This is a genomic window from Planctopirus sp. SH287 (genome assembly GCF_056500625.1).
The window spans coordinates 4,515,072-4,572,742 of the sequence record NZ_CM151403.1 but is presented as its reverse complement, the minus strand read 5'-3'; the positions used below and the strand labels follow the sequence as shown (position 1 = coordinate 4,572,742).

Sequence of the window (57,671 nt, the reverse complement as noted above, 5' to 3'; positions counted from 1 at the left end):
ATTCAATGGCCTCATCGACAGGGGAAGAGAACCATTGGGGGAAATCTCGAATGATCGTTCGTGAGACATTCGCCAATGATTTCGCGTGAGGACTTGATTTGATGAGTCGACGGGCCAATGCCAGTGCACGGCGCGAAGGACGAACCCGGTGTCGGCCCAGACCAGTCATGTGGCTTTCCCGGGTTTCAACAGACAATCCTTGTGAAGAGAGCATGGGCAGGTTCAACTGGATTGTCGGTTGATCGGCCTCCTTCAGATCTTGCCGTGACAACGACGCCAGCAATGACCTCGCTTGATCGTGATGAGCTTCATTTAACCAGAATTCCACCAATTCCAGTGTGATGTCGACGCGAGACTCTGGGACAATTTGACGAAGTGCTTCCAGTTCAACTGCGGCGACGTGACGACGTTCCTGTTCTTTGACCGGATGGCACCATGTGAGATGTTGCCGCCAGACCAGCACCTGTTGCTCGGGTGGCACCAGTTCATCGCGTCCCTTGAATTTTTGCTTTCTGGTATCGATCAGCCACTTCCCGGCCGCACGAAAATCTCCCTGTTCGCTGGCCGCTATCCAGTCATTTTGCCAATCAGGCTTCGCAGTATCCCCTGAAAGTTCTGATCTCCCCGACGAGTTAAGACGAGAGACTGGTCGGATTTTCCGGGTCAATTGCTGAGAGCTGAGTACCCATTCTTCGTCACCAGAAACCAATGTATTGATAACGACCGTGCTGGCCGATGTTTCGCCCACCGAGTTTTCACTGGCCGACATTTCGCTGGCAGAAATTTTACTGGCCGGTAGTTTGCTGGCCGGCAATTCATGGGAAGAGGATGGAAGCGACATTGTCAGGATGTCGCCTTGATCGACAGAAAGTTGAACTCTCTCACCTGTCCGCAATCGCCCGACAATCCGGGGAACCTGGCCTGCGGGTCGGGAGATCCCTGGCAATCCGGCCAGAGGAAGCCCGCTTCGTTCCCATTGAATCTGGCCATCGACAACCCGCCATGCCTGAAGTCCCGTCTCGGTTGCCGTTAGCAATGGTTCGTTTTCATGGAGTTGATCGCTCACAAGCGTGAGTCCCCCGGGGATATCGACCGTCCAGATCCCTTCCCCCGTTGTGGCCCAGCAAGAGAGTGTGCGGGTTTCCGGCGAAATCCCCACAACACGCCGACCATCCGTCAACAGTCGGGCTTCACGCCATCCAAACCACCAGTCATTGGGCTGATACCCCGCCGGCAAGTCGATGCGTTGGAGAGACGTTGTTATTGGTGTGGGCTGAAGTGTCGCTGTCCACTCGATGGAACGTGAGGCCAGATGAACCGCCAGCACTTCGCCCAAGCCTGTGGTGACCAGACAACGGGAACCATCCCAGCAAATCGCGGCTGCGGTTCGATGGAGAATGGGATTCGCCGCTGAGGGCTGCGTGAGTTGTCCCAGCGCCAATGACCATTCAATGGCACCGTGCTGACGATTGATCAGATGCAACCAGAGGTTCTGATCCTTTTCGGAAAGTGTCACCAGTTTCCGGTCAATCACCAGCGGCGGGCACAGAAACAGGCTGCCTCCCAACTCGTGAGTAGGGCCTAAGGGACGGCCTCCCACACGCCACACCACACGCCCCGTTTTGATGTTGGCAGCGCACAATAAACGGTAAGGCGGCCGACCGTCGGTTCGTGCCGCACCACGATCGATAAAATAAAACTGATCATCATCACACGTGAGACGGGTATGAAGAGTGTGTGTCTGCTCGACAGAAAATAATGTGTTCCATTCGCTGGCGGTCAGGTTAATCCCCCCAAAGATATCCGGGCGAAGAAGGGGCGATGAAAGATGCCAGCGGGCCTCGCCAGTTTGGCGGTCATGGCCACTGAATTTCAGGGGACCCCGGATGATCACGACATCGGAGGTCAATTCTGGTCGTTGAATCGACATCATCGGGATACCACGGCTGATCAGTCTCGGCCGCCAGGGAGCCACCATTTGTTCCCACGCAGGATTCAGGGTGGCCAGCCAGTCGGAACCTGGTGCAAGCTTCAAGGCATGACCTGATGCGACCGTTCTATCGGAAGACGCTTTCGCTGTTTCAAATCGGTTATTCAACATGACAAGATCATGAGAAAATCTGCGACGACTGAACGGTGCCCTGGTCAACGTCAGGGCTTCTTCAAGGATGCGAGTGGCGAGATTCTGCTGTTGCTTCTGTTCGGTGGCTGAGACAAGGGGATGGCTGGCGAGGTCGGCATGGATCGCGCTGGCCTGTTCGGCATTTCCTGTATCACGGGCAATGGCTGCCAGTTCTTTCCAGGCAAGAACTCCTGCGGGAGTCAAATCGTGGCAACGGACAAAGTGAACCAGCTTGTCACTTCGGGTTTCATCGAAAGGCATGGTGGCCAAGACCTGCTCAGCCGCAGGTTGCATGACCTTCAATAAGCTGGCCTGTTGACGGGGGTTGAGTTGGCGATACCAGGATCTGCGTATGCGCCAGAGCGAGCGAGTTGAAGACGCTTCGAGTTGTTGGGCCAACTCATGAGCACTGGAAGGTTTCACACTCTGCAATGTCGCGGGAGATGTTTTGAATCGGGGAAGACCGGCGGCAGGGATGGTTACTGACGAGTCCTGTTGCAGGACTTGATCTGCCAGAATCACCGCGCGTTCCACTTGTCCCGAATTGAGAGCATCGAGAATCTCGCGAAAAGAGCGTGATATCGCTGCCGGGGCAGGAAATCGGAGTTGTCGGGAAATGGTTTTCTCGTCGGTGTCGCTGGCCATTTCCGAAGCCACCGCTGGCATCGGACTTGTGGTGCATAATCCCATGACAAAAATGGCCAGCACGACCAGTCTGAATAATCTCCTGACAGTTTGATCAAGCATGGGAGATCTCAATGTCTGGGCCTGACCATTACCATTAGTTCCGACTGCCGCCAATAAATTTGTTACGAGTTTAATCGACCCGGCAACAAACTGCGAAGAAAATTACGAACCATCTCAACCGCTGCACCAGCCGCTTTGGCAACTCAAGAATCGCGGAGAGTTCCTGCTTTCATCAGGCGGGCGATGTGAACAGAGCAGGCTTCGTCGGATCGGCTCAACGATCTTAACAACGTGCCGAACACACGCATCGAATCACACAGGATTGACGCCTCTTCCCTCAGCCACCATCTTGGCCAGTTTCCCGCAGCAATCAAGCCACCGCTTTCCACCAGATGACGTCCCAGTTGAGCCGGTGTCTGGCCACCCGCCACACACCGGCAGCCTAACGCGGTGAATACTGGCTGCCATTCGTCGAAAATCTGGCTGGCCAGGCAGATCACGGGCAAGGCATCAGTTGCCCCAGGTCCTGACTGAGTCTCTATGATTTGCGTTGTGGCCAGCTCACTCATGAGAAGCACAGTGATTTGCTGATGACTGAGCCACTCGCCCCGCTCATCAATCGCAGCAAATGTCTCTCCATCAGCCGCAAAATAGCAACCCAGATGAGCCTGATGGGTTTTCACCGCATCCTGAAGTGCGGCAAGAGACGCGGTGGCTTGACTGGAAAGATCACGATGAGCACTGGGGAGCATCTGATGAATTAACCGGCAGGGTCGATGCTCTAATAGTCGCGAAAGCCGGTTGACGAGCAGATCATTTTCACTGGAGCAGACAATAGTCAGCGGACGTAAGGCATGAAATTCCTGCTGTAAAGAAAGATCCTGCTCCACGATACGTATCGGAAAATAGGAACCCAGCTCAGACGCATGCGAAAAATCATTGGTAGCGAAATAACGACTCACCGTTGCCAGTTGTCCCTCAGTTTCCCAGGCAAGCCCATCCTTTCTCAGAAGATCAAACCCTGTCCAGGCTGGCCCATATCCTGAACCGGTGACAAAAAGTGCTGACAAGGCATCATGAGTCGACATGGCACTGATCAGGTCAGGTTTACGGCAAAAACCAAGGTCGGAGACGGTGATTCCCTGTTGACGCAATCCTTTGACCAGACCAGCAGCAATTTCCGGGGAACTGACCCGCTCATCATGCCCGATTACAATGTGTGCGGTTGGCAGGGTGCGCGGCACTGAAGAAGTTTCACTTCGATGGCTTTGGTCGACGACAACTTCGTTCTTTGCCATTTCCCATAGCGTTTTGCCAATCGCCCTTCCCCACTGCATGGCGCGGGCACGATGCAGCACGTTGAGATAGACGGCACGAATCCCGGTCTCGGTCACAAGTTCGGTTTCACGGTTTTCCAGCTGTAATGAAACAGGAAACGATACGGGCAATGCTCCCTGATCGTTCCGGGAGGGACAATGGCGACAGACCGGATAATGCGTGGCGAGCCGAGCCAGATGAACCGAACGGCTGATGGAATAGGCTTCTCCAGGACAACGATAGCTCAGCGGCAGATCGCTTGTGGTTGTAATGTCATGTCCTGCCACCTGGGGAGGAGTTTCTCCCACAGGGATATTTTCCGCAGGATCACTCTCCGGCATTATGGCAATCCGCTGACAGGGTTTGAGTCATGGCTCGAAAAGAGACGGCAATCTCGTGGACGACATCAGTTTCTGACATGTTTCCTCATTGTCTTGAGGGATTCATCATTTTGACAATGGCAGCGACAAATTTTGGCGGGAAAATGGCGAGGATGATGTGACTGATTGGCCACATTCTTTTTGATTCATCATCCCGAAATTGAAGAGACGGCGTCACACAAGAGGCCAGCCAGACAGCAGCAGAGATTCGAGGCTTTTCATAAGCTTCCCTCCTATTTTTATCAGGTAATTGCATCATGAGCCACGAGGATCTGTCTATGAAAACGGGGCCGATTGTCTGTTTCGGCGAGGCCTTGATGCGTCTTGATCCTCCGGGCAGTGAACGTTTTCTGCAGGCCAATCACCTGAAGATGAGCTTTGCTGGCGGTGAGGCCAACGTGGCCGTGGCGCTGGCCCATTGGGGGATGAACTCACGGTATGTCAGCAAGGTGCCGGCACATGACATTGGCACAGCCTGCCTTCAAGCCTACCGCAAGCATGGCGTTGATACGTCACACGTCGCACGCGGTGGAAATCGTCTGGGGATTTTCTTCGTAGAGAACGGCACCACGCAGCGCGGCCCACAAGTGATCTATGATCGTCAGGGGAGTGCCTTCAGTCAGTCTGTCCCTGCGGATTTTGACTGGCCGGTCATTCTCAGCGGAGCCAGTTGGTTTCACTTCACAGGAACGGCACCGGCGCTGGGGGTTCCTGTGACCGAATCGCTCCTTGCGGCTCTGGAACATTGCCGCTCTCATCGGATCACCGTCAGCTTTGATGTCAGTTATCGCAGCGCGCTCTGGTCAATCGATGCGGCCAGACCAGTGTTTCAGAGTTTGCTTCCTTATGTCGATGTGCTGATCGGTAGCGAACAGGATGCTGAGCAATTCTTTGACGTGCCTTCGATCAATGCCTCACCCCCGACGAGAGAAAGTCGCGAAGCCAGCCTGCGGGCACTTCAAAAGAAACTCACGATTCCAGTCATTCTTTACTCGGATCGAGTCGTTAACGAACTTGGACATCACTTCTATGTTGCGTCGCTTTTAGTGAATGATGCCAAGAAGGGGGCGGTGACGGTGGTTCATACATCAGTGGCTGAGATCATGCCTGTGGATCGGATTGGAACAGGCGATGCGCTGGCTGCCGGGTTGATTCGTGGCCATTTACTGGGCCAGTCACCACAGGAGGCGCTGAACTTTGCGTTTGCTGCGGCCCTGCTGAAGCACACAATCCCCGGTGATTTCACGCTGGCCAGTGTCGACGAAATCGAGCGACTGGCAAGCGGTCAATCGCTCAGCCGCATTCGGCGATGAGACGCAAGCAGCTTCATTTTAAGACGCAACGCTTTTCTGAGCGATGATCTGGTCGAGTTCGGCCTTCAAGCGAGGGAGAATTTCGTCGTATTTGAAATGCCCCAGTTCCACAGGGCCTTTCTTGAGATTCACATGGTTGGGGCCGCACCAAAGCCCCAGATCCGCATCGTCCGTTTCACCCGGCCCGTTCACCCGGCAGCCCATCACAGCGATCGTGATTTTGTGATCCTGCGCGTAGGTCGTCATCTCTTTCACCTGCTGCGCGAGATCAATAAACGCTTCGTTTTCGACACGTGAACAGCTGGGACAACTGATAATGTTCATCGTCTTCAGGCCGAAGTCGACGAACGAACGGACGCGGCCCGCAGCGATATCGGCGATGATCTTGCGGCCCGCTTCAATCTCTTCGTGCTTGCGGTTGTTGGGAACCGTCAGCGAAACGCGGATGGTATCGCCGATCCCTTGACTGATGAGCTGTTCAAACGCAATCCGGGTCTTAATCACACCATCCGGTGGCAGACCGGCTTCTGTCACGCCCAGATGCAAGGGGATATCCGGACGCTTCAGGGCGAATTCTTTATTGACCAGAATCACGTTCTGGGGATCGGAGTCTTTGAGTGACACGACATAGCGTGTGAAACCGATCGAATCGAGGTAATCACAATGCTCCAGTGCGCTGGCCAGCATGGGGCCGTTTTCATCACCGCCGTAATCTTCGGCTTTCTTGGCAGGGTCGACCGAGCCGCAATTCACCCCGACACGCAAGGCACAGTCGTTATCGGCAGCGACCTTTGCAATGTAAGCGACCTTCTCCTGCCACGGCTTCGATCGCTCGTGGTGATAGAGGTGCCCCGGGTTGTAGCGAATTTTGTCGACATAAGGAGCGACTAACTCGGCCAGCCGATAGTTCTCCTGAAGATCGACCGACAGATTGGCCGTCACCTGCGAGCGGATTTCTTTAAGTGCCGCGGCATCTTTGGGGCTGTCGACGGCAATGCGGATCACATCCGCGCCAGCCTTCTGGAGATCCAGCACCTGCCCCACAGTGGCGTCGATATTTTGCGTGTGAGTCGCTGTCATGCTCTGCACAGCGATCGGCTCACCGCCACCGATGGTGCAATTTCCAACTCGGACGGCTCGCGTGGGGTTTCGTCGCAGTTCCATCGGGCGATTCCTGTGAAAAGCAGCGCTAAGCATCCTGCAATACGGGGGAGATTATCCCCATAACCGAGCTTCAGCGGCAGGATTAACCTACCGCTTGAGCTTCAGTATGACCAGATTTCCCGTCCAAGTGGACTGTCTTATCGAGAAAGCGGGGTGGAACGAGCCGTCAAGTCCGACAACGGAGGACGTTGCTGCGCATCCCACTCCAGGACAAAGCCGTGGTACGGCATTAACCAACGGCTGCCAAGCCAGCGGCGAGATCGGCGACCAGATCATCCGGATGCTCGATACCCACCGAGAGTCGCAGTGTGTTGGCCGTGATGCCCGCTGTCCGGCGGTCAGCTTCTGACATCGAAGAGTGCGTCATGGTGTCGGGATAGTCGACCAGCGATTCCACCCCACCCAGCGATTCGGCCAGTTGGAACAGTTTGAGCTGAGCCAGGAACTTCTCCACAGCAGGGCGTCCGCCGTTCAATTCAAAGCTGACCATGGCTCCAAAACCGAACTGCTGCTTTTTGGCAAGTTCGTGGCCGGGATGTGTGGGCAAGCCGGGGTAGTAAACCTTTTGAACATTGGGGTGTTCGTTGAGGAACTGAGCCACAGCCGAAGCGCCTCGCTGATGAGCTTCCATGCGTGGGCCGAGAGTCTTAACCCCACGCAGGACGAGCCAGGCATCGAATGGCGAGCAACCCAGCCCCATGGCGTTGACGACATAGCTGATGCGTTCGGCGTGCTCTTTTGATTTGCAGATCACCGCTCCGCCCACCACGTCGCTATGGCCGTTAAGGTACTTGGTGGTTGAGTGCATGACGACATCGACACCATGATCCAGTGGCCGCTGGAAATAAGGCGAGAGGAACGTGTTGTCGGCGATGGAGATGGCCCCGTGAGCCTTGGCGATTTTGGTGATCGCATTGAGGTCGACAATGTTCAACAACGGATTGGAGGGTGTTTCCAGCCAGACACATTTGGTGTTGGGTTTGAAGGCGGCTTCAACATTGGCAGGGTTCGACATATCGACGAAGGTGAAGTCGATTCCCTGTTCTCTCAGAACTTTATCGAAGAGGCGATAGGTTCCACCGTAAATATCGTGGCCGGCAATGACATGCTCGCCGGGAGAGACAAGTTGCATGGCCGCGACGATGGCTGACATTCCGGTGCAGGTGGCCCGGCAATCAATCCCTCCTTCGAGGGCTGCCAGATTTTCTTCCAGGGCTTTCCGAGTGGGGTTGCCACTGCGGGTGTAATCAAACCCGCGGTGAGTATCGAGATTCTCCCAACGGAAAGTCGAGGTGGGGTAAATCGGTGTGGTGGCGCTCAGGTAAGTCGAGTCTTTATCAACACCAGTATGGACACAGCGGGTTTCAAACTTCACGTTCAGGGATTCCTTGGCCAGGCTAAGCTGGTGGCTGAAAAAGGGATATGGTCTGGTGCCGTGTGTCGGCTTTATTTTGGTTTTGGAGTTTGCCAGTCATGCAGCAGGCTCAACCGCCGGTGGTGTTTACCGGGAAGGCCAGAGAGAAGGCGAGTGCTCCCTGGGTCTTTTGCGACATTGATTCTTGCGTCATCGATTCTACCGAACGGTGTGCTGTTTGGCAGCTAACCGCCGTGAGAGACAAGTTCGGCAGAAGAATCTCTTCTGGACAACGCCGGCCCGTACAGGTTCATGTGGGAGCTTGAGAACGGTTGCCTCTCTCTGAATCCTCACCCAAAAAAACGTCTGTCACGGTAACGCTAAGTTGTTACTGATGTTGATGTTAATTCATTTTCATTCATTCGGGGAAGATGTTTCAACGAGACGTTATCAGGCTGTGGCAATGATGGGGGCAGAGCAAATCAGGATCCGTTTTTTAATCTCGACAATCCAGCCTGAGGCCCAAACCTGGTTGCTGATGGGCACTGCATGAAGGCGAGATGAAAAGGGAAGAAATTCAGACCGGCATCTTTGATCCGACGGGAGAGACTTCACGTTCTACGAGCTAGATAAGAGGAGCGGGAGCGATGAAAACGCCAGAGACCAGTCGGGCAGCGGTCGAAGCCAGAGCGGCTGAAGCACTTAACGAAAAAGAAGAAATTCGGGAGCGATTGGCACGCACGCAAAGAGCTTCGGCAGAAATGACATTTTCGGGGTTTCTTCGTCGGGAAATCCAGTCTCAACGGGTGGTCTCGATTGTGACTCTTCTCGCGAAGACAGGCCTCTCCCGGGAACAGCTCTTTGGTTTTTTGCAGGGTGGTGAACTCAACACGACCCAAGTTGACCACATCGTCCAATGCCTGAACCTGACCATGTCCCGAGCGGAATAATTTGAAGTTGTGCCGACGTGATCAGTAGTGGTGGTGTGAAAAAAACTTTTTGACCCACTAATGCCGACCTGATCCATGGTCTTATCGAAGGCCAGATTGGAAGATGTTCCAGAACCCTCAGGCAGTGTAAGGAAGGCGATGTCCGTGGCGAATTCTCCGCACAATTTCACCGAACCCTCGAATGAAACCGCAGGCATGATGGAGTTGGGGCTGATCGTTGCGGTTTCTGTGCTCTTTCCACCGATCCTGTTATTTGGGTTTATTGTGGTGAACCCACGGGAAGAACTCGTGGTGTTGAGATTCGGGAAATATCTCACCACGTTAAAAACCGAAGGGATCCGCTGGATTCACCCCGTGGGACGATCCATTCAACGGATTTCAACCCGCGACACGACTCATAATCTCGCCACAGAAACCGTGGTGGAAAAGAATGGGAATCCGGTGCTGATCAGTGCCGTGGTGGTGTATCGCGTCGAAGACACCATCAAAGCTGCTTTGCATGTGACCAACTATCACCAGTTTCTCAGCGATCAGGCCGGTGCGGTGGTGAAGCGTGTCAGTTCGCTCTTTCCTTATGAGTCGGCTGATCCCACGATTGCCTGCCTGAAGAAAGAAAGCGAGACCGTCACAACGGCCTATGTGAGAGAACTTCAGGAAGCCGTGAACCCCGCCGGAATCCGCGTGCTGATTGTCCGGTTGAATGACCTGACCTATGCCCCAGAAATTGCGCAGGCCATGCTGATGCGGCAGCAAGCCATGGCTTTGATCGACGCCCGTAAAACGATTGTCGAAGGAGCCGTCGAGATTGTGAAAGACGCTGTTGGCCAGCTTCAGGCCTGTGGCTTTGATCTGGATGCCGGAGATCGGGATCAGTTGATTTCCAACCTGCTGGTGGTGCTTTGCAGTGGTGAACGTCCTCAACCGGTGTTGGCCGTACAGGCGGGCGGTAAGAAAAATCCATCATCACATGAGCCGGCTACAAAGACTTAATGGAAGGTCAAACCGAGACGTTGAGCCAGATTGACAGCAGCCTTCCTCCCTGCAAGGTCTTGCGAATGGCGAAGGCTGCATGGTTCAATGAATGATCTGTCCCCGAATGAGATCATACTGATGGGATGATCCAAAGAATCGGGGAGATGCCAGCAGTGAGCAGCATGATGACCAATGACTCCCGTAGCAGCTTTTTTGCAGTCGATCACTCGCGTGAGTCGCGGCGTGACTGGCTGATGAAAGCTGGCAACGGCTTTGGTGGCCTGGCGCTGGGGCAACTCCTGCTGGCCGGAAGCCGAAAGGCTCAGGGAAAGGCATTCGGTGAGCAGGCGGCACCGGCATCAGAAGGAGCACGCCCGTTTCTCACGGCTCCTCATCTCGTGCCTCGAGCGAAACGGATTATCTATCTGTTCCAAAGTGGTGGCCCATCGCAGATTGAGACCTTCGATTATAAGCCGCTCCTTTCCGAACGATTTGGTGAACCACTTCCCGATTCCGTGAGGCAAGGCCAGCGACTGACGGGAATGTCGGCCAATCAATCGACACTGGCCATGGTCGGATCAAAATTTGGCTTTGAGCAATATGGCCAGGCCGGTGCCTGGGTCAGCCATCTTCTCCCTCATACCGCCAAAATCGTCGATGACCTTTGCATCGTGAAATCGATGTATACCGAAGCGATCAATCATGACCCGGCTATCACATTTCTTCAGACGGGTTCACAGATCTCCGGTCGGCCATGTATCGGTTCCTGGTTGAATTATGGCCTGGGGAGTGATAACGAAAATCTGCCGGCCTTCGTCGTGCTGATCACTCGCGGCAAAACCGATCAACCTCTTTATTCCCGCTTATGGGGGGCCGGGTTCCTTCCCTCGCGGCACCAGGGAGTGCAGTTTCGAGCCGGGAGTGATGCGGTTCTCTACCTCAATAATCCGGCAGGAATCAGTCGGGAGCATCGACAGGCCGCCTTGCAGACCTTGGCCCAATTACAAATGGAGCGGCAACAGGAAACCCATGACCCCGAGATTTCTCAGCGAATTGCGCAGTATGAAATGGCATTTCGGATGCAGGCCAGTGTGCCGGAAGCCACCGATCTCTCGGGTGAGCCTGAGCATATTTACAAGATGTATGGCCCGGACAGTCAGAAGCCCGGCACGTTTGCTGCAAATTGTCTTTTGGCACGCCGGTTAGCCGAACGCGGGGTGAAGTTCATTCAGCTATATCATCAGGGCTGGGATCAGCATGGTGGCTTGCCGGGCGGGATCAGTAAGCAATGCCTGGAGACCGATCAGGCATCGGCAGCTCTGGTTCAAGATTTGAAGCAGCGTGGCTTGCTGGAAGACACACTGGTGGTCTGGGGTGGTGAGTTTGGCCGCACGAGTTATTCCCAAGGCCGACCATCGCCACAAAATTATGGGCGTGATCATCATCCGCGATGTTTCTCGATGTGGTTCGCCGGAGGCGGGATCAAGCCAGCCACCGTGGTGGGGCGGACTTGCGAATTTGGCTATAACATCGAAGAACGGCCGGTGCATGTCCACGACTTGCATGCCACGATGTTGCATCTGCTGGGGATCGACCACGAGCGACTCACCTATCGCTTTCAGGGACGCGACTTCCGTTTAACGGATGTGCATGGTCATGTCGTGAACGAGATGCTGGCCTGAGTGCCGTGTCACGGCTTTATCTTCGGGTTGTTGTCGCCACAAAGTCCTCCGTTGTCGGACTTAACAACAGAAGCGATCCGAATTTTGTACTTTGACAATGCACTGAGTCCGTTGGCTTCCCGATTCCTCTGATGTTCTGGCGACATTCTCGCAGCAGAAAGAGCAAAGATTCAACGCACCTTTTTCTGTTTCGTCGGGAAGGTGTCAGGCCAGGTCACTTCCCTCACCCTGCTGGCCAATAGCTGGCCCACTCTGGTGGAAAGGGAGCCGTGATTGTGACCTGATCAAAGCGGATGGGATGGGGGATTTCCAACTGCCGGGCATGCAACGCCATTCGTTGTGGAGTTGCTCTCTGAAATGGAGTGGGCATGTCAGTCGAAACTTCCGAAGGCAATTCAAGGCGGGCCTTGCCGTAGTCTTCGTCTCCCACAACCGGGCAGCCCAGGGCCGCCATCTGGACTCGAATCTGATGCATTCGTCCCGTGTGGAGATCAATTTCTACGAGAGACCGGTCAGCCCGTGATTCCAGGATCCGGTACTCCAGCGTCGCGATTTTTGCTCCGGCAGTTCCCTCGGGAACGACATGGCTTCGGGCGGAACTTTCCTCTTTGAGAAGCCAGTGGGAGAGTGTTCCACTGGGTTGAGGAGGCTGGCCCTCGACAACAGCGACATAAGTCTTGCGAACACGCCGTTCCCGAAAGACCTCGGCCAGTCTTGCGGCGGCTTTGGAATTCCGACCAAAGACAATCACGCCCGAAACCGGTCGATCGAGTCGATGAGGAATACCAAGATAGATATTCCCCGACTTCTGGTAGCGCTGCCTGATCCAGTCGCGCACCCAGGACTCCAATGTTGGTAGTCCTTCGGGCACGCCCTGAGTCAATAATCCCGCAGGTTTCCACACACCCAAAAGCGGGCCGTCTTCGAGCAGGATCAGCGGTGTTAAGCTGCCAGAAGACTCAAGATCTTCTCCCCTCGCAGTGTCAACTTCGTTCATCAGTTCTTCGCCAACGGTTCCGGTTCAGCTACCGAGAGAGGAGTTTCTCCCTTGACCCATTGGTTGTAACTGATTTCCTCACGGAAGCGACTGAATCCTCCGCCCGGCCCGGCGATTGCGGTCAGAATTCCATATTTTTTCGCTGAAAACGCCAACTCGCTCTTTTCCGAAAGATCCCATTCCTGTGCATTCAGGCCATGTGATGATGTCCCCGCTTTTCGTGACGTCACAAAGGAAATCAGCAGCTTCGAGGGATCAGATTCTGTTCCTCCGAAAAACTTGCTGAAGCTGGCCGGGTCTTTGACCTGGGCGACCAACTTTCCATTGGCTCCCACCCAGCGGGAAACATTATAGACGTTATCCCGGCCTTCCCAGGCACGCCCTTTTGTCGATCCCTCCGCAGCGAGAAGCGATGCACCCAATGAGTCACATTTCAAGGCGCAATGTAAGGCTCTGATCGTCAGACTCCCTTGAAACCGGTCGGTGGCAAACCCCTCCAGAGCATGAACCACGCTGGCAGAAAGGTTGATTGAAAGGTTCCCTGTTCCGGAAATCTGAACCCCTTTTCCCGAGAAAATGACCGAGTTATCAATGGTCACTGACTGATCATTTTGAACATCCAACTGCAAGGCCGTATTGCTGGTTGCCACCAGCGAGTTCTTGATGACCAGCGGGGCAGAACCTGTTGATCGAACCGCGACGACCCCTCGTTTGGAGCCTTCAGAAAGTGCGCAGTTGAGCAATCGCAGCTTGCCGCTGTTGACCTGAAGAATCTTCCAGGGAATCGCCGTCGTTCCTGAAGGAGGATCCATTTGCAGACGCAACCCTTCGAGCGTCAGCGTTCCCCCGTCAACCGTCAAGAGTGCCTGGGCCACTTGATCTTTCTCAGGGCGGTATCGCAAGCCATCGGCGTTATATCCCACGCCATATTCCAGAATGGGTGTGTAGCCAAACCCTGCCGAGATGGTCAGATCCTGTTTGAAAACGTCGTTCTGACAGCGATAAGGCCCGCTCCCATCAATCCGAAGTGTCTCGCCCGGCTTGGTGGCTGCAATGGCTTCCTGAAGTGTGGCAAACCGTGGGTTTCCTTCTCGTGAAGGAATACAGAACGCCATTTCAGGTTCACCATTCAGCAGGCGAGAGATATCGCTTCCCAGGTTTGCCTTACGTAAAAACAAAATGGCAAAGGCTGTATCTGCCGGGCTTTCCTTGGAATCTGGCCATGAACCGTCGGGCTTTTGAGTTTTGATAAGGGCCGTTGCCCCCTGATCAAACCAGTTGGCTTCGCCCAGTTTTTCCAGTCCCAGCAGCACGCCCAATCGCTCCACCGACCACATGAAATAGCGGGCAGACGAAGGCCCGATCCCCTTGGCGTAGTAGGCCACTTGCGTGTAGCCCTTGGAATAGATCGGGTCACCCAGCAAAGTGGCCTTCTCTCCACCCCCCGCTGTTCCCGAAGACCGTATCGTGCCTGGTTTCTGCAATTCCTGCCTGATCCGGGTGGCCCGGGCCACAGTCAGGCAAAAGAGACCCGCTGATGTCATGGACGCAGTGCTGCTGATTTTTTCTGACTTGGGGGCATAGGGCCAACCGCCATCTTCATTCTGAGTATCGACAAAGCGCGTCGCGACCAGTTGCATTGCGTCATCAATGGGAACGCCGTATCGGGAACACACCCAAAGCCCCAGCACGCCGAACTGAGTGCAACTATTGTCTCCTTCGCCAGCTTTTTTCTTGGTGGCCTTTGACACAGTCGAAAGTGTCGATCCATCAACGACAGGACAGGAATATGTCCATCCCCCACTTTCCAATTGCCCCGCAAGCAATCGGGTTCCAATCGTTCTGATCAGCTGACGATCCGACCGATCCCCGACCCGAGCCAGAAGTAATGCCGCCAGAGTCAGGTCGTAAGTCTGCTTCAAGTCTCCGTCAACACCCTTACGAACGCGCTTGTATCCCTTGTCAACCACCGGGTCATAGAGAGGGACGCCGTTCTCGATAAGGGCCAGTGTGCAGAGTGCTGTGATTCCGACCTGGTGTCCTTCATAGATCCAGCTTCCATCAGCTTCCTGCTTCGACTTCAGAAACTCCATCCCCTTGAGTCGACTGGCTTCAACCAGCGCCTCATCAATGGCCAGCGCCTCAACGCCTCCCCATCCCAGATGCAGGAAGAATGCGACCAGCCAGAAGGCCAGAAATCGGGTGGACTGCATGATTTTCATAAAAGCGCTCCACAAGGCCAAGAAAATATCAACAAATGCTTATTCATGGCGCCAGTGTACACCAATCTGCACATCATTCAACGGAGTTTGTCCCCTTTCGGGGCTTGGGCCTATCGGCCGGGTTATGGGCTAAAGATCCGCGGCCCCGTTGTGGCCGCTCCCTTATTGCCCCTTGCAGGGTTCGTGGCATCCCCTATCGGGGTTTGGGGCGGCGTATGGGGGTCGGTTGTTTGTTGACGAATGGGTCTTACGCCGCCAGAAAGACGATTGATGTTCAACACAACCGCCCTCCCACCATGACACGAAACAAGGTCTTTGCTCCCTCGCCCATTCCGATGGGAGAGGGCCGGGGTGAGGACTTTTTCTAGTAGATATTCACTACATAAAAAACGCCTGCTATCGCCAAGCATTTACTACGTAGGGTGCATGAAGCACAGCGCAATGCACCAACTCCGAACGACTCGTTACAAGTAGATATAAACTGTTATTAAACGGTAGGGTGGGTTAAGGCTTTGCGCAACCCACCATCTCTACTAAAACACCTACCAACCACGAACCGCCCCCGCAAAAAATACCACTACTCTGGCGGCGTAAGACCCATTCGCGGATGAACAACTGACCTCATACGCCGCCCCAAACCCCGATAGGGGGCGTAAGCCCCAAGCGTGGATCAACGACCGACCAGCAGGCCAACGAGCCTGCGGGCCTTCGCCCACGTCCCGGCCGATAGGCCCAAACCCCGCAAGGGGGGGGATCTTTTGGGGAGGAATGGTCTGGCGACTTCCGGGAGGTCGCCGGAATGATTATTCTCTTATGAATCAGGTACCGACCTATTTTTGATGCCCACGCTGTGGAGAAACCTCTGATGGATCCCGATGAAATTCTGCTCGACACCGAGGAACGCATGGAGAAAGCCGCCCAGGTTCTCCAGGATCAGTTGGTCGGTTTACGAACCGGGCGGGCTAACGCCAGTCTGGTTGATTCTATTCGTGTTGAGTATTACGGCTCACCTACACCCATCAAGCAGTTGGCCACGGTCAGCGTGCCTGAGCCTCAGCAGATCATGATCAAGCCGTTTGATCAGACGATTCTCAGCGAAATCGGCAAAGCGATTCAGGCCAGTGATGTGGGCTTGGCTCCGAATAACGATGGCCGCGTCATTCGTCTGAATGTCCCGCCACTATCGACGGAACGCCGCAAGCAGATTGTGGCCCGCGTGAAGGAAATGGCGGAAGACGCCCGTGTGGCGATTCGCAACATTCGCCGCGATGGCAACAAGCATCTCGATACCGCTCTGAAAGACAAACTGTTGAGCGAAGACATCCATGAGTCAACGAAAGAGGATGTTCAGGAACTGACCAAGAAGTACGAAGGACGCGTCAATTCTGTGGCAGAAGCCAAGGAAAAAGAAGTGATGGAACAATAATCAGAGTGCGGCCAGCACCTGGTGATGATTCCCTGAATAGACAAAGACTCAGCCCCTCGTCAAGGAGCTGAGTCTTTATCATTTGGGAAATCAATCCTGGAAGGCAATTCATCCGGCGACAGAACAAACGATTCAAGCGGCTTTGCTCTTGTGGTTTAGCTGATTCAAAATCGCCTGACCGGTCATGTGTTTGACTTTTTCTTCAGTGAAGATCTGCACCGATTTTTCCAGCGGCTTAAACAGGCCTCCTCCGGATGTCAGATATTCCAGCCAGCCTTTTTGCTGCAAGCGGCTACGAATCTGCTGCACTTTTTCAGAGCCGGGAAGCTGCAACGAAGTTGGCGCGGGCCTGGGTCGGAACAACATCCGCAGGTTGCTATCAAACGTTTCAACCATTTCTGGTTCAAAGAACTCACTACCGCAGGCTGATAATGTTTCAGCGGTAAAGTACAACGTGTGAGCTTTGAAATAAATATTGCTGGGGGATTGTGCCGCTGTGTCGTGCCAGGGGACTTCGATCAACAGCCAGCCGCCGGGACGAACTAACTGATAAAGTTTTTGAAACACCTCGCGAGGCGATTGCAGATGCTCAAAGACATGAAACATCGTGATAATGTCATAGACCTGATCGAGATCTTGCCAGCGCTGCTGCTCGATGGAAACGCCTAGCTCCTGGCGGGCATGTTCACAGTATCCCTGATTCGGTTCGATCCCTCGAACATCGGGGATGCCTCTCTGAGTACAGAGGTACAAAAACTCCCCTCCACCGGCCCCGATATCAAGGAGTGACCCCTGAGGGTGGCTGGGCGCATTTTGTAAGAAGTCAATGCGACCTAACGCCTTTTTCCCGGCTCGCAGAATGTGCTTGGGCTTGGGCGAATATGTCTTTTTGTAATCGAGCCGGTATTCCGTCTCGTAATAAACTCGCAGTTCTTCCAGCGTGGGCATGGGGGTCTGCTGAATCAGCCCACAGTCCAGGCAAAGAGAGACCGGAAGGGGCTTGCCAGACTTGGCATCCCGTTCTGACACAAGTTCAAAGCGATCACTTTGACACAAAGTACATGCCATTGGATTCGCTCCACTCCATTGGGTATCTTTTGTATAGATGGCTTCTTGCCAATACCGGTTTGTATCAAAGCGGTCTTCGTATCACAAGATCATGATTTTGTGACTGTTACGGGGAGCTGCCCTGCCCCACGAAAGCCGTTTTCTCTTGGTGCCACGCCCGACAAGCCTGATCTCTGCTGACGTTCCCGTCGCAGCCATTGAAAAACAAAGGCCCTACGTGTCAGCCAGATATCGCTGTGCCCCCTGAGCCAACAGCAGTTCAGCCACTCGAGTGCCCAGTTTGACGGCTACTGTCTGTGACTTGTCGATATGGAAACCCGTGGAGTCTGGCAACGACATGGCTTGCGAACTGGCAGCCGCCAACGTCTCACTTCCATCCGGAGCAATCAGAATGGCCTCCAGATGAAGTGTGCCACCTTGTGCCCCTGAATTGATCGCGCCGGCATTGATATCGACAGCCGAAGCCGCGTTGGCAGAAATGTCTTTGACCAACGATGACGGCTTCTTCCAGTAAGCCCATGTTCCCACAGGAGCGTGGCAACCCGCTTCTAAAGCTCGCAACACGGCCCGTTCGGCATCAACGGCCAAGCGCGTCTGGCGGTCTTCTAATCGGCTGACCCATGAGAACGTCAGTTCGTCATCAGCCCGGCATTCCAGCCCCAAGGCCCCCTGCCCCGCAGCAGGAAACATGAATGGAGGTTCCAGCACCAGGGAAATGCGGTCGTTCCATCCCAGACGAGAAAGCCCGGCGACTGCTAAAACCAAAGCGTCATAGTCCCCCGCATCCAGTTTTTTGATGCGAGTGTCCAGATTCCCCCGCACTTCAGAACATTCCAGATCCGGCCGGATGCGAAGAAGTTGGGCTTGCCGTCGGGGACTGCCTGTTCCCACGCGAGCACCACGGGGAAGTGTCATGAGCGAAGCCGGGCCAGCATGACTCGCCAGACTGGTGTTCCCTCTGGGAAGCAGCAATGCATCAGCGATTGGCGCGCGAGGAGGAACCGCAGCCAGGGTCAACCCTTCCGTGAGCACCGTGGGAAGATCTTTGAGACTATGGACAGCGATATCCGCCTGGCCATTGAGCAGCAGAGCCTGGACTTCCCGGGTAAAGACCCCCTGCCCGCCAAACTGCCGCAATGGTTCATTCTGCACACGGTCGCCCGTGGTGGTCACATGCACCAGTTCGACCGTCACCGACGGATCAAGAGCACGCAGGCTGCTGGCAACATGATTGGCCTGCCATAATGCCAATTGACTGGCTCGTGTGGCGATTCTCAAGAGAGGCATGATGGACGTCAATGTTTGAGGAAAGAACTCAGGAAAGAACGAAGTGCCCATAATCAATGAAACATCAGTGTAATCGGCAACGGGCCTTCATGCGCCATGAATGGCCGATTTGTTCCAGATCGCTGTTGTTCAAGCTCGCTGTTGGCAACCACGGACTCGTCAATTGCTACGCGATGAACTTGTCCCCTCTGACGAATATCGACAGCAATTGTGAGCCATGTCCGGAGTCAGATCAAATCCTGTTGCAACTCAAATCCTGTAGCACCTGAGGTTTGAACAGAGCGTTTCAAATCGTGCGGCCCCAGACAGCCATGGAAACGGCATCGGCTCCCGCCGCTTTCAATGTGCGAATACATTCGTTGGCTGTGCTCCCTGTGGTGAGAACATCATCAACGAGGAGGATGCGTCGCCCTGCGATTTTTTGGGGGAAATGGGAGCAAAAAGCATTGCGAAGGTTCTTCACCCGCTCTTTTCTGGATAATCCATGCTGAGGTGATGTGTATCGCTGTTTGCGCAGAGCACCCAGCGCGAGCGGAACATCCAGCCGCAGGCTGATCGCCAGAGCCAATTCATCCGTCGTCACACGCAGACGCAGCATGCGATGATAAAAATGCACGGGAACGGGAACAATCAGTTCAGGCTTCCAGGCAGAGATCGCTTCTCCATGAATGGTGCAGAGAAGTTGCGTCAACCCGGAAATCAGGGGCAAGCCACCCGACTTGGCCATCACAATGGCCTGGGCCAGTAGCTCATCGTAATGACCAATCGCCCATGTCCGCTCCATCTCAAGCTGGTGGCCGCGACAATGGATGCAACCCGATTCCTGAGTGGCGTATGGCCCAATCACGGCTCCGCATCGCAGACAATGGTCATCGTTCTGGCCCATCAACTGGCTTTGGCATGTTTCACAAAACGTTTGCTGCTTCCCTGACGATTGCTCAAACAGCGAAACATGACAGAGCACGCAGGCTGGCGGAAAACACCAGTCACCAACGGCAGAAATCAGCCTGCGTTCCCCCAGAGTCGACACGATCCGCTGCACGATATTGGTCATGAATACCCGATTAGTCATGAATACACTGAGAACTCGCGAGAAGATCAATCAATGATGAAGGAGATCGTATCATTTTATTCGGAAAACGGAGGCACTATCGAGAAAACAATAGCCGTTGAGAACCTGCCAGTGAGAAAGAATTCGTTAGAATCCATCACGATCATCAATGGCGACCGCGTCAATCAGGCGGGGCCACGCTCACCCTCGACATAACACCTCATCTGTAGACCCGACGAGCGAATAGAAAGCGGATATTGTGGAACGTGTGACCATCGTCGGCGGCGGCTTGGCAGGACTGGCGGCAGCAGTGGCTTTGGTTCATCACGGCGTCCCTGTGCGGGTTCTCGAATCCCGTCCGCGACTGGGCGGAAGAGCCAGTTCCTTTCGAGACCAGACCACGGGCGAATCGATCGATAATTGCCAGCATGTGGCCATGGGGTGCTGCACCAATTTTTTTCGCTTCTGTGAACTCGCCGGAATTCGGGATCAATTTGTGCCCGCCCCCGTCCTCCATTTCTTTGGGCCGGACGGAAAAATGGATCGCTTTGCAGCCAACTCGTGGCCTGCACCGCTTCATCTGGCTTCTGCCTTCTGGAAGCTTCGCTATCTGAATCTGACAGAAAAGCTGGCCATTGCCCGCGCACTCTCCCGATTGGCAATCGCAACTCAAACCGGCGTCCCTTTTTCGGCTTGGCTGCACGATCAAAAACAACCGCCGAGAACCATCGACCGCTTCTGGAATGTGGTGCTGGTCAGCGCCTTGTCAGAGTCGCTGGATCGCATCGATTTGCAGCAAGCCCGTAAGGTTTTTGTAGATGGCTTTTTGAGAAGCCGACAGGGATGGATGGTCGAGATTCCGCAGCAACCTCTGGACGATCTCTGGGCTGGCCCGGTACGTCACATGCTGGAATCATCCAGTGGGCTGGTGGAACTCGGACAAGGTGTTTCCCAAGTCGAAATGAACGAAGGACGTGTCACCGGATTGACGCTGCGGGATGCCCGCATGATACCCACCAGCGAAGTCATTGTGACTGTTCCCTGGCATCGACTCGAAGCATTGTTCCCGCCAGGATCGGCTCTGCGACCGATCATTGACCAGGCAACCCGGCTGGAAGCGGCTCCCATTTCCAGCGTTCACCTCTGGTATGACCGCCCCTTCACGTCGTTGCCTCACGCCACATTTGTTTCAGGTCTGTGCCAATGGCTATTCACCAAGTCAACAGCGACTCAGTTCCTCGATGCCGGCGTGGCATCCCCCGTGCAAACCTTTGGTTATCAAGTCGTGATCAGCGCCAGTCGCCTTCTGGCGGGACAGTCGCAGGATGAGATTATTCAGCAGGTGGAAACGGAGCTGATGACCTACTTTCCCGCGTTGAAAGAGGCCCAGCGAAAACATGCCCGCGTGGTGACCGAGCATAAGGCCGTCTTTTCTCCTCTGGTGGGCAGCGAAAAGCTCAGACCCAGACAGCAATCCCCGATTTTTAATTTGCAACTGGCCGGCGATTGGACTGAAACCGGTTGGCCCGCCACGATGGAAGGAGCTGTTCGCAGCGGCTTTCTGGCTGCCGAAAATGTTTTAGCCCGGCTGGAAAAACCCGTAAGAGTGCTGGCCGACGATCTGCCGACCAGCAAGCTTTCCCGATTGATCTGGGGACGATCTCTGTCATCCAGTAGCTTCCCATGACATTCAGTGGGCTTGATCACAGACACACTGATGCCCTGTGTGTTTGACATAATGACATCATCTGTCAATGCTGCGAAGATCTTTCTGGTGTTTCGCATGAATGAAGTGCAAATAGCGCCTCTCGCTGTTGCCAAACCTTCATCATCATGACGCAAATAGCAGGGAAGAAAAATTGCAGTCGACGAATCGCGTCAGCAATCGAAGTCGTCCTTGAACAAGCAGGCTGATGGGCAATCGCTCTCCAGATGCCGTGTTGGAAGGGCTGGAAAATGTCCTGAGAAATTGCCGGAAGAGCCAAAACATGGCAAAAGAAAAAACCGAACGGATCATTACCGCAGCCGCCCAGGTCTTCATGCGTTATGGATTCCGCCGAGTCACCATGGCCGATCTTGCGGAGGCCGCTCATATTTCTCGCCCGGCTCTCTACCTGGAGTTCCCTTCAAAAGAGCGGATCTTCATCGAAGTCGTGACTCAATTGTCGGCACGGAATCTCAACGAGATTCGTACGGGAATTCAGCAACTGAAAACGGTCGATCAAAAGTTGGAATTTGCGTTTGAAGTGTGGAATATCCGCCCTTATGAATTGATCAAGGCTTCCCCGGATGCCGCTGATCTCTATGAAAGCGTCAAAGAATTCGCTGCCGAAGCCATCACAACGACCGCCTTGGATTTTGAAGACGTCCTAGTGGAAATTCTGGAGCCACTGGTAAAAAAGCAAAAAAAACTGAAGCTATCTCCCCGGCAAATCGCACGCATCCTTCGCACCTCGGCCAAAGGATTTAAAGAGTCAGCCAAAGATGCGACCGAACTTCGAGAGTTAATCAGTAATTTGCGGCAAATTGTGCTATCCAGCTTATAAAATCGAGACCTGCTTCGCCCAGAGAAATTGCGGAAGCATCTGCGTTTCTACGAGAAATATCGCAACCACGAAGCCTCATTTTGCTGGCGGCACTTTGAGATAGTGCGTAAAGAAGTCAAATATGTTCGGACGCACTACATCGGGAGCACCGGGATAGTTGAATTCGCATTCCACGCCTTCTGCACGCAGATTTTCAGCCAGTTTCACACCAAAATTCGCCGAATGAGGCGGGTCATTCTGAGGCTTCCCCATCTCGGGAGGAGCACCATAAAATAAATAAGTCGGGGGATCATCCCGTGTGACCAGAGACACGGGCGAGTTCGCTTGAATATACGGCATCAGTTCAATGCGTCGCTTAAGAAACTCGTCGTAGCTATGCAAACCAAAGGCATGACTTCCATACAGATTATTGGGAATCCATTCCCGCATCAGCAGCGGATCGAGTGTCGTTTGTGGAACAAAAGTCATCACACAGGTCACTCGAGTCGATTCCCGCTTAATAGGGTCATCACTTTTCGGGTCGGCCATCTCGTCATGATAGGCCAGCCACAGCGCACTGAAGCCTCCCGCTGATCCCCCGCAAGCCGCAATGCGGTTTTTATCGATGTTCCATTCATGGGCATGACTCCGGGTGAATTGCAAAGCCAAAGCGGCATCTTCCAGTGAAGCTTTGACGGGAGGATTGATCCCAGCGGCGGTGGCCTGAGGCAGCAGACGGTAATTGATCGACACGACCGAGACACCCGACTTCAACGCCAGTTCCAGAAAGTCAGGGCGGGCCTTGTCGCCCACCATCCAACCCCCGCCATGAATGAAAAAGAGAACGGGAAACGGTCTTTTCTCTCCGTTGACTTTTGTTTCAATGGCTGGCGAATGGGCTTGATAAAAATCGAGCACTTGCCGTTCGTGCGGCCCGTACGAGACATTGGCTTTCGTCGGCACGATCTCAGCAGACAGCAATTGAGGAGCGAAGCACGACAGGACAACAAGCAGGGGCAGTTGATAATAAAACATGTTCAATACATTTCCGCCTAGCCCCAGGGACATGGGGTTGAGCATGTGTGTCATTGTTTTTTAATTGGTTGATACAGATTCGGTCACTTTACTGAAATTGACCCTTTTGAGCGATCATTGATGTCGACATGACAATGATTTCGCCTCAGGAACCCCCAGTGCCTGACGTTTTTGTCAGGAATCGAATTCTCTGCTCACGCGCGACTTCCTGCACGTCGCTGAGCCATGAAGGGGCGGGAGGATCTTCCCTGCAGCATCACTTCGTCTGAGTTAAAATCCTTAACTTACCGTTGGGTTTCACTAATCATGAGCCAAGCCAACTTGCTGTCGCTTCAGGTAGAGATATGATTGATTCAACAACACCATGAGTTATTGAAAATAAATATCTCGTCAGGATTGGCAACAAGATGAGCGAAGTTGAGTCTCCTTTCCGGCGTTTGGCCGCGAATTTCGGGCATTCTCAGACAAATAATCAACTGGTTATGCATTATGGTTTTCAGGCAAATATGCCCTGCACTTCTGGCTGACGTGATGCAGGAGAGTTCCAACAGTTGAGTGGCTTTATACGTAAACTATATTTCATGTGGATCAACGCGGTTGATATCGATCCAGAAACCTTCTTTGGCTCGTGTCTCCTGCGCTTTCGCCGGCTTGATCCATGTTCTCAACCTGCCAAGCCGACGAGGTTGTCTATTCCAGAGCGGAAGTCAGTATGAGAATCCTGCCGGTTCCTGCCATCCTCATGGCCATGTTATCCCTCTCTTTGCCGGCTTGCAGTACGCATGAAGAGGGGCATGAGGAAAGCCATCACGAGCATGCCCACAAGATCGTGGTCACCAGCCCTGTCGAAGATGATGTCACGCTGACGCAGCAGTATGTCTGCCAGATTCATTCACAGCGTCATATTCAGATTCGCGCCCTGGAACGGGGATACCTTGAAGCGGTTCCCATCAAGGAAGGCCAGACTGTCAAGGCGGGGGACTCGCTCTTCAAGGTTGTGCCAGTCCTCTATCAAGCCAAACTCGATGCCGAGATGGCAGAAGCACAACTCGCTCAGCTGGAATATAACTACACAAAGAAACTTAACGACGACAAGGTCGTTTCACAAAACGAAGTATTACTGCTGGAAGCGAAATTAAAGAAGGCCCAGGCTCGGGCAAAAGAAGCCGCCGCGGAATTGGCATTTACCAATGTCAAAGCCCCTTACGACGGCATTGTTGACCGGATTCAACAGCAACAGGGAAGCCTGGTCGAAGAAGGGGATGTCCTGACGACTCTCTCGGACAATAGCCTCATGTGGGTTTACTTTAACGTTCCCGAGGCTCGCTATCTTGAATATAAAGCGACCTTGGAAGAGCATGAGAATGAACTGCAAGTTGAGCTTAAACTAGCGAATGGAAAAACATTTCCACAGATGGGCAAGATTGGTGCGATTGAAGCCGACTTCAATAATGAGACCGGCAATATCGCGTTTCGTGCCGACTTCCCCAATCCTACAGGCCTGCTTCGTCATGGCCAGACAGGAACCGTGATCATCAGCCGCGTGCTGGATGATGCCATCGTGATTCCTCAGCGAGCCACGTTTGAAATTCTCGCGAAACAGTATGTTTACGTTGTCGATAAAGAGGGGATTGTCCACCAGCGCGAGATCACCATCCAGAACGAACTTGATGATATCTATGTCATCAAAGAAGGCCTCGATGATGACGATAAGATTGTGCTCGAAGGGATTCGCCAGGTTCGGGATGGCCAGAAAGTCGAATATGAATTTCTGGCCCCGAAAAAAGTTCTTAGCCAGCTTAAATATCACGCAGAATAGGCAGCACTCTCTATGTTCGCACAATTTCTGCATCGCCCCGCCTTAGCAATGGTTATCTCGTTGCTGATCCTGTTCCTGGGTGGGTTGGCAATTTCCACGTTGCCGACCTCTCAGTTCCCCTCCGTCGCGCCGCCCAGCGTGATTGTCGCGGTCTCATACCCTGGGGCCAGCGCGAATGTGCTCGTCGACTCGGTTCTTGTGATTCTGGAGCAGGCGATTAATGGCGTCCAGGATATGCGGTACATGACCTCTGCCGCGACCAGCGCAGGTGAGGCGACAATTCAGATCGTATTTGAACCGGGAACCGATCCGAATGTGGCCGTGTTGAATGTCAACAACCGCATCCAGACAGTCAAAAGTCGCCTCCCGCCGATTGTGGAACGGGAAGGGATTATCGTTCTGCAAAACATGTCCAGCATGCTGATGTATGTGAACGTGTTTAGTAAAGATAAGAACGTCGACCAGAACTTTCTCTTTAACTATGCCACAGTTAATATTCTCCCGGAAATCAAGCGTATTCGCGGGATTGGTACGGCTAACATTCTGGGAAACCGTGCATATGCCATGCGTGTAGAACTCAACCTTGAACGGTTGCGTGCCTACAGTCTGTCTGCTGCTGATGTGATGAAGGCCATTGCTGAACAGAGCATGATTGGCTCACCCGGACGATTGGGGCAAGCCACCGGCACCACTTCCCAAACCGTGGAATATGTACTCACCTGGGTGGGACGCTACAACAAACCGGATCAATACGAAAATATCATTTTAAGAGCAAATCCCAAGGGGGAGATTCTGCGACTGAAAGATGTAGCAACCGTCTCTTTAGGTTCCTCATTCTATGATCTCTATTCGGATATTGATGGGTTCCCGTCGGCAGCCATCGTGCTTAAGCAGACTCCTGGCTCAAATGCCACCGAGGTGATCGAAAAAGTCAAAGAACTGCTGCATGAGATTAAAGAGACATCATTCCCCCCCGGGATGGATTTTGAAGTTAGCTACGATGTCTCTAAATTCCTCGAAGCCTCCATCGAGAAGGTGCTGCACACGCTGTTTGAGGCTTTTATACTTGTTTCGCTGGTGGTGTATCTCTTCTTGGGAGATTTTCGTTCGACACTGATCCCGACTTTAGCCGTTCCTGTTTCGTTGATTGGAACGTTCTTTTTCATGCTGATGTTCGGGATGTCAATCAATCTTATTACGCTGTTCGCACTGGTTCTGGCCATTGGTGTGGTGGTGGACGATGCGATTGTGGTGGTGGAAGCCGTGCATGAGAAAATGCATGCGAAGCATTTATCGCCGTATGCGGCGACGAAAGAAGTCGTTCAAGAGATCAGTGGCGCGATTATTGCCATTACACTTGTGATGACAGCCGTCTTTATTCCTGTCACATTTATCCCAGGGCCGGTGGGTGTCTTCTATCGCCAGTTCGGCCTCACGATGGCTATGTCGATTGTTCTCTCGGGTGTCGTCGCTTTGACGTTGACTCCGGTTCTCTGTGCAATCCTGCTCAAGCCTCATACAAAACTTGGCCAGCAGGGCGCGCTCGTGCGTCATGTGAATCGCGGTATTAAATGGATCGCCGGGCGCTATTCCAATGCCCTGCGAGGAGCGATCTCCGTGCTGCTTGGGACAGCGGCAGGATTCCTCGTCTACTTTGTCTTAAACATTGAATTCATCCATGAATTGGTTTCCGAGCAGCTCCCTCTCAATACCAATCGCGTCATGGTCATCGCTGGTATTATGGCCGTGCTGTTCATGTTCACGTTCCGTTCGGCACTCTCTGGTAGTGATTCCAGCAATAAGAAAATGCGCGGCCCCATTGGCATGTTTCTTCATCAGTTTAACATTGCCGTTGAAAAAGTGACTGATGGCTATGTCGGCATTTTGAGACTGATCGTCACGCGTCGTCTGTTAACGATGCTCATTATTGGTGGCTTTTGTTACGGTATCTTACTTGTCAACAATGTCTTGCCATCTGGCTTTATTCCGCTCGAAGATCAGGGGATTATCTACGGAATTATTCAGACGCCGCCCGGTTCGACGCTGGAATACACCAATTCCAAGTCACATGAGTTGGCGAAAATCTGTAAAGACCTGGATGAAGTCACTTCGGTGTCTTCACTGGCAGGTTATGAAGTGTTGACGGAAGGCCGGGGTTCCAATGCAGGGACTTGCATTATTAACCTGAAGCCCTGGGCCGAGCGTAAGTTGACCTCAAAGCAGATTATTGAAGAGTTGGAAGAAAGAGGGCGAGAGATCGCGAACGTCAAGCTGGAGTTCTTTGAACCCCCCGCAGTTCCTGGATTCGGTGCAGCGGGCGGATTTTCATTGAACCTGCTGGATAAGACGAACAGCGGTAACTACACGCAACTGGGCGAAGTCACCGATTCATTTCTGAAGGCACTCTCCAAGCGTAAAGAACTCAAAGGACTATTTACTTTCTTTGCTGCTAACTATCCTCAGTATGAATTAGTCGTTGATAACGATGTGGCCATGCAGAAAGGTGTTTCCATTGCTGACGCGATGGACAATCTTTCGATTGTCGTTGGAAGTACCTGGGAACAGGGTTTTGTCCGGTTTGGACAATTTTTTAAGGTCTATGTTCAGGCACAACCCGAGTTTCGCAGGTTTCCTGAAGACCTGGACAATATGTTTGTCAAGAATGACCAGGGGGAAATGGTTCCTTATTCGGCATTCATGAAAATAAAAAAGCAGCAGGGCTTGAACGAAATCAACCGCTACAACCTTTATCCGACAGCGGCGATTCAAGGGGCACCTGCGGCGGGATACAGTAGTGGCCAGGCCATCGCGGTGATTCAGGAAGTCGCCAAAGAAACATTGCCTCGCGGCTTTGATATTGACTGGCAGGGACTCTCCTACGATGAAGCCAAGAAGGGGAATACCGCGACCTATATTTTTGTCATCGTGGTGATCTTTGTTTATCTCGTTCTGGTAGGGCAGTATGAAAGTTTCATTCTCCCGCTAGCGGTGATCGTATCATTGCCAGTTGGCCTGTTCGGATCTTTTCTGTTCCTGAAGTCGATGGGCCTGGCAAATGACGTTTTCGCTCAGATCGGCCTGGTGATGCTGGTGGGCCTATTGGGCAAGAATGCTATTTTGATTATTGAGTTCGCTGTCCAGCGTCGCCAAGACGGGTTGTCGCTCAAGAACGCCGCTCTGGAGGGTGGCAAACTTCGATTCCGCCCGATTCTGATGACATCGTTCGCGTTCATCGCCGGGCTAATTCCGCTGGTACGGGCCACAGGCCCGGGGGCGATCGGAAACCGCACCATCGGCACGACAGCTGTCGGTGGCATGCTCATTGGTACTGTGATAGGCGTGCTAGTGATCCCTGGCCTTTACTTTCTGTTTGGATGGTTGACAGAAAAGGGCGGCAAATTCATTCGTGACGAGGCCCAGGATCCTCTCAGCGAACTTGTTGAACATCATTAAGCACAGACTCCGCAATCGACATGGTTCACTTCATTTAGTCGCGAATGATGCTCCTTGAATGAGATTTCTTAACAACAACCGTTGTTCATTATTATCAATTGAGCGGTGCCCAGTGTTCCGCGACAAGTGCGTGACCTGAGTCCAATGAATAGAGACGAACTAATTTGGTGGATCCGAGAGCAGTATCAGCAATCGGGACGATCCTTGAATGAGTTGCAACGCAGGCATTGGGCGGCGTTGGAAGCGTCAAAAATTGGCTGGGGCGGCATCACCATTGTCAGCAAAGCTTTGCGTATCTCACCGAATACGATTCGTCGAGGTCTGCAAGAGATCGCCGCAGGCCAGACAGATTCACTACCGGAAGATGAGATGCGAATCCGCCGAACGGGCGGAGGGAGAAAGCCTCGGTCATCAGCACGAAACTCACCATCAACAGACAGCACCTTAAGTGATGCCTGTGACTCTCAACCTCCGCATTAACTCATCTTTAAATTCGACTTCAGTTGGCAGCGCCAGGAGTCGGTGGAATCTGGGCCGGGGTAGGCTCGGGAGGAACCACGGGAGTGGTTGGCAGGACAAACGCTGCATCAACATATTGGTCTTGTACAAGCCCCCCGCCTAAAGCTTGATAGGTATTAACAATTGCGACCAATTGCTTGCGTTTCGTCTCAATCAGTTCGGCTCGCCCATCCATGAGATCACGCTGAGAATATAGCACGTCGAGATACTCAATGCGTGTGGCATTAAAGAGTTTGCCAGCCACATCGACCGACGATTCCAGAGCTTCCAACTGCTGCTTTTTGAGCACAATGCTGTTGCTGTAGTTCTCAACCGCCGAAATCCGGTTTACCACTTCAGTAAAGGCGTTGAGCACGACCTGTTGATATTTATAGACGGCCTGAAGCTGACGTGCGTTGGCAGTACGATACTGGGCGTTGATACCCGAACGGTTGATTAATGGAGCCATCAGTTCACCAGCGGCATTGTAAATGAGCGACTCAGGACTCATGACAAGGTAACGAGGATTAAATCCTTCAAATCCGACACCCGCACGGATATTCAACTTAGGATAAAAATCGGCTCGAGCCACCAGCACGTCCAGTCCCGAGGCTGACAACTCCAGTTCTGCCTGGCGGATATCTGGTCTGTTTAATAGCAGCTCACAAGGGATCCCCAGGCTGAGTGAATGCAGATTCAATTCAAAGAAATCTGTATACATGCGTCCGACAGGTTGGGGATAACGCCCGGCCAGGAAGTTGATACGGTTCTCAACTTCTACCATTTCCTGCTGAATGATCAACTTTTCACTCTGGTTTTTGCGAACTTCAGCCTGAAATCGCTGAACGGGAAGTTCGGTTCCGCGAGCGCCTTCTTTGTTCGCCTTAGCAATTTCCAGGCTACGTTCCTGTAGAACAATGGTACGATCCAGGTTCTTCAGGCGTTCGTCAAGCGACATCAGTGTGTAGTAGTTCTCGGCGATTTCCGCGACGAGACGAGTCACGACATAGTTCCGCCCTTCGGCAGTTCCCAAGTAACGTAATGAAGCAGCATCACGCGCATTACGTAGCTGCTTCCAGATATCGATCTGCCAATTGAGATTGGCAGCGACCAGGAAGTTCGGCAAAGGAGTCGGGAAGCCCTGCCCTGGAGCAAACTGCAGGGTTTCTTCGGCTGTCCCTAAAGGTGTGTATAAGCTGGGTTTTTCAATCCCCGCACCGGCGCCGACCCCAATGAAAGGAAAGAGAACGCCTCGCCGAGCACCAACTTCATTACTGGCAATCTGAATCTCTTCTGCCAGAATCTTTAGTTCCTGATTGCCAGCCAGACCTTCACGTATCAAACTGGAAAGGACTGGGTCATTGAAAAACTCGTCAATACTCACGTCAGCCGAGTTATCGGCGCTGGTGATACCATTAAAGGTATCCGGCAGGACTCTTCCTTCCTCTGCTCCCCGAAGCTGAGGAATCCGGCAGCCTGGCATTGTCAGCAGTAGCGAACATGCCACAACAGCTGCAATGATTGACTTTTTCTTCTGTGAGTCTGAAGCTGTAACGATCAAGTTCATCGGTCTCATCCCTGAGAAGCCTCTGCTTGCGGGCAGTCGGGCTGCGCAAACCTTCAATTCCTAAAGCGACAAAAGTTTAAGTTGAGGTTCGATTCGAGTCCCTGAACCTGCACCACAACGAAACTCTATCCTTCATGCTATTTAGTTAATCGCATTTCAATATTAGGCAGAGCACCCGCGAAAGAAATGAGGCTCGCCTTGCATCGTCATCTATCTCCAGGACACGAAGGCTCGTGCCATCTGTATTCCTATTCAAACTCTGGAATAGATCGGATGATCGCTCGTGAACACGTCATCATTGGCGGAACCAGCGTCAATCTCACTGCAACTGGAAGGACCTGCCATAGACAATGGCGAAGTTCACCGATCAATCACAAAGCGGCTATCAGAACCAAGCTGTCCGGCTGCTGACGTATTTCAGCCACGCCTTGGACAATTCCCTTGAATCTCACCTCGCCGTGACGGTTTTCTTTTTTCCAAATCATGTGAACCCTTCCTTGATTCATTCAAGATTCATTACGGCGGAAGGTGTGCCCTGTCGCCGTAATTGTCGGAATGTGAGGATCAATACCTCTCCGTGGCAGATCCGGCTGCATTTTCATGCGGCGCCCTCACGTTTCATCGACGGCGGGGAATGGAAGGGAAAGTGAATTTGAGAGGTGAATGGAGAATTAAATAATTTGACGAATTGACCGCCTTTTTGCTTACATGGCTGTTATCAGTCAGGCGATTGGCATATCAAATCTCATAGAAATCGCCCGCTAAAAACCGCCAGATCGTCATGATCGGGAAAGTTTGCCAGGCACGAGGGGCGGCGGCGTTATCTCAAGCATTTGCCGGAAAACTCCCCCTAATCGGCACCGTTCCCCCGTGATATCGAGTCAGTTGATCAGGCTTTGGGAGGTTGCTGCCTGCGGAGCGATTTAATTTGCACCACCGCGCTCACGGACGTAACGAATGCGACAGCCACGGGCGATGACTTCTCCTTTGGGAGCCGGCTTGCCCGCAAGGACTGCGTCAAGGGCTTCGTTCACATATCGCGTCTGAACGTCAGCGGCTTCGGTCTTATCGTCCAGTGCCCCCATATAGGCAATCTTGCGCTGGCTATCGAGGACATAGCACTCAGGTGTGAAGATGGCACCATAGGCTTTGGCGATCTTCTGAGACTCATCATAAAGGTAAGGGAAGCTCAACTGTTTGTCTTTGACACGGGCTGTGATCGCTTCCAGACGGTCTTCTTTCACTTTATTGACACAGACCGCCACCACTTCGATTCCCTTGGGCGCATATTCCTTGCGGAGTGACTCAATACGCTGTTCATAGTCGATAGCTGTCGGACACGAGAGGCAGGTAAAGACCAGCACGACGGCTTTTTTGTCAGTGAGATCTGCCAGTGAGTGCGTGTGACCGTCGGCTCCCGGTAATTGACTCCAGGCGGGAGCCGCATCACCGATATTCAACACCGTGTTGTACTCGCCCGCATTAGCCATCAAGTGAGGGAGTACGCAGAAGGCCACCAGAACAGTCAGTCGATGGATCATTGAAGACATCCGATTCATGGAGTCAGTCCTTGATTCAGGTTGTGGACACCAGGCATCAATGAAGCTGCCCAATCAATCTACCATAAGCTGCTCTTCCACGATAATGGTTTGCTGCTTTCTCTGGTTAAAGAATTGTTATATCAGAAAAGAAGCTCGAATCACCTCTTGCCCCCCCCCCCCCCTTGCGGGGTTTGGGCCTATCGGCCGGGACGTGGGCTAAGGCCCGCAGGCTCGTTGGCCTGCTCCCCTCTCGGGGTTTGGGGCGGCGTATAAGGGTCAGTCGTTCATCCACGAATGGGGCTTACGCCGCCAGCCCCTTGCGGGGTTTGGGGCGGCGTATGGGGTCGGTTGTTTGTTCACGAATGGGTCTTACGCCGCCAGGATGATGATTCTTGTTGGGGGTGAGGGCGAGCCGGAGCTTAAATAGCGATTCGAAGATACTCCAGATCAATTGGCATTCCAGGCACGTTTCTCTATTGAGAAAGCCTATTGGAAAATCCCTCACCCGTCCCCTGTCGGGGTTTGGGGCGGCGTATGAGGGTCGGTTGTTTGTTCACGAATGGGGCTTACGCCGCCAGGACGCCGGAATGGGGGAGAAGGGTACGATTTCGCGCAACAATGGGCCATAGGGTAGAGAGGCTTCGTTTTGGGTGCACCTCGCAGGTTGAGGTCTTTTTCGCCTGTGATTCCGGACAGAAGGCTCTCTATCGGCTCGGTCAGGGCCAACCCTTTGCCAATGGGGAGTCATTCCCATTGGCGGAAGCGCCGATTGTGGACGCTTCCCTCGAATTCGAGACTGACAAACAGTCAAACAACAGAAATGAACTGCTCACGCAGAACACCTCTGATGCCCGACTGAATTTTTTTTATTGGCACTTATTCATTCGCCACTTCTTGTGACGAGGGAATGCCAACACAATCACGTTTGATTCAGCAAAACACTGAATCGGACAGGCCGACGGCATCATGCCAGCGAGGGTGACTTCGTGGAATGCTGTTTCGTGGTGGCCCTGATCGCTGCTGGAATTTTCACGGCCCCCGATTACTCGCAAGAGTGGTCGGGGCCCCCTTACGGGGTTTGGGCCTATCGGCCGGGACGTGGGCTAAAGATCCGCGGCCCCGTTGTGGCCGCTCTTTCCTTGCGCCTTGCGGGGTTTGGGGCGGCGTATGAAAGTCAGTCGTACATCCGCGAATGGGTCTTACGCCGCCAGGGTGGTGGTATTTTTTGCAGGGGCGGTTCGCGGGTGTTTTAATAGATCTGGTGGGTTGCGCAAAGCCTTGACCCACCCTACTGTTTAATAACGGTCTCTGGCTACTTGAACGTTGGGAGTTGGTGCATTGCGCTGCGCTTCATGCACCCTACGTAGTAAATGCTTGGCGATAGTAGGCGTTTTTTAGTGAATATCTATTGAAAAAGCCCTCACCCCGGCCCTCTCCCATCGGAATGGGCGAGGGGGCTAATGCCTTTGCGTTCCCTGTCGGGGTTTGGGGCGGCGTATGAGGCCGGTTGTTGATATACGAATGGGTCTTACGCCGCCAGGGTGGTAGTGTTTTTTTGCGGGGGCGGATCGTGGTTGGTGGGTGTTTTAATAGAGCTGGTGGGTTGCGCAGAGCCTTAACCCACCCTACTGTTTAATAACGGTCTCCGGCTACTTGAACGTTGGGAGTTGGTGCATTGCGCTGTGCTTCATGCACCCTACGTAGTAAATGCTTGGCGATAGTAGGCGTTTTTTATGTAGTGAATATCTATCAAATAACGCATTGCTACTGGCACCCCATGACCAATGGTGATCCCTCTCATCAGGCCTGCGGCAACCTTCTTCCTCAGGGAGAAAGGTTTAAGAGATTTCGGACATTCTTTTCAGAGATCGTCTCTTTCCAGCAGTGCCGCCATCAGGTGTCCGCCAAAGCCACTGGAGAGCTTTAATGCGGTTCGCCGTTGCAACGGAACTGCCGTTTGGGGGAGGTGACATCCTTCAAAGGCAGGGTCAATCTCTTCCAGATGAGCCGTCGGAGGGGCTTGCCCGTGGTGCAATGCCAGGACGGTGCCCACCAGTTCCACACTGCCCGCAGCGCCTAACAGATGACCAATCGTTCCTTTGAAGCTACTGATGGGGATTGTGGCGAGCGAGGCTGCTGAAATGGTCTGACGCAGCGCGTCGATCTCGATCTGATCATTCAGGCGGGTTCCTGTTCCGTGGGCATTGATGTAACCAATTTCCGCTCCATCATGGATGCCTGCATTCCGAAGAGTCTCACGGATCAGTCGTTGCAGGCTGGCGGCTTTAGGATCGGGTTGCATTAAACCGGCAGAGTCCGTGAGTTGATAGCCTCCCCGCCAGGTGGCGAGAATCGGTTGCTGCCGGGCGCGGGCCGATGAGGCTCGTTCAAGAATCAGGCAGCCCGCCCCTTCGCCCACATGGAACCCCTGACGAGACTTGTCGAATGGCCGGCACTCCACGGGTCTGTCTCGATCGCGGCGTGATATTTCACTATGAGGTAAAGACAAGCGACGCGACGCCAGCACCCCCAAGCGATGGAATGCCGCTAGAATGAGAGGGTGGATGGCTGCATCCGCGCTGCCGGTAATCACCATGTCACACAGGTCTGCTTCAATCCACTGTGCTCCTTGAATTGCCGCTGCTAATCCCGTGGCACAGGCTGCCACGGGGGAAGAACGTGGGCCTAAGGCCCCGCAAGCGTTAGCGACCAGCGTTGATGCGTGGTGAGGAAAGACCGATTCCCAGGCGCATGGCTGCCCAGACTCCAGCGGCTTTAAGTCAGAGTGTGGCAAGGAAGCTGATCGGCCGGTTGACTGTTGGTGCCTGGGGAGTGTCAACCATTCGTGGGTCGCCGCATGAACCCCTCCTTTGCTGGTGCCAAACGCACAACCAATTCGCGTGGGGTCGATGTTTCCTTCACCCCGAGCCTGTGTCCAGGCTTCTCGGACAGCGGTCAGAGCCGCCGCTTCCAGTGGATCGTGGGTTGGTGGGAAAGTGTCATCAAAAATATCTGGTAAGCGTCCGCCACGGGCATCTTCAGGCCACGGGGATGTCTGGAGCCAATCCTGCCATGACTCTGGTTTGGTTGAGACATTCATACCGATGGGGAAGGGGAGTGATTGATCTTTCAGGGAGGTCAGTAATGACCGGCCTTGAATCAGTGCGTTCCAGAATGCTGCTGCACCAACGCCAGCCGCTGTCACCGCCCCCAGGCCGGTGATGACCACTTCGCTCGCACTCCGACTCACGCAATTCGCCCAGATAAGAAGTTCACGCGGTGCCTGATCCGGCTCCATTCCCGATGTGCCGACAGTATACGCATTTCCGAAACAAACGGCTCTGAAATGGTAAGTGCGGAGGGAAACGCGGCAATTTCCAACTGCCATTTTGTGCACGCACTCAGTCAAAATGCCCCGTCATCCCAGTCTATCTGGAGTGAACTTGATATGGGGATCGATGAAGAGTTCATGCGAAACCCGGGATCATCCCCAACTTTGGAAGCCATTTTGTCGTAATCATCGTTGCGGTGTACATTTAGGGTACAAATAAAAGTGAAAGACCTGCGGTGGACGTCAGCCAGTCCAGCGCGCTATACTTAACAACAGCCAACTTGGATGCGTTCCGGCATTGCGGAATCACCGTTGGGCTCCCGCCCCGTTTCTCCTGCCCCGAAAGCCTTGCCTGCCATGCGCATTCGTGTGACATGTTCTGCTTGCGATCATGCCTTTAAGGTGGATGCTCGCTTTGCAGGCAAAAAGGCGTATTGTCCGAATCCTGATTGCCGGCAGGTGCTGCGGATTCCTCAGGCCGAGACGCCGGTGGATGAGCTGGAAGAGTTCAGTTTTTCGAGCGATGACCTGGAGGATTATGAAGAAGCCAAGCCGCTTCCTCCTTCAAAACGTGGATCGAAAGGAAGCAGTCCTGCTCCTCGTTCGTCGCGCTCTGCGCCTGCGCGCTCGGCTCCCTCCCGAATGGATTCAAAGCGGAAGAGTGCCGGTGGTGCTCGCGGGAAATCCAGCGGATCATCGGGTTCGATGGTCGGGATTGCCGTTGGGGGTGTGGCAGCTGTTGTCGTTTTGCTGGGAGCGGTGGCTTTTCTCTGGCCACGGCCTCAGGGTGGAACGTTAGCAGGTGGGAACTCCGGAGTTGCCCAGGCGGCCGAGCATCGCCTGCCGGCTTATTCAGAGCATGCGGCTCCGTTCATTAAAAAATACTGTATCGACTGCCATCAGGGTGAAGAGGCGGAAGCCGGGATCAATTTTGATAAATACTCCGACACAGCTTCGATCCTGAAAGATCGTAAGCAGTGGGAACGGATCATGCAGATCATCGACGGCCAGATTATGCCGCCGGATGATAGCGACCAGCCAACCGCTGAGGAGCGAGCCAAGCTGGTCAGTTTTCTTGATTCCACGGTCTATTATGTGGACTGTGCTACCAATCCTGATCCGGGGCGTGTGACGGTTCGCCGTTTGAACCGAACGGAATACAACAATACGGTTCGCGATCTGCTGGATGTGGATATTCGTCCGGCTGACGACTTTCCTTCTGATGATGTGGGTTATGGATTCGACAACATTGGCGATGTGTTGTCATTGCCGCCGCTGCTGATGGAGAAGTATCTCGATGCGGCTGACAAGCTGGCTCAAGCGGCGATTGTGTTGATTGATCCGAACGATCTGGCCGTTAAGCGGTGGCGTGGCCGGGAGATGGAAAAAAGCCGGGTCGTGCATGACTCGGGGCCGGAAGAAGAAGGCGCCGTGGTTCTGGTCTCGAATGGTGAAACGTCTTTCACCATGGATGCGCCCATTTCCGGGGAATATGTGCTGAAAGTGGTGGCGGCAGAGACCCCCGCCGGCACCGATCGTTCCCAAATGCCGATCAAACTGGATGGGCAGGAACTCAAGGTTTTCAATGTTTCTGCAACTGGTAATAAGCCACAGACAGTTTCATTACCGCTGACGCTGCTTCAGGGGAAGCGGAAAATTTCGATTGGTTTTACCAACGATTTATACGATGAAAAAGCCAAAGATCCCAAGAAACGGGATCGCAATCTGATTGTCGTTTCCGCCTCAATCATTGGGCCGAACAAGGTGCTTCCCGGCAGTTACCCCGCTTCTCATCAGCAGTTGGTGAAGTTCACGCCAGGTGCCCAAGGTGAGGCTGCGGGGGGTAACGCAGCCCCTGCCAAATCGATCAGCGAAGCGGCTCGCGAGAACTTGCGTCCGTTCATCACACGTGCTTTCCGGCGTCCTGCGACCGATGAGGAAGTCTCCAAGTATGTGGGGCTGGTCGAACGAGCGACGGCTGAGGGCGAGTCGTTTGAATTCGGAATGAGAGTGGCTTTGCAGGGCGTCCTGGTCTCGCCTCATTTCCTCTTCCGCATCGAGTCGGATAATACCGGCAATCCACAGAAGGCGTATATCCTCAACACATACGAACTGGCTTCGCGATTATCTTATTTCCTCTGGAGTACGATGCCGGATGAAGAGCTTTTCTCGCATGCCCAGCAGGGTGATCTGAATAATGAATTGATTCTGGATGCTCAGGTTCGCCGGATGCTGAAGGATCCCCGTTCGATGGCTTTGGTGGAGAATTTTGCCGAGCAATGGCTCAATTTGCGGATTCTTGACGAACTGACGCCAGATCCCAAAAAGTTTCCGAACTGGAACGATGACCTTCGTCGCGACATGAAACAGGAAACCCGGCTGTTCATCCGCACGATTGTGCAGGAAGACCGCAGTGTGCTTGATTTGTTGGCTGGCGATTACACGTTCGTCAATGAACGGCTGGCCAAGCATTACGGCCTGAACGATGTGAAGGGGAACGAGTTCCGGCAAGTGAGCCTGACAGGCACCAAGCGGGCGGGAGTTTTGACTCATGCCAGCGTGCTTTCCATTACTTCCAATCCCACGCGAACTTCGCCCGTGAAGCGCGGCAAGTGGATCATGGAAACGATCCTGGATTCACCGCCACCTCCCCCTCCACCCAATGTTCCTGAATTGGAAGCCGGTAAGGAACAGGCCGTCAACCTGTCGCTGCGTCAGCAAATGGAGATGCACCGGGCGAATCCGGCGTGTGCTTCCTGCCATAAGACGATGGACACACTGGGTTTCGGACTTGAGAATTTCGATGCGATTGGCCGTTTCCGGGATCAGGACGAAGGTCAACCTCTGGATACATCTGGCACCCTCCCCAGCGGGGATTCTTTCAATGGCCCGCTGGAAATGGTCAATATTCTGAAAACGAAGAAACAAAAGGCCTTCACCGAGTGTTTATCTGAGAAGCTATTGACGTATGCGCTGGGCCGGGGCCTGGAATATTACGATCGCTGCTCGGTAAACCGGATTACTGGTGAGCTAAGTGCCCAGAATTTCCGTTTCTCTGTATTGGTGAAAGAGATCGTCAAAAGCGAACCGTTCCGACTTCGTCGCAGTGAAGGGCCAGTCCTATGAAAAACTACGGAACCGCCTCCATGACCGGAGCCATCGACCGTCGACTTCTGCTCAAGGGATTGGGAGTGACAATGTCACTGCCCATTCTGGAAGCCATGCTGCCTGCCCATGTGGGGGCTGCTGAAGCGGCAATGTCGTCCGTCAAGTTGAACCGCATGGGATTCGTCTTTGTCCCTAACGGCGTGGTGATGGATGCCTGGCAGCCTGTGAAGACAGGTGCCGACTTCGATCTTCCCGGCTCGCTGGAACCGTTGTCAAAGGTGAAGAGCAAGATCAACGTCATGACGCAACTGGCTCAGAACAACGCCCGCGCGTTGGGCGATGGGCCAGGGGATCATGCCCGATCAGCCGCCACGTTCCTGACGGGTGAACATCCCCGGAAGACCGCCGGTGCGGACATTCATGCCGGCGTTTCGGTCGATCAACTGGCCGCTGCTCAAATCGGCACGAACACCAAGCTCCCTTCGCTGGAACTGGGGTTGGAAGGTGGTCGTTCTGCCGGCCAGTGCGATTCGGGTTATAGCTGCGCTTACTCGAACACGATTTCGTGGAAGTCCCCCACGACTCCCATGGCGAAAGAAATCCGTCCCAAGCTCGTCTTTGAACGCATGTTTGGCGGGGGCGCGGAAGAAATCAAGAATCGCCGGAAACGCGATCACTACCGCCAGAGCATTCTTGATATGGTTCAGGCTGATGCTGACCAGCTTAATAAAAAGCTGGGAAGCACCGACCGTCGCAAACTGGATGAATACTTCTCCAGCGTTCGTGAAATCGAGCAGCGGCTGGAACGATCCGCAAATGATTCAGCGAAAATCGTGATCCCGGAAATGGATCTCCCTGATGGCGTTCCCAAGGATCAGATTGTCCATACACGCCTGATGTTCGACCTGATGGCGCTGGCCTTCCAGACCGACACGACACGGATTGCTACGTTCATGCTGTCGAATGAAGGGTCAAACCGGTCGTATTCTGTGGTGGGTGTCAACGAAGGCCACCATCAGATTTCTCACCATCAGAAGAAGACTGACAATCTCGAAAAACTCCGCAAGGTGGATCGCCACCTCATCACGCAGTTTGCTTACTTCCTGGAGAAGCTAGACTCGATCAAGGAAGGTGACGGGACACTGCTGGATCACTCGATGATTGTTTATGGTAGTGCTATTGGCGATGGTGATCGTCATAACCACAACGATCTGCCAGTCCTCTTTGCCGGCCGGGGAAACGGGACGATCAACACAGGACGACACATCGTTTATCCCAAGGATACACCGCTCAACAACCTCTTCCTGTCGATGTTAGAGCGAATGAACGTCAATGCCGACCGCCTGGGCGACAGCACGGGCAAGCTCGACCAGTTGTCCTGATCCGGCCTGAGCAACATTGATATGAAAACGTCGACTCCGGTCTTGGGGCCGTCGCGTAGGGTGCATGAAGGTCCGACTAAATGCACCGACGTCGGCTCTCTTACAGGTTACGGTCAAACGAATCTCATATTAGCCGAATTGGTGCATTGCGCTATCGCGCTTCATGCACCCTACAAACCAAGGTTCACACACATGTGTTCATGACTCAGGCGATGTTTCATGAAGAAGAACTCCGCTCGCCTCGGGTATATCAGACAATGGCCAGATAGAAAATATTTCTTTGGTTTGCGGAGCAGTAATTATGGGGGATTCTCAGGAAGAATGGCCCTGGGGCGGTGAAGAAGAAAACGCGCTAGATGACGCCGTTTCAAAGGCGGTGAGATCTACGTCACCTGAGGATATCACGGCGCACCTTGAGCACTTCCTGGCTATGTGTCATGAATTCGCGAAGCATGAAAGTCGGGCACTTCAATGCCTTGTATATACTCAGGTTGCATATGCCTATGCGCATGCGAATACAAACAGACCCAGTTCATTTGCAATCCCTCTGGAACAATCAATCGTTTGGAAGCAGGTTATACTGGGGTGGGTCGAGAAAGAGGCCGCGATTTTAACAGATGCCGACCGCCAAAGTGCACTCTGTATTGCTATTCTGGAACCCATGACAGAGGAGCCGATTTATGATTATGACATGGACTGGTTAATGACTTTGCTTCGAGATAAACGGACGATCTGGGCGGTGGCCTGTGCGTTTGACACTGAGGAGTTCCCTACGAACTATGTGACACAGTACGAGCGTTATGCGAACCGTCAGCTCGAAAAGGGTCTTCAGCCAGTTTGCTACCCTGAAGCGAAAAACCCCGATTGGATCATTTCAAATCAAGATCATTGGTTAGAAAGTCCCGAGGAAAGCTAGTGCTCGCTAAACATTGATGTATCTCGATGTTTTTAGATGCGTCATTAGTTTCTCTCTGTAAGCAGTAAATGACGGGACATTGCAACTTCGCTCCTTCAAGCCAAGGCGACCAGTTAATAGCGAAGATATTCTTAGCAGGAATGATCTCTACGAGACTGGCTGAGTTGGGTGGGAATCCGGCGTAGTTCTTCTTGGATCTGTCCGGCCTGCTCATCGAGCCGATGCAGTTCCGTTTCAGACAGGTGGTACTCGGCAACACGTTCGCGCAGTTGGGAAAACAAGCCGCCCGGAAGCTGTTGCTTTGCCAGTTCGGCAGCGAGAGAACGGATCTTCTGTGGCATGCCGCGTTTCAGTTTTCGTGTCAGCATCCAGAGGATCAGCCCGCACCAACTCACAAAGAAAATGGCAGCGGGGATATAGAAGCTGGTTTCTAAAAACGGCTTCCCCAGAATCAATGTTTCATAGAAAAAGTTATAACCAATCCTCAGGATCAGAAAAGCAGGGAATGCGACCAGGGCCACTTCATACCAGGCACGTGTGAACGGCCCGGCATTGGATTTGAGAAGCCTGTCAATGACCTGATCAACAGATTCTTTCGCTTGAAGGCACATGGCGAGTTGTAATCGTCCGGCTTCCTGCCTTCGTTCCTCGACAGACCAGTTAATGGGATCCAAACCGGCCCGCCGGGCATCTCCCTGACAAACGGTGGAGAGATTGCGGAGTTCGGCTTCGGATAAAGAGGCGATTCCCAGTCCATCGAGAGCTGTTTGTGCCTGGCCTTCACGCTGCCGGCGCTGCCACCAATCGGCGGCTTGCAGACTTCCGGCAATGGTCGCCTGCACGACCGTTCGTGATCGCAGCAAGGCATAAGAACCCAGGAACGTACTCCAGCGGGCGCGCAGCCGAAGTAATGCGCTCAACGGACTGAGCGGCCAGCTTTCGGCTAATGTAGCGATTAATCGTTCCTCCCAGGGTTGCTGCTCACCCAGGAGACCTTGCTCCAGTTCCGTGGTCAGGTTGTTGGTCAGTTTTCGATCCTGTTCATCGAGCCGGGTAGTGACCTGTTCAATCAGCGGACGATGCTGGACCAGGGCCTGCAACGCTTGTGAAGTGGCTGACCGGATGAGATCGACCAGATTATTATGACGCAGAAGGGGGCGAGATCCTTCAATGGACTCATTTTCCAGCATGGCCAGAAGTCTGCCAAAGTCACCGCTGGGCCGGAGGTCGCGGCGTTGTTCGTCGAGAGCCTTTCGGGAATCGACGAAGAAAATATCGGCCACATCAAAATCGCTGGCCAGCTCTTTGTCTCGCCAGTCGGCACGGATGTCGTCGTCGCGATCGGCAAAAGTTTGTACGAAGATCACGCGGGCGTGGGAAACGGCGGCCCGCAATTCGGCCCGCAGCCGGGCTTGTCGATATTTTTCCTGCGTGCTGACCACCAGCAAGACATCGCAGAGCGGGAGCATGGCCCGGACACGAGCCAGGTTATTCCCTTCAATGACTTCATGATCGGTATCGACATCGGGGAAATCGAGGAGGACGAACTGCTTGAGAATGGGGAGATTCAGGCGTTCGACATTCAGCCCGGTATTCAGGCCAGTGATTGACGTTGAAGGCAGATTGGATTCCGAAAAGCCTAACGAGATCAGCGACGTTTCCTGATGAGCCACCAGCGTGGGCACACAGGTCGTGGGGCGGGTCACTCCTGCACGGGTGACTTCTGCGCCGACCAGCGCATTGACCAGCGTGCTTTTGCCGACACCGGTTCCGCCAAAGGTGGCGATCACCAGAGGAGACTGAATGCGGTTGATGAGTTCTGGAGCCGCTTCGAGGATGCTGGTGACCAGCTGCTGTTGCTCACGGACAGGGCGTGATGTTGCCGGGTTTTTTGACCAGTGACGAAGGTCACTGAGGAGGGCTTCGATCTGGGACTGTCGGGCCAATTGTCTGAGTGTCGGGTTGGTGACAAACATGGTTGGTCATGAACTCTGAGAGCACGAACGGAGGGAGGCATCACGCATGGCGACAGTTGTAACATGCCCGGGGATGGCGGGGGGAATGTAGCCTAAATTTGAAACAGAGAATAACGGAAAGTCAGCCTCTTTGCCGTCGAGATTGACAGGGGCTTATTACTTTCAGCTTTCTGTATTTGACTCTTTTGATGACAAGACGAGGGTGGTTCCCTGAAAACTCAACTGTTAGGATCGGCCATTCAATCTTCCGCTTCCCTGATCATTTTCCATTCATCGAAGGGATGTCGCGCGAATGGCAGATCTCTATTTTCTGGCCGCTGCTGAGGCTGTTTCTACGGATGTTGTGAAGCCGTTCCTTCCGATGGTCGTTCTGGGAACGATCATGACGATCACGTTCGTGGCGATTGCGTTTGATTGGGTGCATAAGAGCGTGGCCGCTTTGACGGGAGCGATTGTTGCCGTCGGGGCTGCCATGGTGATGGGCGTCTTCCGCAACGAAGCGGGTCACTCGGCTTACGATAAAGCGGTGCATGACATTATTGGTCATGACCTGGGCGTGATCGGCGTGATTGTCGGGACGTCAGTGCTGGTGGAGATTGTGGGGCGATCGGGGCTGTTTCACTTTCTGGCGGTCAAGATCGTCAAACAAACGCAGGGTGATCCGGGACGGCTGCTGTTTCTGCTCATGCTGGCCACCATGGTTTTTGTCACTTTTCTGACCATCGCCCCCGGCACGCTGATCATGGTGTCGCTGACGCTGGTGGTGACGAAAGAGCTGAATCTCCCTGCAAAGCCTTACATTATCGCGGTGGCTATTGTTGCCAACTCTGGTGCCTTGATGACGTTTGCTTCGGGGATCTGCACGCTGATGCTCGGGACGGCGGGACGTTTGCCTTATCTGCACTTCTTTGTTGTTTCGACTCCGATGGCGCTGATTTCCGGCTGGATTGCCTATGAAGTGATCCGCCGGTACTACAAATCGGAACTCATTTCGACACTCAGTCGTGAGGAACGCCTGAGCAAGGTAGCCGCGTTTGATGAGTGGGCGCTGGTGAAAGATCGCAGGATGTTTTACCGCTGCGCTTTGTTGCTGGGGGCCACGATTCTGGGCTTTGCTTCGGCTCAGCGTCTGGGGGTGGGCCTGGACTTCATAGCCTTTGCCGGTGGGACAGCCGCGCTGCTGCTATCGGGGATTTATCCGGATGAGGCGATCAAGAAGGTCAACTGGTCAATGATCCTGTTCTTTGTTGGCCTGTTTGTCATCATCGGGTCAGTTCAGGAATCGGGCCTTCTGGTCTGGCAGGCGAATCAGATGATTTCAATGGCGGGTGGCAGCCCGATGGCGGTGTTGTTGCTGCTGACGGTATTTGCCATGATCATGTCTGGCGTTGTGGACAACATTCCCGTGGCGGCAACATTGATCCCGGTGGTGCGTTCCATGGAAGATCAAGGCATCCCTGGTGAACCGCTCTGGTGGGCATTGGTGCTGGCGTGCAACCTGGGCGGCAATTCCACACCCATTGGCAGTGTCAGTTCGGTGATCGGACTCAATGCGCTCGAGAAAGAGCGGCAGGTTAAAGTGGGTTGGGGCGAGTTCTTCAAAGTCGGCGGTACGATTCTGTTGTTTCAGACAATTGCCGTTTTTGCCTATCTGATCGTGTTCCAATACTTCAATCTCTTTCCGTCTCGTCCCGCCTGAACGCACGGAGGATCTCATCGATGCCAATGAACACCATGGAACCGTTCGAGAGTGCTGCCAACTTCAATGAAGATGTCGGCATGTTCGAGGCGGCAACGCATTGCCCTCTCATTCATCTGACACCACCCCCATTAAAGACCATTTTGGTTGCATTAGATGGGTCTTCACGAGACGAAACACTCCAGGGCTTCGCGGAAGAATTGGCCCCTCGGACTGACGCACGCATTGAAGCGGTTTCCGGTTTAAGAAGTGCTGCCGAGATTCTGGCGCAATTGACCGCACATCAACCCGACCTGTTAATTCTACCAGTCCCTTTTGGTCAGAACTATCACGATCTCGGAAACGATAGTCTCGGCTCGATTGTGGATCAGCTGCTGCTGAAGTCTCCCTGCCCGATTCTTTGCGTTCGCGAGGTTCAGGATCGGGCGGCGATTCGTGCCGCGATTCATAGCGTGATTGTTCCGATTGCCATTGCCAACGAACTGGTGCCCCGAGCCTTGGGGTGGGGATTTCTTGTCACCCCCTCAGGAGGACGCGTTGATCTGGTCGCAATCGCTGACCGGGATGTGCTGGCAGGGGCCAGTCGTCTGATTTCTGAAGGAGCCGATCCTTCGATGCTGAATGCTGACCAACTGACACGAGCCATGCTGCGGGATATTGGCGGATTGGTGGCAGCGGCACAAAAACGGGGTCAGGCAGAAAGCCGGAGCGTGCATGTGGAAACACGAGTGGGGCAGTTTGTTCCGCTCACGCTGGCTGAGCTTCATGGGCGGCCTCATCTGCTGATCTGGGGCATGACGCGAGACCACTCCTCCCAGGCGTTCCACCGCGCCGTCGATCTGCTGCTCGCTTCCACAGGCCCGGTGCTCATGGTCTGAGACCAGACACCTCACGTGGTGAACAGAAAAGCCACCAGCATCATTAACCAGACCGCGTCCAGGAAATGCCAGTAGACCGCGACCAGCTTCACACTGCTGTAATACTCATGGTCAAACCGTCCACGAAGCCCCTGTGAAATCACGACCAGCAGGGCACCCAGCCCAAACAGGAAGTGAATGGCGTGCAGCAGGATCAGAAGGAACAGGAAACCCCAGATTCTGGTCTGCCCCAGCACCTTCCAGTGGACTTCCAGCAGTTGTGTGAGGCTGTAAGTCTGAGAAATTAAAAACAGCGTTCCCATGAGGCCAGCGATAACCAGCCACCGTCGAAAGGCTTGCTGTCGTTCGCGTTTGACGGCTGACAAGGCCATCTGAATGGAAACACTTCCCGCCAGCAGAATCACCGTGGAGACCCATAGACCCACGGGAAGGCCACCTTGATTGCCCACCAGATTTTGGGTTTGGTTTCGGACAATCAGATAGGCGGCAATCGCTCCCACAAAAAAGATGGCAAGCGAAGCAATCAGCAGGTAGACGCCAATTTCGACCTGCACGATAACGCGTCTGGCAGGCACGAAGTCTCTCCGCTAAGAAGTAAGATCAGAAACCTCGCCTTTTGAGACGGTGCATTGTTAAATGCTTAAAAGCAGGGTTGAACAGGTCATCAAGTCCGACCATCGGAGGACGTTGCGGCGACATCATCCCCAAGACAAAGCCGTGACCCGTCACCCGTGATGACATCCCTCGATCAACTTCTCCATCATCTCAAGAAGAAGTTGCTTCAGTTCGGATGCTCCAGCACATACTGACGTGCTGCGACAGCCGGATGATACTCACAGGCATCAAAGAGCAGTGCACCAATAAAGAGAACAACAAACACGAGTGAGAACGTGCAGATCAGCACGTTCAGTGGCTTATCGTGTCGCATGTGCATGAAGTAAATCGCGACCATTAATGCCTTGATTGTGGCGATCCCCATCGAGATGAAGATTTCTGCCGAACCCAGCGCGACAGTCGAGAGGGCGACGGTCAGCACCGTCAAAGCGATCAGCGACGCGAAAACAGCAAACAGAATCCACAATGGCATCACATGTGAATAGGATGGCACGCCCGGATAGTGGCCATGACCATGATGATCGTGGGCGGCGTGATCGCTATGGCCGTGATGAGCAGCGGCCTGGTCTGCGTGTCCGATAACTGCGGAGGTCATGAGCCACCCTCTTATGTCTCAGCGTTTGTAACGGAAAGTCTGACCGTCTGACGCCTGTAATTGATATTGATAATTCAGAAAATCGCGATCAGCCTGCGGGAAAATCTTCGCTTGTCCGATCAGGTTAATGAATCAGATAAAGCAGCGGGAACAGGTAGATCCAGATCAGGTCGACAAGGTGCCAGTACAATCCGACATACTCGACCGGGCCGAAGTAGAGCGGTGTGAAGTGTCCTTTAATCGCGCGAACCAGCACCCAGCTGATGGCGGCAATCCCTGCGATAATGTGAATCCCGTGCAGACCTGTCAGGCAGAAGTAGATACTGAAGAACAAGCCGGCGTTAGAGGGCACCTTGACCGAAGCAATCAGTTCCCGGTCGGCAGCAGTTAAACCATGTTCATCCTTGACGTCGTCTGCATGGGAACGACCATGGCCTGCTTCATCGCCATGAGCTTTTTCGCTGTGAGCATTTTCCCCGTGAGAATCTTCCCCGTGAGATTCCGCTGCGTGTACCGTGGCATGGCCTTCAGCACCATGAGCGGCATGGAGAGCATGTGCCGCATGAAGCAAAGCTTCGTTCGTGGGAGCAAAATACCGGGCAGGAAAGAGTCCTTCGCGGAACTTTGAGGTGTACTCGACGTACTTGATTCCCATAAACACCACCGCACAGGCGATCGTGGCCACCAGCATTCCCACCAGCAGTTTCTTCTGCCCCAATTGGGCGGCACGGACACCCAGGGCCATCGTCAGACTGCTGACCAGCAGCACGACGGTGTTGATGGCGCCGAGTTCCTTGTTCAGGAACAGATGCCCAAAGGCAAAAATTTCCGGGTAAAGGACCCGGTAAACGATATAGGCACAAAACAGCCCGCTGAAGAACAGGATTTCTGTCACCAGAAACAGCCAGATCCCCATTTTACCGGCGTCAAACTGCTGCTCATAAGACTCAAAGTGGTGAGCCAGATGAGGCAAATGACCATGGCCGTGGTCGTCGTGACCGTGGTCTGCGTGGCCATGGCTATCGTGACCGTGACCGGCGTGGCCGGCCGCCGATGGAGAGGCGACGGTGGGAACGAGATCGGCGGCGGACATATGTAGGACGCTCCAACGTGCACGAAACAGCAGAGACAAACAGACTTCAGTTAATCGCAACCAGCGTCGCTGCCGCGAATTCATTCGTGACAGCACATCATCAAGAGTGACTGACGTTAATGATGACTCTCAGGGACGTAGTTCGGGTTCTTAATATATCCCTGCTCGGCATCACTCCACTTCACGGATTCGATGGCGTAAGGGTCACCCACTTCTGGTGTCGTTGCGAAATTGTCGTGAGGAGGTGGTGACGTACATTGCCATTCCAGCGTAGCTGCACCCCAGGGGTTTCTTGGTGCCTTGGGGCCTGTCCAGAGAGAGCGAACCAGAATTGCCACAGCCGCCACGAGCGAGATCCCGAGAACGAACGCGCCAATTGTTGACAACTGATGGTAGAACTGGAACTCGGGCAAGTAATCAAAGTACCGGCGAGGCATCCCACGAGCACCCATGACGAACTGGGGAAAGAACGTGAGGTTGAATCCGATAAAGACACCAATCGCCGAGATCTGGCTGCTGAACTCATGATACATGCGGCCTGTGATTTTCGGCCACCAGTAAGTCAATCCGCCCAGGAACGCGATCAGCGTCCCGCCCATCATCACATAGTGGAAGTGAGCCACAATGAAGTAGGTATCGTGCAGGTGAACGTCTACCGACAAGGCCCCGAGGAACAAACCGGTCAGGCCACCAATACTGAAGAGGAAGATGAACGAGAGAGCATAGACCATCGGTGTCGCAAAGCTGACCGACCCTTTGTACATCGTCGAGAGCCAGTTAAAGACCTTGATCGCCGAAGGAATCGAGACACTGAAGGTCAGGAAACTGAACATGGTGGCGGAAGCGGCGGACTGGCCGCTGGTAAACATGTGGTGACCCCACACGAGGAAGCCCAGCAAAGCAATCGCAATCGAACTGTAAGCGATAAAGCGGTAGCCGAAGATATGCTTACGGCTAAAGGTCGACATCAATTCGCTGACAATCCCCATCGCGGGAAGGATCATGATGTAAACAGCAGGGTGCGAGTAGAACCAGAAGAAGTGCTGAAAGAGAACGGGATCACCTCCTTGAGCAGGATCAAAAATACCAATCCCTAAAGCCCGTTCGGCAATCAGCAGCAGCAGCGTGATCCCAAGAACTGGTGTGGCTAGCACTTGAATAATGGCTGTGGCATAAGTGGCCCAGAGAAACAGAGGCATGCGGAACCAGGTCATGCCGGGGGGACGCATGGTGTGGATGGTGACAATGAAGTTCAGCCCGGTAAAGATCGAGCTGAAACCGAGGATGAAGACCCCGGTGGTGGCAAGAATCACGCTGGTGTCGGTGGTGGTGCTATAGGGTGTATAGAACGTCCAGCCGGTATCCAGTCCGCCGAAAATGATGGCGGCCACCATAAAGACGGCCCCGAAGATCCAGAGATACCAACTCCCCAGATTCATTCGCGGGAAGGCGACATCTTTCGCCCCCAGCATGATAGGCAGCACAAAGTTGCCGAGTGCCCCTGGAATGCCCGGGATGATAAACAGAAAGGTCATCACGGCTCCGTGGAGCGTGAACATCTGGTTGTACATATCAGGGCTGAGGAACTGCCGTCCGGGGAAGAAGAGTTCCGAACGGAGGATCAAGGCCATGATCCCGCCGATAAAAAACGCTCCCAGCGTCCCGAACAGGTACATCACCCCGATCCGTTTATGATCAAGGGTAAATGCCCAGCTTTTCCAACCACGAGTAAACGTTAAATAGTTATCGACGTAAGGCTCGGGATGAGCGCTTCCGCCAGCATGGGTCGGGGTTTCAACAATGGTGGCCACAACTGCCTCCTCGATGCGAATCTTGCTATTCGCGAAAATTTCCGGTGTCTTGCTAATGATTAACAGCGACTGGCAACTGCAATATGACTGTTAATCTTAAGGATCAATTTTATTGATAACTTGATGAGTAGGTGATGAGTCCAGACTCATTTTCAGCGGGTGAGAATGTGTCTTTAGTTTTTCAACGACTTAATGTAGGCAATCAGACCTTGAAGTTGCTTCTCTCGAAGCTGACCTTTGAACGAAGGCATCTGGGGATTGTAACCGGCTGCCACCTTGGCCATTGGCTCAAGAATCGATTCACGCAGATAGTTTTCGTCGACCAGACATTTCTCGCCATTGGCCAGGTCGCGAGTTGTGCCAAATGACCCCTTGAAAGACGGGCCAACCTTCTTGCTTCCATCGATGGAGTGACACTGAACACAACCGGATTTGACGAATTGCAGTTTACCCAGTTCTACGGGATCCATGTTTTCGATTTGAGCCAGCAATTCTTCCAGTTTCCGTTCCACACCACCGGCCTCATAAACGATGGCTTTTCGGTTCATGCCGGAATGTTCACGACCGCAATACTCGGCGCAGAACAGATGGTTTTCGCCAACCACTGTGGGATGAAACCAGAGCTTGTTGTAACGTCCGGGAACGACGTCCATCTTGGCCCGGAAAGCCGGGATGAACAGCGCATGGATGACATCTTCCGAGGTCATGGTCAGCACGACATCCTGATCGACCGGGAGGTGGAGATCGGTGTCCTGCATCCCGCCGGGATAGGTGAAGTTCCAGGCCCATTTCTTGGCATCGACTTGAACTTGATAAGCGTTTTCTGGCGGAGTCCGCATATCGACATAGCCGGCAAAGCCCCAGCCGAAGATCACAAACAGCAGGAGTGTTGGAAGCACCGACCAGGTGACTTCGAGAACCGTATTATGAGAAGGTGAAGGAGCCAGCACCTCCGTTTTTCCCACTCGTCGATATTTGGCAGCCAGATAAACACCAACAGCCACGATCAGCACGAAAAAGAACGTGCTGAGCCAGAAGATGAAAGTGAAAAGGGCATCGACTTCCGGGGCAAACGTCGAGTGAGGCGAAGGCATCCAGAAGCCACCGCTCGCCGCCTGGGCAAGAAGATAATTCATCGCGAGAGTCGAAACTGACATTCTGCCTTGCTCCAATACGTCGACCCGAGTTCTGTCATCATCTCGTGATCGTCAATTGTCCGTCTGTCGCTGGTTGCCTGTAATTTGCTGGTTCCCGGGTGACTGGTTGATGGCCAGTCTTGGGGAACGTCATGAATCAAAGTGTCTGCATTGTTATTCATTGATCCCGAAGAGAGAACATCAAACGGGAGTCATGGTTGCTGAAGGATTGTTAATCGTTTTGGTTTTGGAATGTCGCCAATGCCAGGTCAACCAGGTGGCCAGCAATGAGACTGTCAGCAAGCCGGCCAGTTTCATCAGGTTGAGTGCTGCCGGCCCATATTTTCCCGCCTTGGCATCATAATGGAAGCAGAACAACAGGACGCGTTCAAAAGGAGTCCCGACTTTGCCTTCGCCCGCTTCTGTCAGTGAGAGTTTCAATGTGGATGGTAACTGCTGAATTCCATAAAGATATCGAACGATCTTTCCTTCGGGACTGCACAGAACAGCCACCGCGGTGTGGGCATATTCTTTTCGCTCCGGAACATAATGGTATTTGAATCCGATGGTTCGCGCAATCCGGTCGATGGAACGCTGCGCCCCTGTCAGAAAGAAAATCCCATGTCCCGTCCCTGGGCGACCATATTCTTGCAGGTAGCGTTGCTTCGATTCTGCTGCCCGCTCGGGGGATTCTTTGGGATCGATGCTGATTGACACGACGCGGAACTGATCACCCGCCGACCAGTCAACCTCTGAAAGCCCCTTCATCAACCCGGTCAGTTGCAAATTGCACAGCATCGGGCAACCGCTGTAATTCAGCGACAGAATGACGGGACGGTCTCCCTTGATGATCTCCCGCAGCGCGATGATATCGCCATTCGAGTTGCGGAAATTAAGATCCAGCGGGATTTGCCCCCCCAACTGTTCATCCACACCCACGTCGTCGAGTTGTTTCGGCTGGCGATCATTCAAAACGACCGTTGTGTCGCCACCTGTCATGAGTCCACCACTCACAACGCTGCCATTCGCCAGTGCCCGAGATTCTGCACCGCTGGCCAAGCCCAACACCACTCCCATCACGGCCAGTACGAGACCACGACGGCTAAACAGCGACAAAGACTGTCCTGTTTTCCGTTGAGTGATCCGATCGGCAATGAGAGAGAACTCAGCGTACATCCGCTGTATCCATTTTGGTTCGTTTTGCGGCTTGTTCTTTCACAACAATCTCCATCGCACGGTCAATGGGGATCGCGACAATCTGCTTTTCTTTATCAACCCAGCCATATTCCATCAGCCGTGAACGTTGTTCTGCCAGAATGCTGTCTGACTGAACCGGTTTGGAGTCAATGACCTTTTTCTGATCTTCCTTCTGGAGATAATCGAAGTAGAGCGCCTGCGCTCCCACGATGCAGACAAACACAATGATGACCGAGGCCACCCCTGCGACTGCGATACCGCGCACATCCAGATCGTCGTATTTTGCCATGACTTACTATCCGTCATTTCTGCGTCAGCATTGATCAACGCCATCTGCGTGAAAATGCCCTCGCTGAATCATTGTAACCTGAGGAAACTTTTTGCTTTGAACAACTCACTCTTGTCCGGCAAATTCCGGAACATTGGAATCCGCCGATGCTTGAGACATTGCTGACCCCAAGAGGCCAGCTTTATCCCGGAGATGAGCATTAAATATTGTGGAAACGAAGCGATTCATCGAGACGGGGATCGTTGAGCGGCAGCAGACTCTGCTGACCGGCTGTTTTGACCATCGCCGCAACAAACAGGCCGACAAGTCCCACCAGTGCACCCAGCTCCACCAGTCCAAAAACCGGTGTCGTGGAGAACTGAGGATAGATCAGCCAGTAGAGATCAATGTAGTGCATCACCAGCAACCAGCAGGCGGCGAAGGCCAGTTGGCATTTACTGCGTTTGAATTGCCGGCGGAGCAACAGGAAAAATGGAATGAAGAAGTGGCCAAAAATCAGAATCAGCGAAACATACTGCCAGCCGCCGTTCTGACGAGGCTGGAACCACATCGTTTCTTCAGGGATATTCGCGTACCAGATCAGCATGTACTGCGAAAAACCGATGTAGGCCCAGAAGCAGGTAAAGCCAAAGAGAAGCTTTCCTGTGTCATGGCGGTGTTCAGCAGTAATTGGTGAAAGCAGACCATGCGGTTTTTGCAACACGATCATCAGCAGATTGAGCAGAGCAAACGAACCAACCATAGCCCCGGCAAAGTAGTAGACTCCAAAGATCGTGCTGTACCACTCAGGGGACAACGACATCATCCAGTCAATGGATGCAAACGTGGTCGAGAGAGCAAACAGGAAAATCAATGGGCCACCACGTTCTTCCAGGCGGATGGTGATCGCAGGATCGGCGGTCTGATCCTGCTTCAATGAGCTTTTGAGCAGGTAGCGGGTGATCAAGATCCAGATGGCGAAGTAAAGGACGGCACGAATGGTGAACCATTCCGAGTTGAGGTAACTCGATTTGCCTTCCACCAGCGGATGTTCTTTGACGAACTCCGGGTTGTTCCAGTCGTAAAGGCTGCTGTCTCCCATCAAGACCGTAATCGCGATGGGGAGAAAGAGTGCGGCTAAAGGCAGAACGGACGCCGCAATAATTTCCTGCAATCGGCGGATGACCACGCCCCACCCTGCGCGGGTAACGTGCTGCACCAGCACAAAGAGCATTGAACCCAACGTGAAGCTGAGGACATACATGAACGCGGTGAGGTATGCGAACAGAAATTGTCGCATGCCACCGCCGCCAATGGCCGCAGCGACCATGGCGACGAATAGACCGACCACACCAGTGATGATTGCCGGTAGCCAGATCTTTCCGGCGAGGGCACCCAAAGTCTGGTGCTGCTTCCACCCCGCCACGCTGTGCGCGTGGTGGTGTCCGCCGGCGTGATGGTGTTCTGGAGTTGAGGCGTGGGACATGCCGTTCACCGTAGGGCTTCAAGAGTCAGTGCGTGTGTTTGATCGATTATCGACAATGCAAAAACGGTTGCTGTTGCTGATGGTCTTGATTAAGGAACCGCATCCATCAACTGGTTCACCTTTTCAGGGGGAACATCCGACAGCGGGGCGTACTTACTCTTTTGCAAAGCACGGAAGTAGAGCAGGATGGCCCAGCGATCACGTTCAGGAATCTGGTCACCATAGGCAGGCATCTTGCGAACGCCATTGCTGATCGAGTGAAAGAGACGCCCAATGGGTTGTTGACGCAGGTTTTCTGAGTGGAAGGTCACAGGCTGTACCCAGGTTCCTTCGCCCAGTTCCATGGCACGCAGAGTAATCAGGCCATTGCCTGCTCCGCCCAATCCATGGCAGGTCGCGCAGTAGATGTTGTATCGCTCCTGCCCGCGCTTCATCAGTTCCGGAGTGACCGGGAGCGGGAAGTCCGTGATCCAGGGGAGCTTGTCCAGAGGATCAGGGGGTGGTGCCAGAGGAGCGGCAGGTTTGGGGGCGGCAGGCTCTGTCGGAGCCGCATCTTGTCCTGAAGCAGCAGGCTGTGTGGCATCTGCGGGAGCCGCAGGGGTTTCCTGTGCGAACGATGTGGGGACGGCAGCGACCTGATTCATTCCACCGGGTTGCAACCCACGATAGAACGCGTCGTCGGCCTTCAATTCTCCCTTGGCGACCGAACCGACGACCCAGGGGCGCATGGTCCGGTGATCTGCAAACAAGGTGGAGGTGGTCTGCGTCTTCTTCTTGGGTTGTGACACCATATCGAAGAGCACGCGGATCCGGGGACTGCGTGAGAAGGTGGATCGCTTCCAGGCAATCATCGATACGGGAACCATCGCCATCAGCAGGCCCAGGAAAATCGCCGTGCGAAACGCCCAGGGCAAAGGTGACGAGACTTCTTTATGGCAGGTCTCAATGAAATCGGCCCCCAGACCTGTGAGAAAATGGATTGTCTTCTCACTTTTGTACTTGGGGTCACGGGCATCGATACTCAGGAAGAACTTGTCGTTTGTCACTCGTTGGAATCGCTGACTCTGAAAGAGCGGGCTTCCAAAGAATGGCAGGTGGTTCAGTGCCAGCATTCCCAGCAACGTGGTGATGGCAGCGAACAGCACCATCAGCTCGAACATCACGGGGGCAGCCGCTGGAATTGAAAAGAGAGGCTTGCCGCTGATCAGGAAGGGATACCATTCCTTATTGGTGAAATAGATCAAAGCGGTGGCGGTGCAGAGGCCCAATCCGCCGGCAATGAGCGTAAACCAGGGAAGACGAGTGAACTTGATGCCCATCACATCGTCAATCCCGTGAATCGGGAAGGGCGAATGGGCATCAAATTTCGTGTAGCCCTGCTCGTAAGCCTGCTTGGCGGCTGACAGCAGAGCTTCAGCCGTCGGGAATTCCGCCAGGACAAATGCCACCGGCTGCTTCGGATCGGCAGCCACAGCCACACCACGTGTGGGTGTCTCTGCTCCACCGGAAGCGAGCGGGGAATTCCCTGTCGATTCATTTGTATGATCAGCAGTCGTATGGTCTGCCATAGCCAGCTTTACTTCAAATTCGAGTGACAATCAGTCAGTCTTGTCGTCGGTCGTTTATCTTCAATTGATCAGGAGGCTCGCACTGAGGCCCCCTGTCGTTTCACAGTTTTTGTCGTCGCCTTAGTGGGCATGTTCTTCGTGGTGATGAGCATTCAGATGCTTCTGCTGTTGCACCACCCCTTTGACTTCTGCCATCGCCACAATGGGCAGGAAGCGGCAGAAGAGCAGGAACAGCGTGGTAAACAGCCCGAAGCTACCGATCAGCGTGAGCACGTCGACCCAACTGGGCGAATAGTAACCCCAGCTGGAAGGAAGATAATCACGGCTGAGCGAGGTCACCACGATCACAAAGCGTTCAAACCACATCCCGATGTTCACGAAGATCGAAACGATCCACATGATCAATGGTGAAGTACGGCATTTCTTAAACCAGAAGACCTGAGGACTGAGCACGTTGCAGGCAATCATCGTCCAGTAGGCCCAGGCATAGGGGCCGAACATGCGGTTGATGAATGCGAATTGTTCGTAAGGGTTGCCGCCGTACCAGGCGATAAAAAACTCCATGGCATAGGCATAACCGACAATGGTGCCGGTGGCGAGAATCACCTTATTCATGTTTTCCATATGACGGAGCGTGATCAGGTGCTCGAGACCAAACAGGGCACGAGCAGGAACCAGCAGCGTGACCACCATCCCGAAGCCACCAAAAATCGCACCCGCGACGAAGTAGGGCGGGAAAATCGTAGTGTGCCAGCCAGGAACCTGCGAGGTCGCAAAGTCGAAGGACACCACCGTATGCACCGACAACACCAGCGGAGTTGCCAAAGCCGCCAGCAGCAGGTAAGCCCGTTCATAACGATGCCAGTGGCGGGCCGAACCTGTCCAGCCGAGTGAGAAGAAGCCATAAGCCATGTGCTTCCACTTGTTAGTGGCGCGGTCACGGAAGGTGGCCAGATCGGGGATCATCCCCATGTACCAGAACAACAGCGAAACCGTGGCATATGTGGAAACGGCGAAAACGTCCCACAGCAGAGGGCTGCGGAACTGAGGCCAGATGGCGTGCTGGTTCGGGCCATAAGGGATCAGGTAATAGATCACCCAGATACGTCCCACGTGAATGGTCGGGAACATCCCGGCACAAACCACCGCGAAGATGGTCATGGCTTCAGCAGCTCGGTTGATACTGGTTCGCCAGTTCTGCCGGAAGAGAAACAGAATCGCCGAGATCAGCGTACCGGCGTGACCAATACCGACCCAGAACACGAAGTTGACGATATCCCACGCCCAGAAGACAGGAGAGTTGTTACCCCACACCCCGATCCCTGTGAACAGCAGATACAGAACCATTAATCCCAGCATCATGGTGAGTGAAGTGGAGATCGCGAAGGCGACGTACCAGATTGCGGGGGGATGTGGCGACTCAGCCGCATAGCAGACCGAGTCTGTGATCTCCGAGAAACTGCTGTTTCGCGTGACCAACTCTGATCGGCGGCCCGGTGTCTCGATGGTGTTGTCGATATCAACATCGAGCATCGTGTGAGAAATCGCAGCCATAATATGTCGCGCTCGGTGCGAGGAAACGGAATTCAGATGAATGAACTTGCAATCAACTTTTCGCCAACTTGACCGTTCAGGTTAAGCAGCATTAAACGAGGCCGAGGATATCCTGAAGCGTGGCTTTGCGGGCAGCGGCTTCTTTCTTTGATGCGTCAGATTTGGCAGGTGACTTGGTGTCGTGATCATGGTCATGGTCGTGATCATGATCGTGCCCTTTGCCTTCGCCATGTCCGTGGTCATCATGCCCGTGATCGTCGTGGCCATGTTCCGCATGCCCATGGTCTCCGTGTCCGCCGTGAGCATGTTCGGAAGGCAAAGCCAGGTCGGGGTGCGGGTTGCGAATGCGAGCCAGGTAGACCGTGCGGGGCTTGACGTTCAGTTCAGCCAGCATGGCGTAGGCCCGAGGCGATTCATGAGCTTTTGTGACGAGGGAGTCAGGCCGTCCCAGATCCCCGAACTCAATGGCACCGGCGGGGCAGGCCTGCTGGCAGGCGGTGCGAATTTCGCCATCACGAATATCTCGTTGTTCGTTCTTGGCGACGATTTTGACCTGTTGAATCCGCTGCACGCAGTAGGTGCATTTTTCCATGACACCGCGTTCACGGACGGTCACTTCCGGATTGAG

At 53.7% G+C, this 57,671-nt stretch carries 43 protein-coding genes (2 of these 43 cut by a window edge); 17 read left to right on the top strand and 26 right to left on the bottom strand.

All coding sequences use genetic code 11. From position 1 onward, the window contains the following. From SH287x_RS16925 to SH287x_RS16915, 3 genes are all read right to left on the bottom strand, one after another. Window positions 1–2,869: the 5' portion of a PQQ-binding-like beta-propeller repeat protein gene (locus SH287x_RS16925; protein WP_479515563.1), read on the bottom strand. It extends 1,853 nt beyond the left edge of the window; only the first 2,869 of its 4,722 coding nucleotides appear in the window; its start codon is at window positions 2,867–2,869; its stop codon lies beyond the left edge, outside the window. A gap of 143 nt (window positions 2,870–3,012) precedes the next feature. Next, window positions 3,013–4,467 (bottom strand): hypothetical protein, encoded by a 1,455-nt coding sequence (locus SH287x_RS16920; protein ID WP_479515562.1) that lies wholly within the window; start codon window positions 4,465–4,467, stop codon window positions 3,013–3,015. Window positions 4,468–4,552: 85 nt separating this feature from the next. Then, entirely contained in the window at window positions 4,553–4,765 is a 213-nt protein-coding gene (locus SH287x_RS16915; protein WP_479515561.1) for a hypothetical protein, read from the bottom strand. On the opposite strand from SH287x_RS16915, the gene SH287x_RS16910 reads away from it, so the two are divergent. After that, window positions 4,764–5,819 carry a PfkB family carbohydrate kinase gene (locus SH287x_RS16910; protein WP_479515560.1) on the top strand — a complete coding sequence of 352 codons (1,056 nt, stop codon included), beginning with the start codon at window positions 4,764–4,766 and terminating at the stop codon, window positions 5,817–5,819. The genes SH287x_RS16915 and SH287x_RS16910 overlap by 2 nt on opposite strands. Window positions 5,820–5,837: 18 nt before the next feature. Here the strand turns inward: SH287x_RS16910 and ispG are convergent, their stop codons facing one another. Together ispG and SH287x_RS16900 are read right to left on the bottom strand one after the other, a co-directional pair. After that, window positions 5,838–6,983 carry a (E)-4-hydroxy-3-methylbut-2-enyl-diphosphate synthase gene (gene ispG, locus SH287x_RS16905; protein ID WP_479515559.1) on the bottom strand — a complete coding sequence of 382 codons (1,146 nt, stop codon included), beginning with the start codon at window positions 6,981–6,983 and terminating at the stop codon, window positions 5,838–5,840. 229 nt (window positions 6,984–7,212) lie between these two features. Next, on the bottom strand, window positions 7,213–8,358 hold the full coding sequence (locus SH287x_RS16900; protein WP_479515558.1) for a trans-sulfuration enzyme family protein: 1,146 nt from the start codon (window positions 8,356–8,358) through the stop codon (window positions 7,213–7,215). A gap of 626 nt (window positions 8,359–8,984) precedes the next feature. Between SH287x_RS16900 and SH287x_RS16895 the strand changes: the two genes are divergently transcribed. The 3 genes from SH287x_RS16895 to SH287x_RS16885 all read left to right on the top strand — a co-directional run bounded on the left by SH287x_RS16895 (window position 8,985) and on the right by SH287x_RS16885 (window position 11,941). Further along, entirely contained in the window at window positions 8,985–9,287 is a 303-nt protein-coding gene (locus SH287x_RS16895; RefSeq protein ID WP_479515557.1) for a hypothetical protein, read from the top strand. A 138-nt stretch (window positions 9,288–9,425) separates the two neighbouring features. Beyond that, on the top strand, window positions 9,426–10,277 hold the full coding sequence (locus tag SH287x_RS16890) for an SPFH domain-containing protein (RefSeq protein ID WP_479515556.1): 852 nt from the start codon (window positions 9,426–9,428) through the stop codon (window positions 10,275–10,277). A 167-nt stretch (window positions 10,278–10,444) separates the two neighbouring features. Next, window positions 10,445–11,941 carry a DUF1501 domain-containing protein gene (locus SH287x_RS16885; RefSeq protein WP_479518721.1) on the top strand — a complete coding sequence of 499 codons (1,497 nt, stop codon included), beginning with the start codon at window positions 10,445–10,447 and terminating at the stop codon, window positions 11,939–11,941. A 223-nt stretch (window positions 11,942–12,164) separates the two neighbouring features. Here SH287x_RS16885 and SH287x_RS16880 read toward each other — a convergent pair whose 3' ends face one another. Then, window positions 12,165–12,938 carry an RluA family pseudouridine synthase gene (locus tag SH287x_RS16880; protein WP_479515555.1) on the bottom strand — a complete coding sequence of 258 codons (774 nt, stop codon included), beginning with the start codon at window positions 12,936–12,938 and terminating at the stop codon, window positions 12,165–12,167. After that, window positions 12,938–15,160: a prenyltransferase/squalene oxidase repeat-containing protein gene (locus SH287x_RS16875; RefSeq protein ID WP_479515554.1), complete on the bottom strand. Its 2,223-nt coding sequence runs from the start codon at window positions 15,158–15,160 to the stop codon at window positions 12,938–12,940. The genes SH287x_RS16880 and SH287x_RS16875 overlap by 1 nt, the downstream gene beginning before the upstream one ends. 865 nt (window positions 15,161–16,025) lie before the next feature. Between SH287x_RS16875 and frr the strand changes: the two genes are divergently transcribed. Further along, complete coding sequence (frr, locus tag SH287x_RS16870) at window positions 16,026–16,586, top strand: ribosome recycling factor (protein WP_479515553.1); 561 nt, start codon at window positions 16,026–16,028, stop codon at window positions 16,584–16,586. A gap of 132 nt (window positions 16,587–16,718) precedes the next feature. On the opposite strand, the gene SH287x_RS16865 is transcribed toward frr, so the two are convergent. The 3 genes from SH287x_RS16865 to SH287x_RS16855 all read right to left on the bottom strand — a co-directional run bounded on the left by SH287x_RS16865 (window position 16,719) and on the right by SH287x_RS16855 (window position 19,995). Then, window positions 16,719–17,654 carry a class I SAM-dependent methyltransferase gene (locus SH287x_RS16865; RefSeq protein ID WP_479515552.1) on the bottom strand — a complete coding sequence of 312 codons (936 nt, stop codon included), beginning with the start codon at window positions 17,652–17,654 and terminating at the stop codon, window positions 16,719–16,721. Window positions 17,655–17,867: 213 nt separating this feature from the next. Then, window positions 17,868–18,941, bottom strand: a complete 1,074-nt coding sequence (hemC, locus tag SH287x_RS16860; RefSeq protein WP_479515551.1) for a hydroxymethylbilane synthase — start codon at window positions 18,939–18,941, stop codon at window positions 17,868–17,870. A 286-nt stretch (window positions 18,942–19,227) separates the two neighbouring features. Continuing rightward, window positions 19,228–19,995 (bottom strand): ComF family protein, encoded by a 768-nt coding sequence (locus SH287x_RS16855; RefSeq protein ID WP_479515550.1) that lies wholly within the window; start codon window positions 19,993–19,995, stop codon window positions 19,228–19,230. A gap of 256 nt (window positions 19,996–20,251) precedes the next feature. On the opposite strand from SH287x_RS16855, the gene hpnE reads away from it, so the two are divergent. Next, complete coding sequence (gene hpnE, locus SH287x_RS16850) at window positions 20,252–21,679, top strand: hydroxysqualene dehydroxylase HpnE (protein ID WP_479515549.1); 1,428 nt, start codon at window positions 20,252–20,254, stop codon at window positions 21,677–21,679. A 301-nt stretch (window positions 21,680–21,980) separates the two neighbouring features. Then, entirely contained in the window at window positions 21,981–22,538 is a 558-nt protein-coding gene (locus tag SH287x_RS16845; RefSeq protein WP_479515548.1) for a TetR/AcrR family transcriptional regulator, read from the top strand. Between the two features lie 75 nt (window positions 22,539–22,613). Here the strand turns inward: SH287x_RS16845 and SH287x_RS16840 are convergent, their stop codons facing one another. Beyond that, window positions 22,614–23,606 carry an alpha/beta hydrolase gene (locus SH287x_RS16840; protein ID WP_479515547.1) on the bottom strand — a complete coding sequence of 331 codons (993 nt, stop codon included), beginning with the start codon at window positions 23,604–23,606 and terminating at the stop codon, window positions 22,614–22,616. Window positions 23,607–24,294: 688 nt separating this feature from the next. Here SH287x_RS16840 and SH287x_RS16835 point away from each other — a divergent pair. The 3 genes from SH287x_RS16835 to SH287x_RS16825 all read left to right on the top strand — a co-directional run bounded on the left by SH287x_RS16835 (window position 24,295) and on the right by SH287x_RS16825 (window position 29,304). Further along, window positions 24,295–25,371: an efflux RND transporter periplasmic adaptor subunit gene (locus tag SH287x_RS16835; protein ID WP_479518720.1), complete on the top strand. Its 1,077-nt coding sequence runs from the start codon at window positions 24,295–24,297 to the stop codon at window positions 25,369–25,371. A gap of 12 nt (window positions 25,372–25,383) precedes the next feature. Beyond that, window positions 25,384–28,824, top strand: coding sequence for an efflux RND transporter permease subunit (locus SH287x_RS16830; RefSeq protein ID WP_479515546.1), 3,441 nt, complete (start codon window positions 25,384–25,386; stop codon window positions 28,822–28,824). 204 nt (window positions 28,825–29,028) lie between these two features. Continuing rightward, window positions 29,029–29,304 carry a hypothetical protein gene (locus tag SH287x_RS16825; RefSeq protein ID WP_479515545.1) on the top strand — a complete coding sequence of 92 codons (276 nt, stop codon included), beginning with the start codon at window positions 29,029–29,031 and terminating at the stop codon, window positions 29,302–29,304. A 19-nt stretch (window positions 29,305–29,323) separates the two neighbouring features. On the opposite strand, the gene SH287x_RS16820 is transcribed toward SH287x_RS16825, so the two are convergent. After that, on the bottom strand, window positions 29,324–30,889 hold the full coding sequence (locus tag SH287x_RS16820; RefSeq protein WP_479515544.1) for a TolC family protein: 1,566 nt from the start codon (window positions 30,887–30,889) through the stop codon (window positions 29,324–29,326). Window positions 30,890–31,239: 350 nt separating this feature from the next. Here SH287x_RS16820 and SH287x_RS16815 point away from each other — a divergent pair, with 350 nt between their 5' ends. After that, window positions 31,240–31,539 (top strand): hypothetical protein, encoded by a 300-nt coding sequence (locus tag SH287x_RS16815; RefSeq protein WP_479515543.1) that lies wholly within the window; start codon window positions 31,240–31,242, stop codon window positions 31,537–31,539. 273 nt (window positions 31,540–31,812) lie between these two features. On the opposite strand, the gene SH287x_RS16810 is transcribed toward SH287x_RS16815, so the two are convergent. Continuing rightward, window positions 31,813–32,448 (bottom strand): thioredoxin family protein, encoded by a 636-nt coding sequence (locus SH287x_RS16810; protein WP_479515542.1) that lies wholly within the window; start codon window positions 32,446–32,448, stop codon window positions 31,813–31,815. A gap of 968 nt (window positions 32,449–33,416) precedes the next feature. Here SH287x_RS16810 and SH287x_RS16805 point away from each other — a divergent pair. After that, entirely contained in the window at window positions 33,417–33,683 is a 267-nt protein-coding gene (locus tag SH287x_RS16805) for a hypothetical protein (RefSeq protein WP_479515541.1), read from the top strand. Window positions 33,684–34,291: 608 nt separating this feature from the next. Here SH287x_RS16805 and SH287x_RS16800 read toward each other — a convergent pair. Next, window positions 34,292–35,680, bottom strand: a complete 1,389-nt coding sequence (locus tag SH287x_RS16800; RefSeq protein WP_479515540.1) for a beta-ketoacyl-[acyl-carrier-protein] synthase family protein — start codon at window positions 35,678–35,680, stop codon at window positions 34,292–34,294. Window positions 35,681–36,073: 393 nt separating this feature from the next. On the opposite strand from SH287x_RS16800, the gene SH287x_RS16795 reads away from it, so the two are divergent. The 3 genes from SH287x_RS16795 (at window position 36,074) to SH287x_RS16785 (ending at window position 41,167) form a co-directional block, all read left to right on the top strand. Continuing rightward, window positions 36,074–38,887, top strand: a complete 2,814-nt coding sequence (locus SH287x_RS16795; protein ID WP_479515539.1) for a DUF1592 domain-containing protein — start codon at window positions 36,074–36,076, stop codon at window positions 38,885–38,887. Continuing rightward, entirely contained in the window at window positions 38,884–40,251 is a 1,368-nt protein-coding gene (locus SH287x_RS16790; RefSeq protein WP_479515538.1) for a DUF1552 domain-containing protein, read from the top strand. Before SH287x_RS16795 ends, SH287x_RS16790 begins: the two co-directional genes overlap by 4 nt. Before the next feature lie 301 nt (window positions 40,252–40,552). Then, on the top strand, window positions 40,553–41,167 hold the full coding sequence (locus SH287x_RS16785) for a hypothetical protein (protein WP_479515537.1): 615 nt from the start codon (window positions 40,553–40,555) through the stop codon (window positions 41,165–41,167). Between the two features lie 131 nt (window positions 41,168–41,298). On the opposite strand, the gene SH287x_RS16780 is transcribed toward SH287x_RS16785, so the two are convergent. Further along, a complete protein-coding gene (locus tag SH287x_RS16780; RefSeq protein WP_479515536.1) occupies window positions 41,299–43,143 on the bottom strand; it encodes a GTPase in 1,845 nt (614 codons plus the stop codon). A 292-nt stretch (window positions 43,144–43,435) separates the two neighbouring features. On the opposite strand from SH287x_RS16780, the gene SH287x_RS16775 reads away from it, so the two are divergent. Both SH287x_RS16775 and SH287x_RS16770 read left to right on the top strand, forming a co-directional pair. Then, entirely contained in the window at window positions 43,436–44,842 is a 1,407-nt protein-coding gene (locus SH287x_RS16775; protein ID WP_479515535.1) for an SLC13 family permease, read from the top strand. 20 nt (window positions 44,843–44,862) lie between these two features. Further along, window positions 44,863–45,720 (top strand): hypothetical protein, encoded by an 858-nt coding sequence (locus tag SH287x_RS16770; protein ID WP_479515534.1) that lies wholly within the window; start codon window positions 44,863–44,865, stop codon window positions 45,718–45,720. Between the two features lie 11 nt (window positions 45,721–45,731). On the opposite strand, the gene SH287x_RS16765 is transcribed toward SH287x_RS16770, so the two are convergent. The 11 genes from SH287x_RS16765 to SH287x_RS16715 form a co-directional block, all read right to left on the bottom strand. Continuing rightward, entirely contained in the window at window positions 45,732–46,295 is a 564-nt protein-coding gene (locus SH287x_RS16765; protein ID WP_479515533.1) for a cytochrome c oxidase subunit 3, read from the bottom strand. Window positions 46,296–46,501: 206 nt separating this feature from the next. Then, on the bottom strand, window positions 46,502–46,930 hold the full coding sequence (locus SH287x_RS16760; RefSeq protein WP_479515532.1) for a cytochrome C oxidase subunit IV family protein: 429 nt from the start codon (window positions 46,928–46,930) through the stop codon (window positions 46,502–46,504). Between the two features lie 124 nt (window positions 46,931–47,054). After that, entirely contained in the window at window positions 47,055–48,023 is a 969-nt protein-coding gene (locus SH287x_RS16755) for a cytochrome c oxidase subunit 3 (protein ID WP_479515531.1), read from the bottom strand. A 116-nt stretch (window positions 48,024–48,139) separates the two neighbouring features. Next, complete coding sequence (ctaD, locus tag SH287x_RS16750) at window positions 48,140–49,825, bottom strand: cytochrome c oxidase subunit I (protein ID WP_479518719.1); 1,686 nt, start codon at window positions 49,823–49,825, stop codon at window positions 48,140–48,142. A 182-nt stretch (window positions 49,826–50,007) separates the two neighbouring features. Then, the gene (gene coxB / locus SH287x_RS16745) at window positions 50,008–50,991 is read right to left on the bottom strand and encodes a cytochrome c oxidase subunit II (protein ID WP_479515530.1); all 984 of its coding nucleotides are present in this window, start codon (window positions 50,989–50,991) and stop codon (window positions 50,008–50,010) included. A 180-nt stretch (window positions 50,992–51,171) separates the two neighbouring features. Continuing rightward, window positions 51,172–52,146 carry an SCO family protein gene (locus SH287x_RS16740; protein ID WP_479515529.1) on the bottom strand — a complete coding sequence of 325 codons (975 nt, stop codon included), beginning with the start codon at window positions 52,144–52,146 and terminating at the stop codon, window positions 51,172–51,174. Beyond that, entirely contained in the window at window positions 52,136–52,456 is a 321-nt protein-coding gene (locus SH287x_RS16735; protein WP_479515528.1) for a hypothetical protein, read from the bottom strand. The genes SH287x_RS16740 and SH287x_RS16735 overlap by 11 nt, the downstream gene beginning before the upstream one ends. Window positions 52,457–52,655: 199 nt before the next feature. Then, complete coding sequence (locus SH287x_RS16730) at window positions 52,656–53,921, bottom strand: quinol:cytochrome C oxidoreductase (RefSeq protein WP_479515527.1); 1,266 nt, start codon at window positions 53,919–53,921, stop codon at window positions 52,656–52,658. A gap of 89 nt (window positions 53,922–54,010) precedes the next feature. Next, window positions 54,011–55,519 (bottom strand): quinol:electron acceptor oxidoreductase subunit ActD, encoded by a 1,509-nt coding sequence (locus tag SH287x_RS16725; protein ID WP_479515526.1) that lies wholly within the window; start codon window positions 55,517–55,519, stop codon window positions 54,011–54,013. Between the two features lie 90 nt (window positions 55,520–55,609). Next, window positions 55,610–57,043, bottom strand: a complete 1,434-nt coding sequence (nrfD, locus tag SH287x_RS16720; protein WP_479515525.1) for an NrfD/PsrC family molybdoenzyme membrane anchor subunit — start codon at window positions 57,041–57,043, stop codon at window positions 55,610–55,612. A 91-nt stretch (window positions 57,044–57,134) separates the two neighbouring features. Beyond that, window positions 57,135–57,671 carry the final stretch of a TAT-variant-translocated molybdopterin oxidoreductase gene (locus SH287x_RS16715; RefSeq protein WP_479515524.1) on the bottom strand. The gene runs 2,841 nt beyond the window's last position, so only the last 537 of its 3,378 coding nucleotides appear in the window; its start codon lies off the right edge, out of view — the gene reads right to left on this strand; it ends in the stop codon at window positions 57,135–57,137.

Bases quoted from the DNA above. Each gene is read 5' to 3' on its own strand.
- SH287x_RS16885 (WP_479518721.1), top strand. From the start codon at position 10,445: ATGACCAATGACTCCCGTAGCAGCTTTTTTGCAGTCGATCACTCGCGT.
- SH287x_RS16840 (WP_479515547.1), bottom strand. From the start codon at position 23,606: ATGACACACATGCTCAACCCCATGTCCCTGGGGCTAGGCGGAAATGTA.
- SH287x_RS16815 (WP_479515543.1), top strand. From the start codon at position 31,240: ATGGCGAAGTTCACCGATCAATCACAAAGCGGCTATCAGAACCAAGCT.
- SH287x_RS16835 (WP_479518720.1), top strand. From the start codon at position 24,295: ATGGCCATGTTATCCCTCTCTTTGCCGGCTTGCAGTACGCATGAAGAG.
- SH287x_RS16830 (WP_479515546.1), top strand. From the start codon at position 25,384: ATGTTCGCACAATTTCTGCATCGCCCCGCCTTAGCAATGGTTATCTCG.
- coxB (WP_479515530.1), bottom strand. From the start codon at position 50,991: ATGTCAGTTTCGACTCTCGCGATGAATTATCTTCTTGCCCAGGCGGCG.
- SH287x_RS16740 (WP_479515529.1), bottom strand. From the start codon at position 52,146: ATGTACGCTGAGTTCTCTCTCATTGCCGATCGGATCACTCAACGGAAA.
- frr (WP_479515553.1), top strand. From the start codon at position 16,026: ATGGATCCCGATGAAATTCTGCTCGACACCGAGGAACGCATGGAGAAA.
- SH287x_RS16920 (WP_479515562.1), bottom strand. From the start codon at position 4,467: ATGCCGGAGAGTGATCCTGCGGAAAATATCCCTGTGGGAGAAACTCCT.
- SH287x_RS16845 (WP_479515548.1), top strand. From the start codon at position 21,981: ATGGCAAAAGAAAAAACCGAACGGATCATTACCGCAGCCGCCCAGGTC.
- SH287x_RS16780 (WP_479515536.1), bottom strand. From the start codon at position 43,143: ATGTTTGTCACCAACCCGACACTCAGACAATTGGCCCGACAGTCCCAG.
- SH287x_RS16785 (WP_479515537.1), top strand. From the start codon at position 40,553: ATGGGGGATTCTCAGGAAGAATGGCCCTGGGGCGGTGAAGAAGAAAAC.
- ispG (WP_479515559.1), bottom strand. From the start codon at position 6,983: ATGGAACTGCGACGAAACCCCACGCGAGCCGTCCGAGTTGGAAATTGC.
- SH287x_RS16790 (WP_479515538.1), top strand. From the start codon at position 38,884: ATGAAAAACTACGGAACCGCCTCCATGACCGGAGCCATCGACCGTCGA.
- SH287x_RS16755 (WP_479515531.1), bottom strand. From the start codon at position 48,023: ATGTCCGCCGCCGATCTCGTTCCCACCGTCGCCTCTCCATCGGCGGCC.
- SH287x_RS16760 (WP_479515532.1), bottom strand. From the start codon at position 46,930: ATGACCTCCGCAGTTATCGGACACGCAGACCAGGCCGCTGCTCATCAC.
- SH287x_RS16820 (WP_479515544.1), bottom strand. From the start codon at position 30,889: ATGAACTTGATCGTTACAGCTTCAGACTCACAGAAGAAAAAGTCAATC.
- SH287x_RS16810 (WP_479515542.1), bottom strand. From the start codon at position 32,448: ATGAATCGGATGTCTTCAATGATCCATCGACTGACTGTTCTGGTGGCC.
- hemC (WP_479515551.1), bottom strand. From the start codon at position 18,941: ATGCCTCTCTTGAGAATCGCCACACGAGCCAGTCAATTGGCATTATGG.
- SH287x_RS16730 (WP_479515527.1), bottom strand. From the start codon at position 53,921: ATGTCCCACGCCTCAACTCCAGAACACCATCACGCCGGCGGACACCAC.
- SH287x_RS16880 (WP_479515555.1), bottom strand. From the start codon at position 12,938: ATGAACGAAGTTGACACTGCGAGGGGAGAAGATCTTGAGTCTTCTGGC.
- nrfD (WP_479515525.1), bottom strand. From the start codon at position 57,043: ATGGCTGCGATTTCTCACACGATGCTCGATGTTGATATCGACAACACC.
- SH287x_RS16910 (WP_479515560.1), top strand. From the start codon at position 4,764: ATGAGCCACGAGGATCTGTCTATGAAAACGGGGCCGATTGTCTGTTTC.
- SH287x_RS16775 (WP_479515535.1), top strand. From the start codon at position 43,436: ATGGCAGATCTCTATTTTCTGGCCGCTGCTGAGGCTGTTTCTACGGAT.
- SH287x_RS16890 (WP_479515556.1), top strand. From the start codon at position 9,426: ATGTCCGTGGCGAATTCTCCGCACAATTTCACCGAACCCTCGAATGAA.
- SH287x_RS16915 (WP_479515561.1), bottom strand. From the start codon at position 4,765: ATGATGCAATTACCTGATAAAAATAGGAGGGAAGCTTATGAAAAGCCT.
- SH287x_RS16895 (WP_479515557.1), top strand. From the start codon at position 8,985: ATGAAAACGCCAGAGACCAGTCGGGCAGCGGTCGAAGCCAGAGCGGCT.
- SH287x_RS16875 (WP_479515554.1), bottom strand. From the start codon at position 15,160: ATGAAAATCATGCAGTCCACCCGATTTCTGGCCTTCTGGCTGGTCGCA.
- SH287x_RS16735 (WP_479515528.1), bottom strand. From the start codon at position 52,456: ATGGCAAAATACGACGATCTGGATGTGCGCGGTATCGCAGTCGCAGGG.
- SH287x_RS16865 (WP_479515552.1), bottom strand. From the start codon at position 17,654: ATGGCATGTACTTTGTGTCAAAGTGATCGCTTTGAACTTGTGTCAGAA.
- SH287x_RS16855 (WP_479515550.1), bottom strand. From the start codon at position 19,995: ATGACCAATATCGTGCAGCGGATCGTGTCGACTCTGGGGGAACGCAGG.
- SH287x_RS16770 (WP_479515534.1), top strand. From the start codon at position 44,863: ATGCCAATGAACACCATGGAACCGTTCGAGAGTGCTGCCAACTTCAAT.